At 65.0% G+C, this 57,671-nt stretch carries 52 protein-coding genes (1 of these 52 running past the window's edge); 12 read left to right on the top strand and 40 right to left on the bottom strand.

Annotation, left to right across the window (positions count from 1 at the left end):
• From AC07PZ_RS23880 to AC07PZ_RS23845, 8 genes are all read right to left on the bottom strand, one after another.
• Positions 1-396: the 5' portion of a M15 family metallopeptidase gene (locus AC07PZ_RS23880; protein ID WP_495297639.1), read on the bottom strand. 264 nt of this gene lie to the left of the window's left edge; 396 of the gene's 660 nt are visible here — the first part of the coding sequence; the start codon lies at positions 394-396; the stop codon falls past the left edge of the window.
• Positions 397-418: 22 nt separating this feature from the next.
• Positions 419-9,982 carry a prealbumin-like fold domain-containing protein gene (locus tag AC07PZ_RS23875; RefSeq protein WP_495297638.1) on the bottom strand — a complete coding sequence of 3,188 codons (9,564 nt, stop codon included), beginning with the start codon at positions 9,980-9,982 and terminating at the stop codon, positions 419-421.
• A gap of 43 nt (positions 9,983-10,025) precedes the next feature.
• A complete protein-coding gene (locus AC07PZ_RS23870; protein WP_495297637.1) occupies positions 10,026-17,468 on the bottom strand; it encodes a hypothetical protein in 7,443 nt (2,480 codons plus the stop codon).
• Positions 17,469-17,769: 301 nt separating this feature from the next.
• Entirely contained in the window at positions 17,770-20,484 is a 2,715-nt protein-coding gene (locus tag AC07PZ_RS23865) for a beta strand repeat-containing protein (protein WP_495297636.1), read from the bottom strand.
• Positions 20,485-20,650: 166 nt separating this feature from the next.
• Positions 20,651-21,250 carry a hypothetical protein gene (locus AC07PZ_RS23860; RefSeq protein ID WP_495297635.1) on the bottom strand — a complete coding sequence of 200 codons (600 nt, stop codon included), beginning with the start codon at positions 21,248-21,250 and terminating at the stop codon, positions 20,651-20,653.
• Between the two features lie 299 nt (positions 21,251-21,549).
• Positions 21,550-22,188, bottom strand: a complete 639-nt coding sequence (locus tag AC07PZ_RS23855) for a hypothetical protein (RefSeq protein WP_495297634.1) — start codon at positions 22,186-22,188, stop codon at positions 21,550-21,552.
• A gap of 89 nt (positions 22,189-22,277) precedes the next feature.
• A complete protein-coding gene (locus AC07PZ_RS23850) occupies positions 22,278-23,936 on the bottom strand; it encodes an ATP-dependent DNA ligase (RefSeq protein WP_495297633.1) in 1,659 nt (552 codons plus the stop codon).
• Positions 23,933-24,997: a ligase-associated DNA damage response exonuclease gene (locus tag AC07PZ_RS23845; RefSeq protein ID WP_495297784.1), complete on the bottom strand. Its 1,065-nt coding sequence runs from the start codon at positions 24,995-24,997 to the stop codon at positions 23,933-23,935. The genes AC07PZ_RS23850 and AC07PZ_RS23845 overlap by 4 nt, the downstream gene beginning before the upstream one ends.
• On the opposite strand from AC07PZ_RS23845, the gene AC07PZ_RS23840 reads away from it, so the two are divergent.
• Positions 24,996-27,272 carry a sensor domain-containing diguanylate cyclase gene (locus AC07PZ_RS23840; RefSeq protein ID WP_495297632.1) on the top strand — a complete coding sequence of 759 codons (2,277 nt, stop codon included), beginning with the start codon at positions 24,996-24,998 and terminating at the stop codon, positions 27,270-27,272. The two genes, AC07PZ_RS23845 and AC07PZ_RS23840, sit on opposite strands and share 2 nt — an antisense overlap.
• Positions 27,273-27,335: 63 nt before the next feature.
• Here AC07PZ_RS23840 and AC07PZ_RS23835 read toward each other — a convergent pair whose 3' ends face one another.
• The 9 genes from AC07PZ_RS23835 to AC07PZ_RS23795 all read right to left on the bottom strand — a co-directional run bounded on the left by AC07PZ_RS23835 (position 27,336) and on the right by AC07PZ_RS23795 (position 34,607).
• Complete coding sequence (locus AC07PZ_RS23835) at positions 27,336-27,755, bottom strand: F0F1 ATP synthase subunit epsilon (protein ID WP_495297631.1); 420 nt, start codon at positions 27,753-27,755, stop codon at positions 27,336-27,338.
• Between the two features lie 129 nt (positions 27,756-27,884).
• Positions 27,885-29,300 (bottom strand): F0F1 ATP synthase subunit beta, encoded by a 1,416-nt coding sequence (gene atpD, locus AC07PZ_RS23830; protein ID WP_495297630.1) that lies wholly within the window; start codon positions 29,298-29,300, stop codon positions 27,885-27,887.
• Between the two features lie 45 nt (positions 29,301-29,345).
• Positions 29,346-30,221, bottom strand: a complete 876-nt coding sequence (gene atpG, locus AC07PZ_RS23825; RefSeq protein ID WP_495297629.1) for a F0F1 ATP synthase subunit gamma — start codon at positions 30,219-30,221, stop codon at positions 29,346-29,348.
• A gap of 32 nt (positions 30,222-30,253) precedes the next feature.
• Positions 30,254-31,807: a F0F1 ATP synthase subunit alpha gene (gene atpA, locus AC07PZ_RS23820; RefSeq protein WP_495297628.1), complete on the bottom strand. Its 1,554-nt coding sequence runs from the start codon at positions 31,805-31,807 to the stop codon at positions 30,254-30,256.
• A gap of 49 nt (positions 31,808-31,856) precedes the next feature.
• Positions 31,857-32,387 (bottom strand): F0F1 ATP synthase subunit delta, encoded by a 531-nt coding sequence (locus AC07PZ_RS23815; protein WP_495297627.1) that lies wholly within the window; start codon positions 32,385-32,387, stop codon positions 31,857-31,859.
• Positions 32,388-32,394: 7 nt separating this feature from the next.
• Positions 32,395-32,865, bottom strand: a complete 471-nt coding sequence (locus tag AC07PZ_RS23810; protein WP_495297626.1) for a F0F1 ATP synthase subunit B — start codon at positions 32,863-32,865, stop codon at positions 32,395-32,397.
• A 33-nt stretch (positions 32,866-32,898) separates the two neighbouring features.
• Positions 32,899-33,168 carry a F0F1 ATP synthase subunit C gene (atpE, locus tag AC07PZ_RS23805; protein WP_056576471.1) on the bottom strand — a complete coding sequence of 90 codons (270 nt, stop codon included), beginning with the start codon at positions 33,166-33,168 and terminating at the stop codon, positions 32,899-32,901.
• A gap of 67 nt (positions 33,169-33,235) precedes the next feature.
• Complete coding sequence (gene atpB, locus AC07PZ_RS23800) at positions 33,236-34,114, bottom strand: F0F1 ATP synthase subunit A (protein WP_495297625.1); 879 nt, start codon at positions 34,112-34,114, stop codon at positions 33,236-33,238.
• Positions 34,115-34,133: 19 nt separating this feature from the next.
• A complete protein-coding gene (locus AC07PZ_RS23795; protein ID WP_495297624.1) occupies positions 34,134-34,607 on the bottom strand; it encodes an ATP synthase subunit I in 474 nt (157 codons plus the stop codon).
• 139 nt (positions 34,608-34,746) lie between these two features.
• On the opposite strand from AC07PZ_RS23795, the gene AC07PZ_RS23790 reads away from it, so the two are divergent.
• From AC07PZ_RS23790 to zwf, 8 genes are all read left to right on the top strand, one after another.
• Entirely contained in the window at positions 34,747-35,049 is a 303-nt protein-coding gene (locus tag AC07PZ_RS23790) for a YbeD family protein (protein ID WP_495297623.1), read from the top strand.
• 38 nt (positions 35,050-35,087) lie between these two features.
• On the top strand, positions 35,088-35,744 hold the full coding sequence (lipB, locus tag AC07PZ_RS23785) for a lipoyl(octanoyl) transferase LipB (protein WP_495297622.1): 657 nt from the start codon (positions 35,088-35,090) through the stop codon (positions 35,742-35,744).
• A gap of 5 nt (positions 35,745-35,749) precedes the next feature.
• Complete coding sequence (lipA, locus tag AC07PZ_RS23780) at positions 35,750-36,730, top strand: lipoyl synthase (protein WP_495297621.1); 981 nt, start codon at positions 35,750-35,752, stop codon at positions 36,728-36,730.
• 48 nt (positions 36,731-36,778) lie between these two features.
• Positions 36,779-37,894: an SLC13 family permease gene (locus tag AC07PZ_RS23775; RefSeq protein WP_495297620.1), complete on the top strand. Its 1,116-nt coding sequence runs from the start codon at positions 36,779-36,781 to the stop codon at positions 37,892-37,894.
• Positions 37,895-37,898: 4 nt separating this feature from the next.
• Entirely contained in the window at positions 37,899-38,594 is a 696-nt protein-coding gene (locus AC07PZ_RS23770; protein WP_495297619.1) for an AraC family transcriptional regulator, read from the top strand.
• Positions 38,595-38,662: 68 nt separating this feature from the next.
• Positions 38,663-39,508, top strand: coding sequence for a DMT family transporter (locus tag AC07PZ_RS23765; RefSeq protein ID WP_495297618.1), 846 nt, complete (start codon positions 38,663-38,665; stop codon positions 39,506-39,508).
• A gap of 70 nt (positions 39,509-39,578) precedes the next feature.
• Positions 39,579-39,896, top strand: coding sequence for a hypothetical protein (locus AC07PZ_RS23760; RefSeq protein ID WP_495297617.1), 318 nt, complete (start codon positions 39,579-39,581; stop codon positions 39,894-39,896).
• A gap of 90 nt (positions 39,897-39,986) precedes the next feature.
• The gene (gene zwf / locus AC07PZ_RS23755) at positions 39,987-41,450 is read left to right on the top strand and encodes a glucose-6-phosphate dehydrogenase (protein ID WP_495297616.1); all 1,464 of its coding nucleotides are present in this window, start codon (positions 39,987-39,989) and stop codon (positions 41,448-41,450) included.
• A gap of 16 nt (positions 41,451-41,466) precedes the next feature.
• On the opposite strand, the gene AC07PZ_RS23750 is transcribed toward zwf, so the two are convergent.
• The gene (locus tag AC07PZ_RS23750) at positions 41,467-42,510 is read right to left on the bottom strand and encodes an NADP-dependent oxidoreductase (protein ID WP_495297615.1); all 1,044 of its coding nucleotides are present in this window, start codon (positions 42,508-42,510) and stop codon (positions 41,467-41,469) included.
• A 109-nt stretch (positions 42,511-42,619) separates the two neighbouring features.
• On the opposite strand from AC07PZ_RS23750, the gene trhA reads away from it, so the two are divergent.
• Entirely contained in the window at positions 42,620-43,270 is a 651-nt protein-coding gene (trhA, locus tag AC07PZ_RS23745) for a PAQR family membrane homeostasis protein TrhA (RefSeq protein WP_495297614.1), read from the top strand.
• A gap of 32 nt (positions 43,271-43,302) precedes the next feature.
• Here the strand turns inward: trhA and AC07PZ_RS23740 are convergent, their stop codons facing one another.
• The 9 genes from AC07PZ_RS23740 to AC07PZ_RS23700 all read right to left on the bottom strand — a co-directional run bounded on the left by AC07PZ_RS23740 (position 43,303) and on the right by AC07PZ_RS23700 (position 50,237).
• Positions 43,303-44,646: a HAMP domain-containing sensor histidine kinase gene (locus tag AC07PZ_RS23740; RefSeq protein WP_495297613.1), complete on the bottom strand. Its 1,344-nt coding sequence runs from the start codon at positions 44,644-44,646 to the stop codon at positions 43,303-43,305.
• A 2-nt stretch (positions 44,647-44,648) separates the two neighbouring features.
• Positions 44,649-45,332: a response regulator transcription factor gene (locus AC07PZ_RS23735; protein ID WP_495297612.1), complete on the bottom strand. Its 684-nt coding sequence runs from the start codon at positions 45,330-45,332 to the stop codon at positions 44,649-44,651.
• A 24-nt stretch (positions 45,333-45,356) separates the two neighbouring features.
• Entirely contained in the window at positions 45,357-45,752 is a 396-nt protein-coding gene (locus AC07PZ_RS23730) for a DUF4260 domain-containing protein (protein WP_495297611.1), read from the bottom strand.
• A 59-nt stretch (positions 45,753-45,811) separates the two neighbouring features.
• Complete coding sequence (locus AC07PZ_RS23725) at positions 45,812-46,273, bottom strand: Spy/CpxP family protein refolding chaperone (RefSeq protein ID WP_495297610.1); 462 nt, start codon at positions 46,271-46,273, stop codon at positions 45,812-45,814.
• Positions 46,274-46,367: 94 nt separating this feature from the next.
• Positions 46,368-48,167, bottom strand: a complete 1,800-nt coding sequence (gene ptsP / locus AC07PZ_RS23720; RefSeq protein WP_495297609.1) for a phosphoenolpyruvate--protein phosphotransferase — start codon at positions 48,165-48,167, stop codon at positions 46,368-46,370.
• 3 nt (positions 48,168-48,170) lie between these two features.
• Positions 48,171-48,440: an HPr family phosphocarrier protein gene (locus AC07PZ_RS23715; RefSeq protein WP_495297608.1), complete on the bottom strand. Its 270-nt coding sequence runs from the start codon at positions 48,438-48,440 to the stop codon at positions 48,171-48,173.
• Entirely contained in the window at positions 48,409-48,864 is a 456-nt protein-coding gene (locus tag AC07PZ_RS23710) for a PTS sugar transporter subunit IIA (RefSeq protein ID WP_495297607.1), read from the bottom strand. The genes AC07PZ_RS23715 and AC07PZ_RS23710 overlap by 32 nt, the downstream gene beginning before the upstream one ends.
• A 55-nt stretch (positions 48,865-48,919) precedes the next feature.
• Entirely contained in the window at positions 48,920-49,510 is a 591-nt protein-coding gene (locus tag AC07PZ_RS23705) for a hypothetical protein (protein WP_495297606.1), read from the bottom strand.
• A gap of 22 nt (positions 49,511-49,532) precedes the next feature.
• Positions 49,533-50,237 carry a DUF4197 domain-containing protein gene (locus tag AC07PZ_RS23700; protein WP_495297605.1) on the bottom strand — a complete coding sequence of 235 codons (705 nt, stop codon included), beginning with the start codon at positions 50,235-50,237 and terminating at the stop codon, positions 49,533-49,535.
• Positions 50,238-50,250: 13 nt separating this feature from the next.
• On the opposite strand from AC07PZ_RS23700, the gene AC07PZ_RS23695 reads away from it, so the two are divergent.
• Together AC07PZ_RS23695 and AC07PZ_RS23690 are read left to right on the top strand one after the other, a co-directional pair.
• Complete coding sequence (locus AC07PZ_RS23695) at positions 50,251-50,748, top strand: TlpA disulfide reductase family protein (RefSeq protein ID WP_495297604.1); 498 nt, start codon at positions 50,251-50,253, stop codon at positions 50,746-50,748.
• A gap of 78 nt (positions 50,749-50,826) precedes the next feature.
• Positions 50,827-51,378 (top strand): GNAT family N-acetyltransferase, encoded by a 552-nt coding sequence (locus tag AC07PZ_RS23690; protein ID WP_495297603.1) that lies wholly within the window; start codon positions 50,827-50,829, stop codon positions 51,376-51,378.
• Positions 51,379-51,405: 27 nt separating this feature from the next.
• On the opposite strand, the gene AC07PZ_RS23685 is transcribed toward AC07PZ_RS23690, so the two are convergent.
• The 13 genes from AC07PZ_RS23685 to AC07PZ_RS23625 all read right to left on the bottom strand — a co-directional run.
• A complete protein-coding gene (locus AC07PZ_RS23685) occupies positions 51,406-51,912 on the bottom strand; it encodes a peroxiredoxin (RefSeq protein WP_495297783.1) in 507 nt (168 codons plus the stop codon).
• A 74-nt stretch (positions 51,913-51,986) separates the two neighbouring features.
• The gene (rpsQ, locus tag AC07PZ_RS23680) at positions 51,987-52,256 is read right to left on the bottom strand and encodes a 30S ribosomal protein S17 (RefSeq protein WP_140844734.1); all 270 of its coding nucleotides are present in this window, start codon (positions 52,254-52,256) and stop codon (positions 51,987-51,989) included.
• A gap of 9 nt (positions 52,257-52,265) precedes the next feature.
• Positions 52,266-52,475, bottom strand: a complete 210-nt coding sequence (gene rpmC / locus AC07PZ_RS23675; RefSeq protein WP_162570302.1) for a 50S ribosomal protein L29 — start codon at positions 52,473-52,475, stop codon at positions 52,266-52,268.
• Positions 52,476-52,529: 54 nt separating this feature from the next.
• A complete protein-coding gene (gene rplP, locus AC07PZ_RS23670; protein ID WP_286647086.1) occupies positions 52,530-52,946 on the bottom strand; it encodes a 50S ribosomal protein L16 in 417 nt (138 codons plus the stop codon).
• Between the two features lie 51 nt (positions 52,947-52,997).
• Positions 52,998-53,906 (bottom strand): 30S ribosomal protein S3, encoded by a 909-nt coding sequence (gene rpsC / locus AC07PZ_RS23665; RefSeq protein WP_495297602.1) that lies wholly within the window; start codon positions 53,904-53,906, stop codon positions 52,998-53,000.
• A 14-nt stretch (positions 53,907-53,920) separates the two neighbouring features.
• Positions 53,921-54,253: a 50S ribosomal protein L22 gene (gene rplV / locus AC07PZ_RS23660; protein WP_007838134.1), complete on the bottom strand. Its 333-nt coding sequence runs from the start codon at positions 54,251-54,253 to the stop codon at positions 53,921-53,923.
• A 9-nt stretch (positions 54,254-54,262) separates the two neighbouring features.
• On the bottom strand, positions 54,263-54,541 hold the full coding sequence (gene rpsS, locus AC07PZ_RS23655; RefSeq protein ID WP_007838132.1) for a 30S ribosomal protein S19: 279 nt from the start codon (positions 54,539-54,541) through the stop codon (positions 54,263-54,265).
• Positions 54,542-54,552: 11 nt separating this feature from the next.
• Positions 54,553-55,377: a 50S ribosomal protein L2 gene (gene rplB / locus AC07PZ_RS23650; RefSeq protein ID WP_262073156.1), complete on the bottom strand. Its 825-nt coding sequence runs from the start codon at positions 55,375-55,377 to the stop codon at positions 54,553-54,555.
• Positions 55,378-55,379: 2 nt separating this feature from the next.
• Positions 55,380-55,706 carry a 50S ribosomal protein L23 gene (rplW, locus tag AC07PZ_RS23645; RefSeq protein WP_495297782.1) on the bottom strand — a complete coding sequence of 109 codons (327 nt, stop codon included), beginning with the start codon at positions 55,704-55,706 and terminating at the stop codon, positions 55,380-55,382.
• Between the two features lie 5 nt (positions 55,707-55,711).
• Positions 55,712-56,332, bottom strand: coding sequence for a 50S ribosomal protein L4 (gene rplD / locus AC07PZ_RS23640; protein ID WP_495297601.1), 621 nt, complete (start codon positions 56,330-56,332; stop codon positions 55,712-55,714).
• Positions 56,332-57,012 carry a 50S ribosomal protein L3 gene (rplC, locus tag AC07PZ_RS23635; protein WP_495297600.1) on the bottom strand — a complete coding sequence of 227 codons (681 nt, stop codon included), beginning with the start codon at positions 57,010-57,012 and terminating at the stop codon, positions 56,332-56,334. Before rplC ends, rplD begins: the two co-directional genes overlap by 1 nt.
• 247 nt (positions 57,013-57,259) lie before the next feature.
• Positions 57,260-57,574, bottom strand: a complete 315-nt coding sequence (gene rpsJ / locus AC07PZ_RS23630) for a 30S ribosomal protein S10 (RefSeq protein WP_028250951.1) — start codon at positions 57,572-57,574, stop codon at positions 57,260-57,262.
• 22 nt (positions 57,575-57,596) lie between these two features.
• Positions 57,597-57,671 (bottom strand): EF-Tu C-terminal domain-related protein (locus tag AC07PZ_RS23625; protein WP_495297781.1); only part of this gene is annotated, 75 nt, incomplete at its 5' end.

The following is a 57,671-nucleotide window of genomic DNA, read 5'->3' as shown; positions in this document are numbered from 1 at the left end:
TCCGCCGCCGCGCGTCAGCGTGAGGTCGACCGTGCTGCCCCGGCTGTGGCTGGACTGCGCCGCGATGTAGCCCTGCAACAGCAGCTTGCGCTTGTCGATATCCGGGTAGTACTTCTGCTTGGCAGCGGCATCGTCCGGTGCCGTCGACCACTGCACGAAGTCTTCGACGGCTCGCCGCGGGCGATAGCCGTCGAAGACCTTGAGGCGCAAGCCCAGCGCGTCGGCATTGCGCGCCACCGAGCGAAGCGCTTCGGCCGCTTCGCGTGTGAGCAGGCACAGCGCAGCTTCATAGCCGACGACAGGCCGTCCCACGAAGTTGTCGGCGCCCGCGTAGCGGATATCGAGCTCGATCTCCGGTGCAAATTCAGCCAGGCTCACAAATGCTTCACGTGTCATTCCGCTTCCAATTCTTCATCGATCAATCGACCCGTACCTGGAAGCTGACCTCACCGCTCGCCCCCGGGTTGAGCGGACCATCAAACGCCCAGCGCAGGTTGCCCCTGCCACCCACCGCCTGCGCGGTGCCGCACGCCACCGCAGGCAGCGGCGATGCGTTGGCCGGCGTGTTCTTCGTGCAGTTGCCCAACGCCACCGGGGTGCCGCTCGCGCTCGCGCTCTCGAACGTCGTGTACGCCGGCACCGTGTCGTTGACCACCACCTGCGTCATCGGCGACGCGCCGTTGTTCAGGTACTTCACCCGGTATTCCAGCATCTGGCCGGACTTGGCCTCGTTGCTCGCGCTCCAGGCGCCACCGGTGGTGACGTTGCGAACCTCCTTCGTCAGCTCCAGCACCGAATTGCTCACCGTCGTGCTGTCGACCACCGTGTAGCTCGCGCTCAGCCCCGGGTTGGCCGTGCCGAAGCTCAGCGCCGCGCGCACCGTGGTCTGGTTGACCGTGGCGTTGTCGGCGTTCGCCGGTATCTGCTCCTTGAGCACCACGCACACGACCTGGCCCTGCACGACGGTGGTGCTGGCGACGGTCGGGTACAGCTGCGCGGCAGTCCCCTGCAAGGTGTTGGTGCAGCCCGGGTCGGCGTAGATCAGGCCCGACCATGTCGCGCTCGGGTTGGCCGGCGTGGCCGATTCGCCCGTCACGCTGAAGACCAGGCTGCCGCCCGTGCCGGCGGTGAAGGTGTGCGGGTAGGCCACCGATGTGCTGGGCGCGCCCTGGCGTGCGCCGTTGGCCACGAAGGTGCTGGCGGGCACTTCACCGAAGCTGATCTGCGCGCTGCCGCCGGCAGGTGCCGCGAAGCTCATCCGCTGGTTCGCCCGGCTGTAGGTGAAGGCGATGGCGCCCACGGTGACGGTGCTGCCGTCAGGCACGGCCGTGCTGCCCGAACCCGCGCCGGTGGCGGTGTAGCCGCTGGGCAGGCCCGCCGCCACGCACACCGTGGTGCCGGCGGCGACGCCTGCAGGGACGTTCAGCGACCAGGCGCCGTTGCTGTCGGTGGTGGTGCTGGCATGGATGGTGGCGGCGCAGTCGCTCAGGCTGACGCTGACGCCGCCCAGGCCGGCTTCGCTGCCGTTCTTCAGGCCGTCGTTGGGTGTGCCGGTGTTGACGCCGGCGCTGGGCGCACCACCGTCATTGAAGACGTAGCCGCTCAGGCCGTTGAGCCGGTTGATGAAGGTACAGGTGATGTCGGCGCCCGCAACCATCTTGGCCGCGGGCAGGCTCAGCGTGGCACCGCTCAGGGTGCCCAGCGCGCCGGTGCCGTTGCCGTCGGCCGCGCCATTGGCGTCCAGGCAGCTGACGGATGCAGGCGCGGCGGGCCAGCCGGTGGGCGGGTTCTCGGCAATGGTGGCCGCCTGGCCACTGATGCCGGTGATGCCTGCGGTGCCGAGCACGCTCACGCCGGAGGTGGCCGTGGTGATGCTGTCGGCGGTAGCCGAGAGGCCGGTGAGCGCGAAGTTGAAGGTGCCGGTGCCGCCGTTGGAGGTCTTGGCGATGCGCACGCGCGGGTTGACCATCACGTTGATCTCGTTGTCGCTCTGCCAGACCGTGAAGGCCGCTGTGTAGCCGGTCAGCGTGATCTGGTTCATGGGAACCGCACCGATGGTGTTGCGTGCGGCGCCGGTGAAGGCCGTGGCGTAGAACTTGTCGGTGCCGCGTGTCCAGTTGGTCACGTTGAGCGTGCGCCCGGCGGTCATCGCGAGCGTGGCCGTCGTCAGTTGGGCGGTGCCCGCGGAGGCGAAGTCCAGCGTGCTGTTGGCACTGACCGTCAGGGTGCCCATGCCGTGCGTGAAGGCGCCCAGGTTCAGCGTGCCGCCTGCCAGCTCGATCTCGATGTTGCTGTTGGCAAGCGCGCTGGTCAGCGTGAGCGTGGCGCCCGTCTGCACGATGATCTTGCCGCTGCCCGTGACGCCGGCACCCGCAATGGTGCTGCTGCCACCCGACAGCGTGAGCACACCGCCCGCGCCCAGGGCCAATGTGCCCGAATCGGCCAGACCGCTCGACAAGGTCTGCGTCTTGCCGTTCATGTCCAGCGTCGTGCCACTGTTCACCGTCGTGGCACTCGCCGTCGGCAGCGCTCCGTTGATGCCCAGTCTCAGCGTCCCACCCGTGACCGTCGTGCTGCCGTCGTACGTGTTGACAGCACCCAACGTAAGGATGCCGCCACTGGCATTCACCAAGCTGCCAAGGCCACTGATGATGCCGTTGGCGACGATGGTGCCGCCAAGGTAAGACGGCGCAGTGAACGTGACCCGATGGCCCTGTGTATCGATGGAACCGGCAAGCACCATGGTGCCGCCATTGATCATGTTGCTGATGGTGGCGTCCGCCGCCAGGGTGATCGGGCCACCAACGGTCGTACCGCTGTCGCCGAGCAGGGCGCCTGCCGATGACAGGCCCGTCCCGCTGATGGTGATCGGCTCCGCGCCTATCGTTCCTGCACTCAGATAAAGGGTAGCGCCACTGCTGACCGTGGTGCCGCCATCCGTTGAGCCCAGTGCATTCGAGTTAAAGATGCTCAGTTGCCCTGAACTGACCGTCAACGCACCAGTGAAGGTGTTGTTGCCGTAAAGCTGCACACGACCCTTCGTTTCCCAGGTTCCGGCCGTACCGCTGAGTACCGAATTGAAGGTCAGGATGATGCTGCTGTTGTCCAGGACAGTATTGGAAGCGGTGCCATTGAGCGTGCCGCCATTGAAGATGTAAAACGCGGAGGTGTTCGTATTGGTCAGGCCGCCGATGTCTTGCGTGCCTGTCACTGCAACCGCACTGCTGCCGCCTGGCCCCGTGAACATGGCGATACCGCCGGGGCTCCAGGCACCGTTGGGCGTACCGGTGTCAGTAGTCCAGTTGGTGGTGGCCGCGTTCCAGGTGGCGCTGCCACCGTTCACTACGCCGTTGGCCGTCGTGTTGGCACCGTCCCAATAGTTGGTGACAACGTACGTGTTAGTGAAAGTGCAGGTGAGGTCTGCCCCGGCGATGACCTTGACTGCCGGAAGAGTCAGCACATTACCGGCCAGCGTTCCGACGGCGGCTATCCCGTTGCCATCGACAGCGCCGTTGGCGTCAAGACAACTGGCGCCAGTCAGGGCGTAGTTGGGAGGCACCGCCTCCGTGAGCGTCACCGCAGTACCTAGCGCAATGACGGCGATACCGCTCGGACTGGATGGTGTCGCCGTGCTTGCCGCCATGGTGGTGATGTTGGTCGGCGCACTCGCCAGGTTGGTCTGCGTGAAGCTGAACGGGCCGCCGAAGCCTCCCGTTGTGATCTTCTGCACTTTCACGGTCGCGCCGACAGTGATCTCCATCGCAGTGTTCCATACCGTCGCAGTGGCACTGTTCGGGCTGAGTGTCACCTGATTCAGCGGTGCCACGTTCAACGTGTTCTTCGCCGGTGCACCAGTGATGGCGTTGGCCGTGAATTTGTCGCTGCCCGAGACCCAGTTGCTCACCGTGAGGGTGAAGGTGCTCGGGCTGAATGTGTTGACCGTGATCTGGTCGGCCTGGCTCGCCACGAAGTCCAGTGTGCTGTTCGCCGTCAGGCTCAAGGTGCCCATCTGCGTGTGCGTGAGACCTGTGCCCAGGTTCAGCGTGCCTCCAGCAAGCACGATGTTCACGTTGGCGTTGTTCAGCGCTGCCGTCAGCGTCAGGATCGCACCGCTGTTCACCGTGATCGTGCCGCTGCCAGTGATCGCACCGATGCTGCTGTTGCCTGTCAGCGTGAGGCTGCCGTTCACGCCCAGGTCCAATGTGCCGCTGCTCGTCAAGCTCGCCAGGCTCTGCGTCTTGCCGTTGATGCCCAGCGTGGCGCCGATGGCCACTGTCGTAGCGCTGGCAGTTGCCAACGCGCTGTTGACGCCCAGCGTCAGGTTGCCCGCGCTCACCGTCGTCGTGCCGGTGTAAGTGTTGACCGCGCTCAGCGTGGTCGTACCCGCGCCCGCCTGCTCTACTGCGCCGAGGCCGCTGATGATCTTCGTGCTGCTGTACGCGTTGCTGCGGTTGAACTGCAGCTTGGCGCCACTGGCCACCGAGGTGCCCGAATTGCTGTCGATGCTGCCCGTCGTGCCACCTGCGCCCACCTGCAGCGTGCCGCCGCTGACCGTCGTGGTGCCGCTGTAAGTGTTGGTGCCCGTCAAGATCTGCGTCCCAGTGCCGATCTTCGCGATGTTGGTGATGCCGGCCTCGAGCGTCGCCTCCGCACCCGTGGCATTGCCATGGATCACCCCGGAGAAGCTACCGCTCTTGTCGCCAGCACCAATCGACAGCACCTGGCTGGACTGACCATTCCACCCCGCGAACACGTCGCCCGCGCCGTTGAGACCACCGATGCGAATGCTGTTTCCGCGGTGCGTGAACACCGCGCCAGAAGAAACGGTCACATCCGCCGTGACACCCGACCAATTGGCCGAGGTGTTGTCCGTCCCAAACACCCCTGAGATCACATTGATCTGCCCGGTCAGCGTGATCGGTGTGGCGCCACCAAAGTTGATCCATCCACCCGCGATGCCGCTACCACCGCCCTGCACGTTCAATGTACCTGCACCGCCATAAGCGGCCGTGAAGACACGTCGACTGCCAAAGCCGGGATACTGACTTGTCAAGACCAGGGTGCCGCCGGAACTTACGGTCGTTGCCGAATATGCGATGGAGTTGATCGCAACACCATTGACCTCCAGTGTGCCCGCACTGACCGTCGTGCCACCGCTGTAGGTGTTGGCACCGCTGAGCGTGATCGATCCATCGCCCGCCTTGGTGATGGCAGTGGCGCCAGCGATCACCGAGCCCACTGTGGCGCTGACACCCGCATCCGCCGTCAAAGTGGTCGCCGCCGTGGTGTTCAGCGTGCCGCCCGTCAGCGTGTAGCCCGTCGTGTTGAAAGTCAGCCCATTGATATTCTGCGTACCACTCACCGTGACCGTGCTGGCCCCTGTCGTCACGCCGAAGATCGCCGTTCTGCCCGTATCCCAGTTGCCATTGGGTGTGCCCGTGCTGGTCGTCCAGTTGAGTCCGGTCGATGTCCAGGTGCCGCTGCCGCCTTCCACGCCGGTCGTGTTGACAGCCGGGCCGTCCCAGTAGGTGCCCACCCGGTAGTCGCTCGTGAATACGCAAGTGAAGTCCGCACCGGCTTTGACGTTGGCCGCCGGGATCGTCAGAACATTGCCCGCCAGCGTCGCGAAGGCCGAACCCGTATTGCCGGTCGCGCCGCTGTTGGCATCGGTACAGATGGCACCTGTGAGCGGATAACCCGCAGCCGGCGTTTCCGTCAGCGTGACGGCCGTGCCCATCATCATCACCGTGATGGCGCTGGGCGATGCCGGTGCTGCCGTACCCGCCGCCGTGGTCGTGATGTTGGCCGGCGCACTCGCCAGGTTGGTCTGCGCGAAGCTGAACGGACCACCAAAGCCACCTGTCGTGATCTGCTGCACCTTGACCGTCGCACCCAGCGTGATTTCGAAGGCCGAAGTCCAGAGCGTTCGGCTGGCTGCGGCGGGGCTGAGCGTCACCTGGTTCAATGGCGCGACATTCGTCGTGTCCTTCGCCGGTGCACCGGTGATGGCACTGGCGGTGAACTTGTCGCTGCCAGACACCCAGTTGTTCACCGTGAGGTTGAAGGTGCTTGGGCTGAATGTGCCGACCGTGATCTGGTCGGACTGGCTTGCTACGAAGTCCAGCGTGCTGTTCGCCGTCAGGCTCAGCGTGCCCATCGCCGTGTGGCTGAGGCCAGCGCCCAAATTCAACGTGCCGCCGGCCAGCACGATGTTCACGTTGGCGTTGTTCAGCGCTGCCGTCAGCGTCAGGATCGCACCGCTGTTCACCGTGATCGTGCCGCTTCCGGTGATCGCACCTATGCTGCTGTTGCCGGTCAACGTGAGGCTGCCGTTCACGCCCAGATCCAGCGTGCCGCTGCTCGTCAGGCTGGCGAGGCTTTGAGTTTTGCCGTTCACGCTCAACGTGGCGCCACTGGTCACCGTGGTTGCGCTAGCTGAAGGAAGCGTACTGTTGGCACCCAACTGCAACGTACCGACACTGACCGTGGTGGTGCCGGTGTAGGTGTTGGCGCCCGAGAACGTTTGGGTTCCGCTACCCGCCTTGATGATGGAGAGCGTGTTGTTCAGACCATTGGCGATCACGCCGGAGAAGGTTGCGTTATTGGCGCTTCCCAATGTGAGCGCATAGCCGCTCACGGATGTCGTGTGCCCCACGACAGTACCGGCGCCGGCAAGCGAGCCGATGCTGCCCGAAGTGGAATTGGGATTTGCCCAGCCGCTGCTGGAATTGCGTAGTTGCAGGGTACCGTTCAAGGTGATGTCGGCCGTCGACAAGCTGGTGCCGGCACCGCTGATGCACAAGCCGCTGTCCGCAAAGGCGGTCGTGCTGGAGACGCCGTTGACGATCAGAGTACCGGTGAATGCATTGCTGGTATTGCGCAGATTCACGCAACTGCCCGCGTTCGCACTGGTGATGTTGACCGTGCCGGTACCCGTCAACCCACCGTCCAGAAAGAACCCTCTGTCGCCGGTCGTGGCCGCGTTCTGCGAATTGTTGATGGTGGTCGTCCCGCTGATTGCCACCGGGCCTAGAAGGGTGGTCCAGTTGCTCGGGTTCTCGTTCATCAGCGTAGCGCCGCTCGCCATCGTGATTGTCTTGGTGCCGGTTACGGCAAGAGGGCCAACACTGGTGAAAGACAAGATCGCACCCCCGGCAACACTGGTGGTGGAGTTGTGATTGTTGCCCGCCCAGACTGACAAGATCAGTTTGCCAGCGCTCACGATGGTGGTGCCGTTGTAGGTGTTGACACCACTCAAGGTGGTCGTGCCCGTGCCCGCCTGCTCGACTGTGCCTGCTCCGCTGATGACCTTCGTACTGCTGTATGCATCGCTGCGATTGAACTTGAGCGTTGCACCGCTGGCCACCGATGTACCCGAGTTGCTGTCGATGGTGCCGTTGGTGGTGCCGTCCCCCACCTGCAGCGTGCCTGCGCTCACGGTCGTCGCGCCGGTATAGGCATTGACCGCACTCAACGTGGTCGTGCCAGTGCCGCCCTGCTCTACTCCGCCCGCGCCGCTGATCACCTTTGTACTGCTGTAAGCATCGCTGCGGTTGAACTTGAGCGTGGCACCGCTGGCGACCGAAGTGCTGGCGTTGCTGTCGATGGTTCCGGTCGTGCCCCCCGCACCCACTTGCAACGTGCCGGCATTGATCGTGGTGATGCCGGTGTAGGTATTGGCGCCACTCATCGCCATCGTGCCCGCGCCCTTTTTGACAAAGGTACCCGCACCCATGAGCGAGCCACTGACGCCGAGCGTGACGCCGGAGTTGACGGTGACGTCCATCGACGTTGCGCTCAACGCCATGTTGGTGGCGGACATGGTGGAGTTGGCAGTGGCTGTGATCGACACCCCAGACCGGAAGTCCCAGCTCCCGGACGTGGCATTCGGCGTGCCGCTCGCCAAGGTGCCGCCAGCCAGTGTCAAAGCGCCGCCGACCTGATGCGTCGTTCCGTTGGCGCTGGTCATGGTGCCACCGGGGTTGAGCGTGACCGCAGGCCAGGTTGTCCGGCCCGAACCGAACAGGCCGTTGTCGGTTCCCGCCAGCAACGTTCCTCCGTTGTTGACAGTGACGGCAGACGTCGTTCCCAACGCACCGCCATTGACTGTGTTCGGGCCGCTACCGACGAGCGTGCCGCCATTCACTGCGGTGGTGCCGCTGTATGTGTTGAGTCCCGTCAAGGTCTGCGTACCGGCACCGACCTTGGCGATGTTCGTGATGCCACCTTCGAGCGTAGCGTCGCCACCCGTGTTGTTGCCGTGAATCACGCCCAAGAAACTACCGCTCTTGTCGCCTGCGCCGATGGACAAGACCTGTGTGGTCTGACCACTCCATGTGGCAGCCACGTCACCTGCGCCGAAAAGACCGCCGATACGGATGCTGTTGCCGCGGTGCGTAAACACCGCGCCCGAGGAAACCGTTACATCCGCCGTGCTGGCAGACCAGTTGGCGCTCGTGTTGTCAGTGCCAAAGACCCCGGACATCACGTTGATCTGCCCCGTGAATGCCATGGCCGCGGACCCGCCCAAGTTGACCCAACCGCCGGCGATGCCTGCGCCGGCGTTCTGCACACTCAATGTGCCAGTGCCACCCACGGCCGTTCCCAGGACGCGTCGATTGGAGAAGCCGGCAGTCTGGTACTTGAAGACCAGCGTCGCACCGGAATTGACGACCATCGTCGGAGAACTGCTATTGATCGCCGCATCATCGAGTTCGAGGGTGCCGTCATTGACCGTGGTGGTACCGGTGTAGGTTGTGGCACCAGTCAGCACGACAGTTCCCGCCCCCGACTTGGTGACTGGGTTCGTGCCAGCAATGACCGAGCCGACCGTGGCGCTGAGGCCGGCATCTGCTGTGATCGTGATTGCGCCCGCCGTGTTGAGCGTGCCACCGCTGAGTGTGTAGCCCGGACTCACGAAGGTCAGACCACTGATGCTTTGTCCGCCACTCACGGTGACGACACCGGCCGTGGCTTGAAATATGGCTGTGCTACCGCTCGCCCAGATGCTGTTGGGCGTGCCGAGGTTGTTGGTCCAGTTGGTGGCAGTTGCGTTCCATGTTCCCGCGCCACCTTCGATCGCGCCATTGCCGGTTGTCCCCGAGCCGTCCCAATAAGTACCAGCGGCGTTCGATGTGCTGATGATGACTTGCCCCGCAGCGCCTGCACTGCCTGCCCAGCCGCCGATGCTGCCGCCTGCACCACCGATCCCTCCCAGCGCGGAATACACGGCACCAACCACGCTGCCGTGCGCGCAGGATGTACCCGCCGTGGAGCCCGCGGTGACGCTGGAGCCAGCGGTATCGAGACGAGCAGCGCCACCCGCACCGGCCGTGCACCCGGCGCCCCCCCCACCACCACCGCCACCGTCGAAGCTGCCCATGTCGGCGCCGGCGGCACCACTGACGAAGCTGTTGGTCCAGGCAGCGCTCGCGCCGCCGGCGCCGCCAGTGGTACCGGGGCTGCCACCGTTTCCACCGCCACCGCCGCCGCCGCCGGCAAGAACCAGCACATCGGACGACACCATGTTCTGGATCATGGTGATCCCGCCGCCGCCGCCGCCGCCGCCGGAAGACCCCACACATCCGGAAAGGCCCCCCTTGCCGCCCTGCACACCGCCACCGGTACCGCCGGCACCACTGCCGCCACATGTGCCGTAGACGCCACCTCCGCCACCTCCGCCGACCGTCACTGTCAATTGCTGGCCCGGCGTCACGGGCAGAGTGCCCATGACACGAGCGCCCTGGCCACCTGAGCCCGCTGTACCTCCGTCGCCGGCCCCACCACCACCGCCGGCACCCAGCACCTGAACGAACAGGCTCGTCACACCGACAGGCACGGTATAGGTGCCGCTGGTGGTGAACGTCGTCGTCTGCGCCATGGCCGCGATGGACAGCCCGGCCGAGACGGTTGCCATCGCGGCATTGCGCAGCCAGCGTCCGGCTCGGCCTGAAGCTGAGAGCGAGAGGGTCTGGAAAGTCATTTTTTTTCTGGAGTTAGGGCGCACGGAAATCAACGGAGGCCTATCAATTGAGGTCGGCCACGACGGCCACGACCAGCGGACGGACACCCGCATCGCTTGCCGCGGCGACAGTGACGGGCGCGAGAGCCTGCGAGTCGACCCTCACGCCGATGGCGCGTGGGCTGTGCCCTGCCAATGCACGTTTGATGGCACTTGCACGGGCCAGCCAGAGGCCCACATGCGCCGCATCGACATCGCCATGACCGACACTGACGTCTACTTGCCCAATGCCGGCCGGCCCGATGGCGCCGGCCAGCGCAGCGAGCGCCCGGCGACCGGAATCACTCAGCTCTTCGCTGCCGGCATCGAAGAGCTGGCCTTCCGTCCATTCGATGCGGGCGGGCAGCGGCTGGCCGGCTTGCCAGCTCCGTGCTGCCACGGTTGCAGGCACCGGGGCAAGCGCGGCGCGCGCCGCGGCGACTTCGCCGATACCGGAGCCCGTGGCCGCACTCTGCGCAGCGATGCCGCCGTCCGCCGATGCGGCCGGACTCTGCAGGCCGAGCGTGCCTTCGTCGAACTTGAAGCGCAGCCGCATGTAGAGGCCGCGGTTGGTGTAGTCGGCACCGGCCAGGTCCGGATCCTTCAAGCCCAGCACGTTGTAGCCGGCCGACACCCAGAGGTTCGGCATGGCCTGGTAGCCAGCCTCGAAGCCCAGGGTGCGCTGCACCGCGCCGCCCTTGCCGTAGAGCAGACCGGCCTGCACGCCCAGGTCCCAGTCCTTGGCGATGTCGCGCGTGTAGCGCACGTGCCCCAATTGCGCCCAGTAGCTGGACGACGTGATGCTGTCGCTCAACGTGGTGTAGCGGAAGGCGTAGCGCGCGCTCCAGTACTCGCCGCGCGCAGGGTTGTAGTTGAAGTTGCCGGACACGATGTGCGTGCGGCTCGTGCCGGGCGTGCTGAGGGTCGAGAGGGTCGACACGTCGCTCGCGGTGATCTTGCTGTCGTCATCGACCAGCGTGCTGTTGGTGCCGGCGGTCAGGTGTTCGTACTTGTGCTCGTAGCGGGCGAGCGCATTCCATGGGTCGGCGCCACCGCTCGGCCGGTAGGCAAGGCCGAACTGCTGGCGCATCTGCAGCAGCGTGTCGGTGCTGGCCGTGCGGTTGATGACGCTGCGCGTCAGAAAGGTCCAGTCGGGTTCGAGGCGGTAGGACGCACCGAGCGTGCCGAGCAACGTGTCGGACGCGCTGGCACTGCGCTTCTCGAGCGTGCCCACGGTGCGCAATGTGCCCAGCGTGTATTCGAAGCCGCCGACGATGGCGCGCGCGTTGCTGTCGGTCACACCGGTGGCCGCGCTGGACGACGTGGTGGTCACCGATGCGGGGTTCTTGCCAAGGTCCTGGGTCTGCTCGTAGCCACCGGTCAGTCGCAGGTTCTCGGTGACCTTGAAAGTGTTGCGCAAGCCCATCGCCGCCTGGACGCTGCGACCATCGCTGACGTCGCTCAGGCGGTACTCGTTGTACGCGCGTGCACCTTCCATGTAGTTGCTCTCGACACCGAACAGCGCCACGTTGCGCTGCGTGGTGCCGGTGACGTTCTGCAAGGACGTGAGGCTGTCGACGAAGGCGTACCGACCGTAGAGCCGGGTCTTGTCGGTGATGGCATAGCTGCCACCGATCGCGGCCGCATGGCGATCGCTGTGGTCGACGTCCTGCTCGAGCTCGCCGAACACCTGGAACTGCGGCATGAAGGGCACCTGCGTGGTGATGCGGCCGCGCACGGTGGTGGTGGACTCGGTCTGCGACGTTCCGGCCCCGCTGATGGTTCCGACCGAGCTGGCGCCCCCGTTGTTGCTGGTCGTGCTGCCGGCGACCTGGCCGTAGTCGAAGCTGCCAGCGGCAGTCCCGGTCTGGTTGCCATGTCGCACGGCACCTTCGAGCACGATGGTGTCACCGAGCTTGTGCTGCACGGTGCCCGTCAGGCTGCGGCTGGTGGCATCGGCCAGCGTGCTGGCGCCGATCCCGGCCGTCTTGCCATAGAGTGCTTCGGCCCGCAGGCGCGTGAGGCCGCTGAGTGCGTATTCGGCGCGTGCCGTGCCTTCGGTGCGGCCTGCGCTGCTGCTGGCACTGAGATTGTCGAAGCCCTCGCTGGTCTTCAGGGCCTGCGCCTGGATCTTGAGGTCGGCGTCTTCGTGGCGCAGCTCGATGCGCGATGCGCTGCCGGTGCCGGCCAGGTCGGTGTCGGTGCGCACCGCTTCAGCCGCGATCACGGTCTTCTCGCCGAGGCGACCGATGCCGGTGACGGCGTAGAGCTTGCGGCGGTTGTCCGGGTTGTCGTCCCTGGAGGCCACGACACCCAGTTGCAGGCGCTCGGTGACCTTGAACTGCAGGTCTGTTCCGGCCACGAGAAACTTCGGTCCGCCTTCGTCGACTTCGTAGGTGATGCGGATCGACTGCGGATTGAAGTTCTCGTCCATCGAGGCGATGGGCTGCAGGAACAGGATGCGTGCCGACAGCGGCTCGATCGTGTAGTCGGTGAAGCGCGACACGGCCGTGGTCTTGAGGATCACGGACGGCTGGTTGCGGTCGCGCACCAGGATCTCGACCTTTTCGCTGTTTGCCAGCAGATCCCCCGTGGACGCGCCGCTGAGGTAGTACGGACCCGAGATACCCAGGCCGCGTTGTTCCTCGACACGCTGCTTCAGGCTGTCATAGGACGCGAAGGACGTGGCGCGGATGCCGCCGCTGTCGTACTGGCTCTTGAGGCCGGTGAGGGTCCGGGACACCTGGCTCAGCTGTCGCACCTCGGTGCTGCTGGCGGTGGTGAAGTCGCCGTAGAGCAGGTACGAGCGGTTCTTGTCGATGCGCACGTAGACCTTCTGCGTACTCTGTGCATCGAAGCCTCGCACGGAGTTGTCGCCGTAGACCGGGTAGAACTCGTCGGGCCGGATGTCGCGAAACAGGCGATCCCGCGTGGTCTTGTCGGAATCGAAGGCCGTGGTGAGCAGGTAGTCGCCACGCACGGTGCCTTTGAAGTAGAAGGCGGCGCGGCCACCGGCCCGTGCGCCGTCGCCGTCGCTGCCGCCGGCGATGTGGCCCAGCTCGGATTCGAATGCACTGCCCGCCGCCTGGGCGCCGAGCGTGACAGGCTTGCCGCGGCCACTGAAGTCGAGCACGCCTTCGACGATGCCGATGCCGGACATCGGCCGCTGCTCGGGCAGCAGCGCCATGCGCGACTCCTGGACCAGCAGCCCGCTGCTCGCCCGCACGCGCACATCGCCGGGCTCACCTGGCGGGATGTAGGTGAAGCTGCCGCTGCCGCCTTCGATGAAGACCTGCGTACCTGGCTCGTCGGGGCTCAGGTCGGTGTCGAGCCAGCGTCCACGATCCGTTTCGAGCGTGATCTGCGTGCGCGCGGTCACGGGCACGCCGTTGGCATCGACCAGCCGCACGCGCACGGTCACCGGGGTACGCAGATCGGCCCGGGCTCCTTCAGGGAGATCGATCTCGATGCGCCCCAGTTTGTCGGGCGCCACCACGCTGACGACCTCATTGGCGCGCTCGTTGCCGAAGTCGTCGACGATGCGCAGGCGCAACTCGTTCTGTCCTGGCTTGAGCTGTACGCCGATGTATTCCCATGCGACGATGTTCTTGGACTGCAGCGTGGCCTTCTTTCCGACGCGGCGCTCGACGATCTCCTCGCCGTTGAGCGCCAGCCGAAGCACCGATCCGAACGGGCCCTTGACGCGCACATTGATGGTCTGCGACGGGACGGTGTCACCATTCTTCAACCCGATGAAGCCGGGCTTGTTGTCTTCGTTGGGCAACACGGTTTCAAGATCGATGATGCCGGGTGCCGGCTGCGGGCCCAGCAGATCGGCACCGCCATCCGGACGCCTGGGCAGCGGGTTGTAGACGGGCGCGCCGGACTGCTGGGGACCGATGGCGCCGAGCGGCGCCGAACCTCCGGACGAAGACAGCGGCAGATCGATGAGAGGGCGCGGCTGATCCATGCCGCTCGAGACGGTGCCCGCACCCGACAGTTGCCCGGACGCCGGCAGCGAGCGTGTGTCGCCATTGGTGAGGATGGTGCTGTCGACGGTCAGGCGCGTCTTGTACGACGCGTCTTCACCCACATCGCCCTTCTGCTGCTTTGCAACGGCCTCCCGCCTGTCTGCGATTTCCTGGGTGATGCGGCTGACGTCGCCGCAATCGGAGATGACGAAGTCGGCGCGCATGAACTCGCCCTTCTTGACGTCGAGGAAGCGGCTGTCCGGAGCACCGGCGTTGCGGTTGTCCAGCGGGATCAGCGTGGCGCCGCGTGGCAGCGTGGTCGCGTCGACCTTGAGCGCATGGGTCACGGGCTTGAGCCCGTAGAGGCTCCACTTGCCATCGACGTCCGTCGTGGCGCTGGTGCCGTCTTCCATAAAGATGCGCACGCCAGGCACGCCCTTCTTGCTGTCGGGATCGAACTCACCGTCAGCTCTCGGGCAGGCCAGATAGACCTTGCCGAAGGCGTACGCGTCATCGGAGAACACGCCACCGGTAACGCTCACACGCCACGAGGCCTCGTTGGAACGCGCGGTGCCCGCACTGGCGTAAGCGCGGTTGATGGCGTCGGCACCGACGGTGGCGCCGACGCCGATGCGCAGGCGGTAGCGCACGGTGGCCGATGCGTCTTTCGGAAGCGCCAGACTGGGCAGCGAGAAGGTGAGTCTTGGCCCAACACCGCCTGCAGGGTCGGATGCGGCCTGGCTGTTCACCCGTGTGCTGCCCTTGACATAAGCAAAACCGACAGGCAACTGATCGTCGAAGCTCACACCGGTGAGCGGCCCATTGGTCTTATTGGTGACGGTGAGCACGTAGTCGACGAAATCGCCGAACTCCGCCGTTTTCTTGGTACCGACCTTGCGCAACAGCAAGCCATTGGCGGTGCCCGGGTCCAGGGGGATGTGGTTGTGCGTCGCCTCACAGGTGGTGCCGGTGGTGCCGTCCAGGCCGGCACGCAGGCTCATGAAGTAACGGGTGTCCGCTCCATCGGCCGGTGCCGAGGCGCTCGGCACGATGGCGCCGCAACTGGTGAAAGTGCCCGTCTGCGACGGAATGGTGACGGACGGCAGCGTCAGGCCCATACCTGCAGGTGGCACGACGTTCAATGTGTAGTCGCAAAGGTTCTGTACGGGTGGCGATCGGAAGAAGAACTGGTACTGGCCGTCCGCACCGGTCGTCATGGAGACGCTGCCGTCGGCGTTGTAGGTATAGGCACCGCTGTCGCCGCCGTAGATCTGATCGGCAGTTATTGGCGTGACACCGCCCGAAAGGCAGCTGGCACGGGTGAAGGTGATCGCCGCACCGGACACTGGAGACCGCGTGATCGCGTTGTAGACGACGCCCTGTGGATCGATCAGCAAGGTGTCGACCGTGGCGGCCGACGCCTGCAGCAACTGGCCGGCGTTCACGGTGTTCGTGGCGAAGGCACCGGCCCAGGCCTTGTTGACGACGACGGCGCCGCGCCCCACGTACTCCGGCTTGACCGTGGCGCGCACGGTGAAGCTGACTTCCTCGGTCGCACCGGGCGCCAGCGCGCGCGTGCCGTCGGTGAGACTCAGCGCGATGTCGGTCGGAATCTGCGACGGCTGGCCCGATTCGGCGGTGCGATTGCAAGGCGTGTTGCCGGTGAAGCTCGCGGCGGGCGTAAGGAACCCGTTCTTCGACCGGGGCGCGCCGGCGAGGGTCCACGCGGCAATGCGGCCTGCCGTGTCGTCCATGGCGAATGCGCAATTGAGGTTGTCCACCAGGCGCAAGTGCGGTGCCGCGGCATTGCCGATATTGGCGACGCGCACGGTGTAGTCCATCTCGAAGACGCCATCTGCAAGGCGGCGCGGTGTCGACACCTGTTTGATGAGCTGCAGCGCTGCCATCTGCGTATCGACGGGCGTGGGCGTGCTGTCGTCGCTGGCCGTCCCGTTGTTGTTGGCATCGGGCTCGGTGCCATCGGTCGATATGTCCGTGATGGCCTTGGCGCCACCCTTGACGATCGCAGCGGCGGCAGTCGCACTGTTCAGCAGAACGCCGGTACGACCCTTGAGATAGATGCGCGTGCTGAACCGGACCGTGAGTTCGCCGCCGACGTCCAACGATGCACCGGGCGCAAGCAAGCCTCCAGTGGACGCCTGACCGGTGTAGCCGGGATTCACCGCGGCAACGGCATTGGTGCGCGATACGACGGCGAGGCTGCCGGGCATGACGGTGTATTGGCCGCCACCAGGTACGGCCTGCGAGGCATAGCTGCCGAACTGCGTTTCACCCGCGCCCTCGAGAACGTCGTTGAGCTGCACGTCGTACAGCGCGGCAGCACCGTCGTTTCGCACGCGCAGCGAGAACTGCACGGTGCCGGTTCCGTCGGGCATGCCGCTCGCGTCGAAGTTGGCGCTAACCGGGCCCGCGGCCTTGGCCAGGCCGATGCGGGCCGCGGTGATCGGCACGACGGCGGTGTTGCTGCCGGCCCGGGCCGACGCTGCGCCATCGTAGTAATAGCCCTGGGCTTCATTCACGACATAGTCGGGCGCGCCGGACAGTACTTTTGCCGAGAAGCGCATGGACATGCTGCCATCGGACACGATACCGGCGGGGATGCCGATGGCGACCTCGATCGCGGAAGCATCGTCGGCATTGGAACGGTAGTTGAACAACGGATCGCCGGGCAGGCGGAACAAGCGCAGCGCACCGCCGGCAGCCGATGCCAGCGATCCGGCGACGTACTGCAAGCCACTTGGAACGACGTCGCGCACCAGCAGCAGCGTTCGTGCCGTTCCGTCCACCATGATGGGCGTGGCGGCAGGCGCAATGGACGGCGTCCCCATGGCGTCCTGCACACCGATGTTGCTGGCACGAATGTCGAACTGCACGACGCTCACGTCGGGCTGCATCACACCGGGATAGCTCGCCGACTTGGACAGTGTCACGACTGCCGCGTTGCTCAGCTGGACGACATCGACGTTCGACACGCTCTGCGCCTGAAGCGCGGTGGTAGCCGAAAGCAGGACACAGCCCGTGCCATTGCTGCTGTTGGGCGTAACGCCTTGCACCAGCAGGCTGGCGGCCTCGCCGGGTGCGAGTTGCAGCCCGCCAGCGGCACCCAGCGGCAACACCGGGTCGGCCGCGTCGGCGACACCGTTGCCGTTGATGTCCCGCACCAGCCTCAACGATGCGAGGTTGAAGTTGGTGGCCGGACACCCGGTGCCACCGGAGACAAGATTCAGGACATAGCTGGACGTGAGGTTGCCGGTGTTGGTCAGCAGATGGCCGAGCGTCGCGGTGACGTTGGGCGGCCGATTGACGTTCTGCGATGCGGTCAGCACGAGCGACTCCACCGCCAGCACGTTGGCGCGAACGGCGTTGGAATCGACGCGCTCCACCTGCGCGATGCCGAATGGCTGATATTCGACGTAGGCCTGCGCAGTGATGACGGTACCGGCCGGCGGCGTCTTGGCAGACACGGCGAAGGGCACGCATGCAGCGAATGCCAGCCCCACGGCCAGCGCCCGGCAAGCGACGGGCCGCCAGATTCGCCACAAGGCAGCATGCAGTGATCCAGGCACCGACGTTGTAGTTTTCTTCACACCTGATTCCATCCAACGGTTGACTGCAGCCCTGATGGGGCGCTGCGCACACGGTTTTTCTTTTCCCTGCGGACGAGGTCAGGCGACGCGATCCGCACGGAAAAAAGGCAAGCACGAAGACTTGCCAAAGCCACGCTCCAGGGGGGAAACAAGAGCGTGGCAATGCCTCCGGAAGGCAAAAATGCCGTGTTTACGGACTGACCTGCACCGAGAAGCGCAGCGTCACGGTGCCGCCTGGTTCAAGCGTGTTGGACGCGCTGCCGCAGCTCACGCCATTGACGGGAGAGCCAGAGGCCGCATAAGCCACGGAACCGGCGCTCAGGCTGGTCGCGACGCATTGCGTCGCCAACGACGGCTGCGTCGCGCCTGCGTAGTTGGTGTTGGCTGGGATGACGTCATTCACGGACACGTTGGTCACCGCTGTAGCGCCCGTGTTGGTTGCGACGACCTGATAGGCCACGCATTCGCCCGGCTTGCGATTGATCGCAACGCGGGCGAAGGCCGGCGTCCCCGTACCCGGGCAGTCGATGACAGCCTGGTACTTGTCAAGGGCGACGACCGAAGCGATCACCGACGTGGTGTCGGTCGGGTTGGAACCCGTGATCACGCAAGTGTTCGGCGAAGCGGTCGTGTCGGTCACGGTCAAGGTCACGGCCTCGGCGCCGCCGATGGCGGTGTTGCCCACGAACACCCGCACCAGCACCTTGGCGAAATCACCAGCCGCGATCGCCGGCAGCATGCCGTTGGTGATCAGCGTGTCGCCGCTATCGAGTGCGCCGTCTTTATTGACGTCGAGGTACAGCGCCGTCGTCCAGCCCGCAGTCACTGCAGCAGCCGACGGCGTCGCAACGATGCTGAAGCCACTGGTGCCGCACTGTTGGTTGCCGGTGTTGCTGATGATGTGCGAATAGGTCTGGCTGCCACCCAGGGGCGCCGAGCCGGTGTTGCTCGGCGTGACCGTGAACACGAAGGTCGGATTGACGATCACGCTGACGGCGTCATGCAGCACATCGGTCAGGATCTGGCCGTTGGTCGCCGCAGTGGTCGACTTCGCCTGGAAATACACCGGCTGCACGACGGCAACGGAGTTGGATGGACTGGTCACGCACGCGTAGAAGGCCTGGCTGCCGCTGGCCGCCACCGTGACCGTCGTGATCGCGGTCGGTGCAGAACACGCTGCGCTCGAGAACACGACCGTCCAGCCAGCCGGCAGGCTGCCTGGGAAGGTGGAGTTCTGGCTCACCGACAGGTTGTAGGTCAGCGACATAGCGCTGTCGTTGTTCACCATGGTCAACGGGAACTGCGCCACCACGCCGCTGTTGGCGGTCACGGTGAAGGCTGCGGACGCGCCAGGGCCAGGGCCGGAATCGCCGGTAACGGCGGTCAGCGGTGCGTTCTGCAGGTCTGCCAGCGAACCGGTGATGACATTCAACACACCCGAGACCGCGTCGAACTCGGTAGCCAGTTGAACCGACGTGGCGCGCGCAACGAAGTTGAACGGCCCGGTGGATGCCGAGCTACCTGGCAGGCGAACCTGCAGGATCACGGTGGAAGTGGCTCCTGCGGCCAATGGACCGGTATCGACTGCACCGGCACCGCCGGTGTTCTGCAGCGGCGTCGCGCCGTCGGAAGCCAACCAAAGGAAGGTGGTACCCGTCGGGAAGTTGTTGCTCGGGGTGGTCAGGTCGAACGTGTCCGTGTCGTTACCGTTGTTGGTCACGACGAACGAGTAGTTGACGTTCGTACCGGCTGCAGCGCTGGCTACCGTGACGGTGTCCGGCGACGCACCATTGGGCGTGCCGTTGGTGGCGTCCTGCGTGCCGAAGATCACGTCGTAGGTGCCGGTGACCGTGAATGCCGCGCCGCCGGTGTTCGACAGCGAGGTACAACCCGTCGCCGCCGTAGCAAGGCTGGTGGGCGTGGTTGCGCAGACGGTGGGGTTGTAGCTTGCGACGTTGCTGGTCTGCGTCGTGCCAATGGCTGCCGTAGGCGACGCTGCGACGATGAAGCTCAGCGTTCCGGACGAACTGCTTGTCACGTTCGAGATGTAAGCCTCGATCGTCTGGCCGACCACCCGGTATTCGATGGTGGCAGAGCCGCCGGTCTGGGTGTCGCTGTCGGCATCGGTCAGCTGGCTGCCCGCCAAGCCACTCCATACACCCGAGCCGGCCACATAGGTCAAGCCGGCAGGCAGCGTGTCCTTGATGTACAGCGGTGCGCCAGTCTGGCCATTGTTGATGTAGCTGAGCGTGTAGACAGTCTGCGTACCGCGAGGACCACTGGTCGCTGGCGTGACCGTCCATGGCGACGAGCCATTCACGGAGGGCAAGCTGATCGACTTGTTGACCGAGAACGCGGCCTGATTGGTCAGCGTGATGGTGTCCGTGTTGGTCACGGTGGGTGCCGTGTACAGCGCAGTCGTTGCGGCCGTGACGGTCACAGTTGCCGCATTGCTGGGCCATGCGCCGAGCGTTGCAGTCGGTGGCACCGTGTACACGACGACGAACTTCAATTGACCATTGCTGCCAGCAACGGCCTGAGCGGTGGCTGCGCAGGGCGTGGCCGCCGAGGTGGTCGTACACAGTGGCGAACCGGTCGCCTGACCTGCACCGTTGTCGAGGTAGACCTCGATCTTGGTGAAGTCCGGCGTGGTCGCGGTATTCACTTCGGCAACACTGATGGTGAAGGTGTCGGAGCCGTTACCCGTGTTGGTCAGGGTGTGGGGCACGGAAACCACTGCGCCCGGGGCGGCGCTTTTTGCACCATCGGCGGTGAGGGTGAAGGACCCGACCTGCTGGACGAAGGTGCTGACCTTGTTGGAGGTGGATACCTGTGTGGTACCCGTTGTGTCGAGGTAGCTCGCTGTGGCGACGTTACCGATCTCGGTGCCGGAAGTTGGCGCCACAGCATTTGCAACAGAGGCACCGAAAAGTGCCACTGCAGCAACCGCCGCAATGCCAGACCAGCGCATGACCGGCCGGAGGCCGGTGCGCTTGGACTGTGTGGTGGTAGTCAATTCATTTCTCCTCTTTGAAAACAGCAACTGCTGCAAATGGGTTCAGGACGTGCGATCACCGGTTGACGCCTGACACGGACGGTGAGGCGGTGGCAACGGGGGGCACGACGCTCAGCACACGCACGCGGGCACTGACTTCGCTCACGCCGCCAGCCGGCAGCTGACCCAGGTTCCACTGCAGAGTCCGGTAGTCGGCATAGGGAACCGGCTCGGACTTGGTCTTTCCGCTGGGCGTGTGCATGAGTGGTTCGGCGGCGAACTTGCCGTCCTTGGTTGCGGCCAGGAGCAGTGCCGAACCCGGCTTGCCGGACTTGGCGAGGTATTCGGTTTCTTCGGGGATGGGCAAGGTCGCCTTGATGTCCTTGACAGCAGCGGCGCCCGAATTCGTGTACTTGACGCGGTACTCGATGACGTCACCGGGCTTGACGGTGGGGGCAGCTTCGAGTTGCTCTTTCCCTTGCGCGTCGGTGATGACACGGACTTGGGTGAGTTCGGCAACGACCTGCTTGGGGGAGGCGGCCAGCGTGGCATTCGCGGCCGGCGAGACCGTCGCGGTCTGGGCGGAGACACCCGCCACGAACAACAACGAGGAGGTGAGAAGAATCAGCGACGCCTTGGCATGGAAGCGCCGGGGCCGACGGGGGGAGAAATGCATGGCGGTTACCTGGTGGGTTGAATAAGAGCGACGCTGCTATTCACCGGCCAGGCCCCATGAGGAGCACGTGCAGGAGCGGGGCAGAATCACGGCGGCATGATTGGCCGCGCATGTCCTTGCTAGTTCGTGGTGTAACGAAATACGTTTTTCAGTTAATGAAACGTACGTTTTGTCGATTTGAATTTCACAGGCTTACAGGTCAGGCATGAGCCCTTCAGAGCAGAATGTCTAGAGCGGGCGCGACGCGCGGACGAAAAAAAAGCGGCCCATGGCCGCTTGGTTTCAAGGTCGAAAGGCCGCTACGGCCGGGGTGGTAGCTCGATGCTCAGATCCCACGAATACCCATCATCGACGAGCACATCGATGGCACCGATGTCGCTGGAAACCGCGCCCTGGCTGCCGACCAACGACTTCAGGAAGGGTCGCCGGACACCCGTCGTCGGCGTCATCTTGAGATAGGCAGACAGACGCAAGGAGCGCTCGCCAACCGCATGTATCGTCAATCGCACGTCATGGGCCGCCAATTTGGGCCAGGCGACGAACACCTCTCGCAGCAGCACGGCCACGCTGTGGCCAATGAGCAGAATTTCGTCCAGATGACCGATTTCACGGAATTCCAGCCGGACGCCGACCAGCGAAGCCTTGAGCGACAACATGGCCTTGCAGACGTTCCATTCCTCTGCTGCGGAATGCCAGACCCTGCCCACGCGCATTCGCGTGCCGACGCCATGCTCGGCAATGATGTAGTCGGCGAGCAGGGCCACCGCCGGGATCTCGCGTCCGAGCTGCGTATAGAGCTCCATGCCAAGATTGTTCAAGGCATTCAGGATGAGGTGGCTGTCGAGCCGATATGGCGCAAAACCAGCAGGAGATTCTTCTGCGGAAGTCATTCGAAACGATTCCTTGATCGAGTTCGGTCGATCGAGCTTGATGGCCACATCTCAAGAATAGTGACCAAAGAAACACTTGGTGACTGACTCTACTCTTGCAATGCGCTTATTTCATCCGGCTCGATCCGTGTTGCGCATCAAGAAATCGCCGCATGCGGAAGTAATGCCGCCAATGTCGCAAGACTGTCGGCCTCCTCCACCGGCTTGTCTTCTCGCCAGCGCAGCATGCGCGGGAAACGCACCGCAATGCCGCTCTTGTGCCGCGTGCTGCGTGCGATGCCTTCGAATCCCAATTCGAAGACCAGTGTCGGCCGCACGCTGCGCACCGGTCCGAAGCTTTCGATGGTGGTCTTGCGAATGACGGCGTCGACCCGCGCCATTTCCGCATCGGTGAGACCGGAATAAGCCTTGGCAAAAGGCACCAGCTTGCGGTCCGGCTGCTCCGGCGGTCCGTCCCAGACGGCGAAGGTGTAGTCGCTGTAGAGACTCGCACGCCGGCCATGGCCGCGTTGCGCATAGATCAGCACTGCGTCGATGCTCAACGGATCGATCTTCCACTTCCACCAGGTGCCGACGTCCTTCGTGCGGCCGACGCCGTAGCGCGCTTCGCGCTGCTTGAGCATCATGCCTTCGACGCCCATCGATCTCGCGGCCTCGCGCTGACGGCCGAAGTCGGCCCAGTCGACGCCGGTGATCATCGGACTCGCGATGAGTTGCGGATGCTGGACATGCACGACGAGTGCGTCGAGCAACGCACGGCGTTCATGCTGTGGCCGTTCGCGCAGATCGACGCCCTGCCATTCGAGCAGGTCGTAGCCGAGCAGCACGACCGGAATGTCGCGCAGCAGCTTGGGCCCGAGCGTCTTTCGGCCGATGCGGCGCTGCAGCTCGGCGAACGGCTGCACACGATCGTCGCGCCAGACCACGATCTCGCCGTCCAGCACGCAGCCATCCGGCAACGCGTGCCCCAGCGTCTCGACTTCGGGGAAGCGATCGGTCACCAGTTCTTCGCCACGCGACCAGAGCGACACCGCGCCCGCGCGCTTGACCAGTTGCGCCCGGATACCGTCCCATTTCCATTCGACGATCCACTCGGACGGCGGGCCGAGCAACGCATCGAACTGATCCAGAGGCACGTTGAACGGATGCGCAAGGAAGAAGGGATAGGGTTGCCCGCTGGTCTTCCGATCGAGTTCACCAGGACTCTCCGCTGCGATCAGGCCGGCATAGTTCTCAGCGGTGGGCCGGCCGCTGATGTGGGTGTAGCCCATCAACCGCTGCGCAACGCGCTTGGCATCAACGCCCCCGACCGCCGCCAGCGCCTGCGTTACCTGCAGCCGCGAAACGCCGACCCGAAAGCTTCCGGTGATGAGCTTGAAGTAGACCAGCCGCTCCTCCGGCGCCAGACCTTGCCATTGGAGGCGCAACGTGTCGGCGAGGGTCTCCGGCGCCATCCCGCGCAGCGGCAGCAGATGCTGCTCGATCCATTCGGCCAGGCCGAGATCCAGCGAGGCGGTCGGCGGCGGAAGCAACAGCGAGATGGTCTCGGCCAGGTCACCGACGGCTTCGTAGCTTTCATCGAAAAGCCATTCCGGAAGGCCGGCCGCTTCCTGCGCCAGCAGGCGCAGCAACCGGGTCGGCACCAGTTGGCGGGGCCGGCCGCCGGCCAGGAAGTAGACCGTCCAGGCCGCGTCTCGCGGCGCGGCTGCGCGCAGATAGCGTTGCAATGCCGCCTGCTTTGCAAGGCTCGACGTCGTCGCATCAAGCTCGCGATAGAGCGCTGCGAAGGCCTTCATGCCGTCGTCTCCACACCCGTCCCGGGCGGCACTTCGTCCTCCTGGCCGTACTCCGTCTTGAAGCCCTGGGCGTCCAGTCCGTTCTCGGTCAGCCAGCGAACCAGCACCGCCACACTGCCGTGCGTGACGAACACGCGCTCGGCGCCGGTTCCGGCGATGGCTTTCTGCAGACCGGGCCAATCGGCATGGTCGGACATCACGAATCCGCGGTCGACACCACGGCGGCGACGCGTGCCACGAAGTTGCATCCAGCCGCTGGCGAACGCATCCGCATAGGCGCCAAAGCGCCGCATCCACGGCGTGCCTTGCGCGGATGGCGGTGCCAGCACCAGCGCGCGTTTCAGGGTTTGCGCATCGACACCGGGGTCAGTCACTCGCAATGTCGGGGGCAGCGCGACGCCCGCCGCGCGATAGACCGCGTTCAGCGGTTCGACCGCACCATGCACGACGATGGGCCCGATCGATGCGTCGACGCCGTGCAGGATGCGCTGTGCCTTGCCGAAGGCGTAGCAGAACAGCACGGAGGCGCGGCCCTCATCGGCATTGCGGCGCCACCAGGCATCGATCTCGGCGAACAGCGCCGCTTGACCAGGCCAGCGGTAGATCGGCAGGCCGAAGGTCGACTCGGTGATGAAGGTGTCGCAGGGCACCGGCTCGAAGGGCGCGCAGGTGCCGTCGGGTTCGGTCTTGTAGTCGCCGGAAGCAACCCAGACGCGCCCCCCGTGCTCGAGCCGGATCTGGGCCGAACCCAGCACGTGGCCGGCCGGATGCAGCGACACGCGGACGCCATGGTGCGTGATGGTCTCGCCGTAAGGCAGCGTCTGCAGCGGCAGGTCGGCGCTCAGGCGGGTGCGCAGAATGCCTTCGCTGTCGGCATGCGCAAGGTAGTGCGAATGGCCGACACGGGCATGGTCGGAGTGCGCATGGGTGATCACCGCACGTTCGACCGGCCGCCACGGATCGATATAGAAGTCTCCAGGCGGGCAGTACAGACCTTCCGGGCGCGCGATGACGAGATCGTCCCGCCGCGCGGGCGTGGGTTCGTGCACGCTGTCGGCCATGGAGTGCGGCGCTTCGGGCAAGCTCATCCAGCGAATCCTAGGGCGATGCGCTGCGGCAGGCCAGACTCGGCGCCGCGAAGGTCTGTGGGCAGCAGCCTACGTGCATCGATGCCGGTCGAATCCAGCGGCCCATGGTCGACGTATCAATCAAGTCCCACACAAGAAGTGCGGATTCGCCACCACAATCCGCACAAAAGCTCATTCGCCATTCCAGCCGAACGGAGAACCGCCACGTGACTGCACGCTCCGCCTCGAACACACCATGACGCCCCGGCAAGTCAGGGCGTTGCGCGTATTTGGCTCGCTGAAGATGCGCATCACCATCGGTACGGTGGCGGCGCTGATTGCCGGCCTGGGCCTGATCACGCTGCTGCTGGTGAACCGCGCGCAGCAGGACACGTTGCGCGCGGAACGGCATCGTGAGCTCGCGGATGCCGCCCGCACGGCATCATTGCTCGCGAGCCGGGCCGTGGCGCTGCAGCGCGCCTTGCTCGTGGTGGCCTTTCAACTCGACGAGCCCACCGTGCGCGACGACGCGGCGCTGGCACGTTTCATCGAAGGCCAGCCGGTGCTGCGTGGCCTGTTCACCGACATCTTCGTCGCGACACCGGACGGCGACCTTCGGCTGCTCGCCAATGAGAACGGCGTGAACACACCCGAGCTCAATCTGAGCGATCGCCCCTACTTCAAGCGGACGCTGGCCGAGAGCCGGTCGATCATTTCTCCGCCCATTCCGAGCCGTCTGTCCGGCGAACCGGTGGTGGTCTTCACCCAGCCGGTGCGTGGACCCAACGGCATCCACGCCGTGATCGGCGGCGGATTGCGGCTGAGCCGACGCGACATGCTGGAAGGCTTGATCGAGACCCAGGAGGCCGACGGCGACGCGCGGGTCGTGGTGACCGATGCCAGCGGCCTCGTGCTGGCACATCCAGACATCGCTCTGCTTGCCCACCCGCTGTCGGATGACCCGCGGCTCGCGCAGGCGTTCGCCGCGTGGGTTGCTGCGGGCAGCCCGGCCGAGCCTCTTGGACTTGGATTGCCGCAACAGGGTGAACTCGTCAGCGCCGCCGGCGCGCCGGGGCCCGACTGGATGGTCTGGCGCGCACGGCCTGAAGATCAATTGCTGGCGCCGCTGCGCGACGCGCGGCGCGACGTACTGCGTTGGGCGATCGGCCTGACGGTATTGCTGTCCGCCGGCATGCTCGCCCTGGTCTGGTGGCTGTTGCATCCCCTGACGCTGCTTGAACGGCGTGCGCAGCACCTGTTCGACGGCACCATGCCGCCTCGCGATGGCTGGCCGGTCGCCAGTGGCGAAATAGGCAGCCTGAGCCGCGTGCTGCGCAAGGTCGGAATGGAGCGCGCGCAGCTCGAGGTGGCGAACAACGAGGTGCTGATCCGCCTGAACTCCGTCATGAGCGCCGCGCCGGTGGGCATCGCCTTCCTGCGCGCGTATCAATTCGAGCTGGTCAGCCCCGAGTTCTGCCGGCTGTTCGGGTTGCGGGAAGACGAGTTGCTCGGCCAGCCGGCGAGCACGGTGGTCGCAAGCGTCGACGACTACGCGGCCTTCGTCGCGCAGGAACTCGAGTCGTTTCTTGCGAGCCGGTCGTACGCGGGCGAATGGCGCATGCGGCGGCGGGACGGCGCGGTCTTCTGGGCAGGCCTGCGCAGCAAACCGGTCGATATCGACGATCCGTCGCAAGGTGCCATCTGGACCATCAACAACATCGACGATCAGCGCACCGCGCGGGAGCAGCTTGAATGGGCCGCCGCACACGATCCGCTGACAGGCCTGGTCAACCGCTCGTCCTTCAACAAGCGCGCGCGGGCGTTGATCGAGATGCTGCCGCAATCGTTGCCGTCGGCCATGGTCTTCATCGATCTCGACCACTTCAAGCCTGTGAACGACACGGCCGGCCACGTCATGGGCGACGTGATGCTCCGCGCGGTCGCAACGGCCGTCTCTTCGCGGGTACGTTCGGGCGACACGGTGGCGCGGCTCGGCGGCGACGAGTTCGCGCTGCTCCTTGAACACTGCCCGCTCGACGGCGCAATGCGGCTGGCGCAAGAGGTGCTCGATGCGGTGAGTTCGATCACGCTTCCCTGGGAAGATCGCGTGCTGCGGGTGGGCGCCAGCATCGGCGTCGCGGCATTGCAGCCTCACATGGCCAGCGTGGAGGCCTGGGTCAACGACGCCGATGCAGCCTGCTATGCGGCCAAGGCTGCGGGCCGCAACACGGTCCGGCGCGCGCCCGAGGCGGTGTCTACGGTTTCATGAATGAAAAAACCGCCCGAAGGCGGTTTCATTGAGGCGCGTGCGTGATGCGTTGCCGCACCCGGCTCACTTCTTTTGGCGGTACTTGCGCAAGGCTGCAATCTGCGCCGCCATGACGGCGAGTTCCGATTGGGCCATCGCGATATCGATGTCGCTCTTCGCGTTCTTCAGCGCTTCTTCGGCAGCGGCCTTGGCCTGGTTCGCCTTCTCGTCGTCGAGGTCCTTGCCGCGGATCGCGGTGTCGGACAGCACGGTCACGGTGTTGGGCTGCACTTCGAGAATGCCACCCGCCACGAAGACGAACTCTTCGCCGCCGTCGGCCGTCTCGATGCGCACGGCACCGGGGCGGATGCGCGTGATCAGCGGTGTGTGACGCGGATAGATGCCGAGCTCGCCGGCTTCACCGGGCAGCGCGACGAAGGTGGCTTCGCCCGAGAAGATCGACTCTTCCGCGCTGACCACATCGACGTGAATGGTGTTTGCCACTTTGATTCCTTTGCCGTTCTAGAGAACTTCGGAAAGCAAGCAGTCGGCCGGCGGGTGAGGCGTCATGCACAGCCGTACAGAAAAGTACGGCGAGCACGGCAACGAAGCCCGACGGTCGACTGCGCCGCTTTACGCGACCTTCTTGGCCTTCTCGAAAGCCTCGTCGATGGTGCCGACCATGTAGAACGATTGTTCCGGCAGGTGGTCGCACTCGCCGGCCACGATCATCTTGAAGCCACGGATGGTTTCAGACAGCGGCACGTACTTGCCAGGCGAACCCGTGAACACTTCGGCCACGTGGAACGGCTGCGACAGGAAACGCTGGATCTTCCGGGCGCGGGCCACGGCCAGCTTGTCGTCCGGAGCCAGTTCGTCCATGCCCAGGATCGCGATGATGTCGCGCAGTTCCTTGTAGCGCTGCAGCGTGCCTTGCACGGCGCGGGCCACGTTGTAGTGCTCTTCGCCGACCACGTTCGGGTCGAGCTGGCGCGAGGTCGAATCCAGCGGGTCCACGGCGGGGTAGATACCCAGCGAAGCGATGTCGCGCGACAACACGACGGTGGAGTCCAAGTGGGCGAAGGTCGTTGCGGGCGACGGGTCGGTCAAGTCGTCCGCAGGGACGTACACGGCCTGGATCGAGGTGATCGAGCCGACCTTGGTCGACGTGATCCGCTCTTGCAGACGGCCCATTTCTTCGGCCAGCGTCGGCTGGTAGCCCACGGCGGAAGGCATCCGGCCCAGCAGTGCCGACACTTCGGTACCGGCCAGCGTGTAGCGGTAGATGTTGTCCACGAAGAACAGCACGTCGCGGCCTTCGTCGCGGAACGACTCGGCGATGGTCAGGCCGGTCAGGGCCACGCGCAGACGGTTGCCCGGGGGCTCGTTCATCTGGCCGTAGACCATGGCGACCTTCGAGTCCTCGAGCTTCTCGAGGTTCACGACGCCGGAGTCGGCCATCTCGTGATAGAAGTCGTTGCCTTCGCGGGTACGTTCACCCACACCGGCGAACACCGACAGACCCGAGTGAGCCTTGGCGATGTTGTTGATGAGTTCCATCATGTTCACGGTCTTGCCCACGCCGGCACCACCGAACAGGCCCACCTTGCCGCCCTTGGCGAACGGGCACACCAGGTCGATCACCTTGATGCCGGTTTCCAGCAGGTCTTGCGACGGCGACAGTTCGTCGTACGCCGGTGCCTTGCGGTGGATCGAAGCGGTGAGCTCCTGGCCGACCGGGCCGCGTTCGTCGATGGGCGAACCCAGCACGTCCATGATGCGGCCCAGCGTCGCCTTGCCCACGGGCACGGTGATCGGGGCTTGCGTGTTGGTCACGATCAGGCCGCGGCGCAGGCCGTCCGACGAGCCGAGCGCAATGGTGCGCACCACGCCGTCGCCGAGCTGCTGTTGCACTTCCAGCGTCAGGGCGCTGCCTTCGAACTTCAAGGCGTCATAGATCTTGGGCATCTTGTCGCGCGGGAATTCCACGTCGACCACGGCACCGATACATTGAACGATCTTGCCTTGCACTGCATTTGCTTGAGCCATCATCTGCTCCGATAAAAATTTGAATCTGTTGACGTCGCGAGACGCTTAGACGCCGGCAGCCGCCGCAGCGCCCGACACGATTTCCGACAGCTCTTTGGTGATGCCTGCCTGGCGGGTCTTGTTGTAGACCAGCTTGAGTTCGGCGATCACGTTGCCGGCGTTGTCGGTTGCGGACTTCATGGCAACCATGCGAGCCGACTGCTCCGACGCCATGTTCTCCGCGACCGCCTGGTAGACCAGCGACTCGGCATAGCGAACCAGCAGCTCGTCGATCACGCTCGGCGCATCGGGCTCGTAGATGTAGTCCCAGGCATGCTGGCCCTTTTCGGCCTGCAGGGTGTCGGCGGCGAGCGGCAGCAGCTGCTCGATGACCGATTCCTGGCGCATGGTGTTGATGAACTTCGTGTAGCAGACGTACACGGCGTTCAGCTTGCCCTCGGCGTAAGCATCGAGCAGCACCTTGACCGGACCGATCAGCTTGTCGAGATGCGGCGTATCGCCCAGCTGCGTGACGTGCGAGACGACGCGCGCGCCGACCCGGTTCAGAAAACCGAGTCCCTTGTTGCCGATGGCCACCGCCTCGACCGCGTTGCCGGCCGCCTGCTGCTCGCGCAGTTTGGCGGTCAGGGCACGCAGCACGTTGGTGTTCATGCCGCCGCACAGACCCTTGTCGGTCGTGACCAGGATGAAGCCCGCTGCCTTCGCGGCGTTGGCCTTCATGAACGCGTGCGTGTACTCCGGATTCGCCTGGCCGAGGTTGGCCGCGATGGTGCGGATCTTCTCGCTGTAGGGGCGGGCGGCGCGCATGCGATCCTGCGCCTTGCGCATCTTCGACGCGGCCACCATTTCCATGGCCTTGGTGATCTTCTTGGTGTTCTCCACCGATTTGATCTTGCCGCGGATTTCCTTACCGGCTGCCATAGATGCTCCTTAAGCCTTGATCTCGCGCGCCATCAGGCGAACGACTTCTTGAACGTCGTGATAGCGGCGGTCAGTTCGGCTTCGGCTTCCTTGTCCAGCGCCTTGGCCTTCTCGACCTTGTCGAGCAGTGCCGCATGGCTGGTCTTCAGGAATTGATGCAGGCCGTGTTCGAAGGCCAGAACCTTCTTGACGTCCAGGTCATCCATGAAACCCTTGTTCACCGCGAACAGCGTGGCACCCATCAGCGAGATGGGCAGCGGGCTGTATTGCGCCTGCTTGAGCAGTTCGGTCACGCGGGCACCGCGGTCGAGCTGCTTGCGGGTCGCCTCGTCCAGATCGGAAGCGAACTGCGCGAACGCAGCCAGTTCACGGTACTGGGCCAGGTCGGTACGGATACCGCCCGACAGGCTCTTGATGATCTTGGTCTGGGCGGCCGAACCGACGCGCGACACCGAGATACCGGCGTTGATGGCGGGGCGGATACCTGCATTGAACAGGCTGGTTTCCAGGAAGATCTGGCCGTCGGTGATCGAGATCACGTTGGTCGGAACGAAAGCGGACACGTCGCCGGCTTGCGTTTCGATGATCGGCAGTGCGGTCAGCGAACCGGTCTTGCCCTTGACTTCACCCTTGGTGAAGGCTTCGACGTAGTCGGCGTTCACGCGGGCCGCGCGTTCGAGCAGACGGCTGTGGAGATAGAACACGTCGCCGGGGTAGGCTTCGCGGCCTGGCGGGCGACGCAGCAGCAGCGAAACCTGGCGATACGCCACGGCTTGCTTCGACAGGTCGTCATAGACGATCAGCGCGTCTTCACCGCGGTCGCGGAAGTATTCGCCCATCGTGCAGCCCGAGTAGGCCGACACGTACTGCATTGCTGCGGATTCCGAAGCCGAAGCCGCGACCACGATCGTGTAGTCCATGGCACCGGCTTGTTCCAGCGCGCGCACCACGTTCTTGATCGACGAGGCCTTCTGGCCGATCGCGACGTAGACGCAGGTCACGCCCTGGCCCTTCTGGTTGATGATCGCGTCGATCGCCACGGCCGTCTTGCCGGTCTGGCGGTCGCCGATGATCAGCTCGCGCTGGCCGCGACCGATCGGCACCATCGAGTCGATGGACTTCAGGCCGGTCTGCAGCGGCTGGTCGACGGACTTCCGTGCGATCACGCCCGGAGCGACCTTTTCGATCACGTCGGTGAGCTTGGCGTTGATGGGACCCTTGCCGTCGATCGGCTGGCCCAGTGCGTTCACCACGCGGCCGATCAGCTCGGGGCCGACCGGCACTTCCAGAATGCGGCCCGTGCACTTGACGGTGTCGCCTTCGGAGATGTGTTCGTATTCGCCCAGAATCACGGCGCCGACGGAGTCGCGCTCGAGGTTCAGCGCCAGGCCGAAGGTCGGCGTGCCGTCCGCAGTGGGCTTGAACTCGAGCATTTCGCCTTGCATCGCGTCCGACAGGCCGTGCACGCGCACGATACCGTCGGTCACCGACACCACGGTGCCCTGGTTGCGAATGTCAGCGCTGACGCCCAAGCCTTCGATGCGGCTCTTGATCAGCTCGGAAATTTCTGCTGGATTGAGTTGCATGACTCTTTCCTTCTTTCAATAAATGAGGGGCCAACCGCCACTCGCCGCGTCAAGCGGTGAGCGCTGCTTTCATTTGCTCGAGACGAGCCTTCACGGAGGTGTCGAGGACTTCGTCCCCCACCACCACGCGGATGCCGCCGATCAGCGACGGGTCGTTCTCGACCCGCATGTTCAGCTTGCGGCCGAAGCGGCGCTGCAGCGCAGCACCCACGTCGGCGAGATTCGCATCGTCGATTGGAAAGGCGCTGTAGATCACGGCGTCGGAGGCACCGCTCTGCACGTTCTTGCGTTCGCGGTACTGGATGGCGACTTCCGGCAGGGCAGCGATGCGACCGTTGTCGATCACCGCGCGCAGGAAGTTCTTTCCGGCTTCCGGCAGGGGCTGCGACACGAGGCCGGAGATCAGGTCGAAGACCTGCTCAGACGACGCCTTCGGGTCGGCAGCGAACTGCTGGAGCGCCGGGTCGGCAGCGATGGCGGCAAGCTGGTCGATCCAGCCGGCCGTGCCTTCGATGTCGCCCGAGGAAGCCTTGAACAGCGCATCGGCGTACGGACGGGCAATGGTGGCAAGTTCGGCCATGTCGTCCTCAGAGCTCGGTCTTCAGGCGATCGAGCAGGTCGGCGTGGACGCCGGCATTGACTTCCTTGCGGAGAATCTGCTCGGCACCCTTGACGGCCAGCGCGGCGACCTGCTCACGCAGGACTTCACGGGCACGCACGGACTGCTGCTCGGCTTCGGCGTGCGCAGCGGCCACGATCTTGTTGGCCTCCTCGGTTGCACGGCCCTTGGCCTCTTCGACGATCTGCTGGGCGCGGCGCTCGGCGTCGGCCAACAGCGTGGTCGTCTGGTTGCGGGACTGTGCCAGTTCCTGCTCGACGCGCTGGTTGGCCGAAGCGAGTTCCGCCTTGGCCTTCTCGGCGGCCGCCAGGCCCGCGGCGATCTTTTGTGCGCGTTCGTCCAGAGCCTTCGCGATGGGGGGCCACACGAATTTCATCGTGAACAGCACCAGCAGCAGGAAGACGATGGCCTGAACGAACAGGGTCGCGTTGATACTCACGGCAACACCTTTCTAAAGTGGCGTTGAACGGAATTACTTCGGCAGGTTGGCGAGGAGGGTCGCGGCGAAGGGGTTGGCGAACGCGAACAGCAGTGCAATGGCCACGCCGATCAGGAATGCCGCGTCGATCAGACCAGCCAAGATGAACATCTTGGTTTGCAGGTCGTTCATGAGTTCAGGCTGACGTGCCGACGATTCGAGGAACTTGCCGCCCATCAACGCAATACCGATGGAAGCACCGATCGCGCCGAGACCAACGATCAAACCACAAGCCAGAGCGACGAGACCGAGAATGTTTTCCATGATGACTCCTTAGATTACAGATTGAAAGCGAAAAGAAAAAACGAATGGGAAGCTGAGAGAACCAGGCCTAGTGGCCTTCATGCGCCTGGCCCAGATAAATGAGCGTCAGCATCATGAAAATGAATGCCTGGAGCGTGATCACCAAGATATGGAAGATCGCCCAGACCGTACCGGCAATGATGTGACCGATCGGCAACATCACTCCCGAGAACGAAGCAGCCATCGCACCACCCATGAGCGCGATCAGCATGAAAACGAGTTCGCCTGCGTACATGTTGCCGAACAGCCGCATGCCATGCGACACGGTCTTGGCAACGTACTCGATGACCTGCATCAGCAGGTTGATCGGCCAGAGCACCGGGTGCGCACCGAAGGGCGCGGTGATGAGTTCATGGCCCCAGCCGCCCAGGCCCTTGACCTTGATGCCATAGAACAGGCACAGCAGCAGCACGGACGTCGACAGGCCGAGCGTGGTCGAGAGGTCGGCGGTGGGCACGACGCGCATGTAGGCGTGGTGCGGATCGTGGCCGGCGGCGGAGTAGACCTGCGTCCAGATGGCCGGCAGCAGATCGACCGGCAGCATGTCCATGGCGTTCAGCAGGAAGATCCAGACGAACACCGTCAACGCGAGCGGCGCAATGAACTTGCGGCTGGTGGCGCTATGGATGTTCGACTTGGCCTGCTTGTCGACCATTTCGACCAGTATCTCGACCGCTGCCTGGAACCGGCCGGGCACGCCCGCACTGGCCTTGCGCGCGCCGAGCCACAGCACGAAGCAGCCGATGACGCCGATCACCAGCGCATAAAGGACGGAATCGAGATTGATGACATTGAAGTCAACGATCGCCTTTTGGGTGACGGGCTCGAAACCCCAGTTCACCTGCCAGTGCTGCAAATGGTGAACGATGTATTCACTCGCGGTCGGTGCGTGTCCTTCAGCGGCCATCTTTCAACGTCTCTTAAATCTAAATCCGGTTCAACAACCTGGGCCGCACACGAAGTGCCACCCAGTACATTTTCAGCGCTGCTATCACGCCGACCAGCAATGCCAGCCAGCTCAGGCCACCGACCACCCAGGGCGCTGCCGCCAGAAAGGCGATGGTCAGCACCAGCTTGATCAGCTCCCAGACAAAAAACCTCAGCATCGCGGCCGACTGATTGCCGGCCTGCGTGCCCCTCATCGCGCCCCGGACAAACAATGCCGCGGGAATCGCTACTGCCATCGCTCCGTATAGTGCGGACATGCCTGCACTTGCCCGGCCCGTCCACATCCAAGCCGCGCCTGCCGCGACCAATCCTGCAGCCACCTGGGCCACGATCACCCACCAGGGCGACGGTTCGGGATTTGCTTCGCGCAGCTGCTGAGCCTGTTCGGCGGTCAGCGGCTTGAAATCGGAATCTTCTGCATCCATCTCGGAATCGAAGGCATTCGTCGTCATTGGAATCCTGTACCAGTGGCCAGCGAGCGTCTGCCGAGATTTTTACAAAGCCATTGATTATAGGTAAAAAGCATGGGGGTTCCGCCATGACCAAGCAGGTCAAAAGGGAACTTCTCGCGTTTGACACAATCACCGCCAGATGATCACGCCAACCAACGCTCCCACCCAGCCGATCGACGCCCGCAAGGAGTCGCTGATCGAGTATCCCTCACAGTTTCCGATCAAGGTCATGGGAGCCAAGGCCGATGGCTTCGTGCATGCCGTCACGCAGATCGCCGAGCGCTTCGATCCGGCGTTCGACGCGACCACGGTCGAGCTGCGCAACAGCAAGGCCGGCAACTATCTGGGCGTGACCATCACGGTGACGGCGACCAGCAGAGAGCAGCTCGACGACCTGTACCGAGCGCTGTCCTCGCATCCGATGGTGAAGGTGGTCCTCTGACACTCGCCGACGTTTCGGTTGCGCCGATCGCTGCCGAGATGCTCGGGCGCGTCGACTACCTGCCCACCTACGAGGCGATGCGGCAGTTCACCGCGCAACGCCAGCCCGATACGCCCGACCGCCTCTGGCTCTGCGAACACGCGCCGACATTCACCCAAGGGCTCTCCGGCAAGGCAGAGCACATCCTGAACCCCGCCGAGATCCCGGTGATACAGACCGACCGCGGCGGACAGGTCACCTTTCATGGCCCGGGCCAGGTGGTCGGCTATCCGCTGATCGACTTGAAGCGTGCCGGCTACTACGTGAAGGAATACGTCTACCGCATCGAGGAATCGGTGATCCGAACGCTCGCGCATTTCGGCGTGACGGGCCATCGCGTGGCGGGCGCGCCCGGCATCTACGTGCGGCTGGACGACCCGTTCTCGCACGCGGCACTCAGCGGGCCGGTGCATCCGGCCGATCCGTTTCGCGGGCTGGGCAAGATCGCGGCCCTGGGCATCAAGGTCAGCCGGCACTGCACCTACCACGGCGTGTCGCTCAACGTGGCGATGGACCTGGAACCCTTCTCGCGCATCAACCCTTGCGGCTACGCAGGGCTGCAAACCGTCGACCTTTCTACAATTGGCGTCCAAACCACCTGGGAAGAAGCCGCGCAAGTGCTGAGCCGCAAGCTCGCCACGTTTCTTGCGCCGTGACCTGTATGAGCACCACCGAAGTCGTCCGCGACCACCAAAGCGCAGAAACCTACAACCCGCTGGCCAAGCAGAAGGCGGGCGCGAAGCTCTCGCGCATTCCGGTGAAAGTGGTGCAGGGCGAGATGCTCAAGAAGCCCGAGTGGATCCGCGTCAAGGCCGGCTCGCCCACCACGCGCTTCTACGAGATCAAGCAGATCCTGCGCGAGAACAACCTGCACACGGTGTGCGAGGAAGCCTCGTGCCCGAACATCGGCGAATGCTTCGGCAAGGGCACCGCGACCTTCATGATCATGGGTGACAAGTGCACCCGCCGCTGCCCGTTCTGCGACGTGGGCCACGGGCGCCCCGACCCGCTCGACAAGGACGAGCCGCTGAACCTGGCCAGGACCATCGCCAAGCTGCGGCTCAAGTACGTGGTGATCACCAGCGTCGATCGCGACGATCTGCGAGACGGCGGCAGCGGCCATTTCGTCGAATGCATCCGCAACATCCGAGAGCTGTCGCCCGCAACGCAGATCGAGATCCTGGTGCCCGACTTCCGCGGTCGCGATGACCGCGCACTCGAGATCCTGAAAGCCGCGCCGCCCGACGTGATGAACCACAACCTGGAAACCGCACCGCGCCTCTACAAGGAAGCGCGCCCGGGCAGCGACTACCAGTTCAGCCTGAACCTGCTGAAGAAGTTCAAGGCGCTGCATCCGAACGTGCCGACCAAGAGCGGCATCATGGTCGGGCTGGGCGAGACCGACGAGGAAATCCTCCAGGTGATGCGCGACATGCGTGCGCACGACATCGACATGCTCACCATCGGCCAGTACCTGTCGCCGTCGGGCTCGCACCTGCCGGTGCGCCGCTACGTGCATCCGGACACTTTCAAGATGTTCGAGGAAGAGGCCTACAAGATGGGCTTCAGCCACGCAGCGGTCGGCGCCATGGTGCGCTCCAGCTACCACGCCGACCAGCAAGCGCACGCCGCCGGCGTGTAAGTCGAAGGCATTCGTTGCTCCACCGCTCATTGGCGCGCTGAAGACACGATGGTCCATCCTGGCGCCGACGAGGCGGCGCAGCCCGCCGGCGGCAACGGGCTGCTCTGGGTGCTGGTGGTCGTCGCCATCGGCTTTGCCGTCTTCCATCCCCGCGCACCTGCCGACTACCTGAAGCTGGTCGACTGGCAAACCGTCGGCGCGCTCGCCGGGCTGCTCGCGATCACCCAGGGCGTCGAGCGCAGCGGCATGTTGCAGGCGACTGCGCAGCGCCTGCTGGCCCGCACCACGAACACGCGCCAGCTCGCGTTGCTGCTGACCGCCGGCGCCGCCTTGCTGTCGGCGCTGGTCACCAACGACGTGAGCCTGTTCCTGCTCGTGCCGCTGACGCGGGTGCTCGCAACGCAGGCACACCTGCCCCTGGCACGCCTCGTCGTGCTGGAAGCGCTCGCCGTCAATGCAGGCTCGGCCCTGACGCCGATCGGCAATCCGCAGAATCTCTACCTGTGGCACCGTTCGGGCGAAAGCTTCGCCGGCTTCATGGGGATGATGGCGCCGACCGTGGCCGTGATGCTGTGCTGGCTGTTCGTGGCCGTCTGGTTGCTGGTGCCACGCGAGACGCTGCAGCTTCGGCCGGGCAGCACGGAGGCGCCGGTTCAGCCGAAGTTGCTCGCGTTGTCGGGCGTGCTGTTCGTCGGCTTCGTGGTGGCGCTCGACCGCCACTGGTTGCTGGCCGGCCTGGGCGTGGTGTGTGCGGCTTTCCTGCTGCTGTATCCGCGCGTGCTGCGGGGCGTCGACTGGGCGCTGCTGGCGATCATTTCGCTGATGTTCGTCGACCTGCGACAGCTCGCCGAGTTGCCGGTCATCGCATCGCTGCTGCACCAATGGCCCATCGCCGAAGGCTGGCGCGCCTACGTCGCCGCCATCGTCGCGTCGCAGTTCATCAGCAACGTGCCGGCGGCCATCCTGCTCGACCCGTACGTGCGCGATCTGCCGGCGCTCGCGGCCGGCGTGAGCGTGGGCGGCTTCGGCTGTGTGCTGGGATCGCTCGCCAACCTGATCGCGTTGCGGCTCGCGCAGTTGCCGAACGGGTTGCGCGAATTCCATCGCATCAGCATTCCCTTCCTGCTCGCCTGCGCACTGAGCGCCGGCCTGCTCCGGCTGTGACGCCATGCCGATGACCGGCAGCCTGTCGCTGCGCAGCTACGACGCCTCGCACGGCAGCCACGCGCACGATCATTTCCAGGTACTGGTCGGGATCGGTGGCGTGCTGGAACTCGAGGTGGAAGGCCGAGGCCGACGCATCGCACCGGGCGATGGCTGCGTGGTCGCACCGGGCGACCGGCACGATTTCGAGGCGGCGGGCGGCAGCCGTTGCCTGGTGCTCGATACGCGGCAAGCGGCGTGGGCCGCCTGCCAAGATCTCGCGCCTGCGGCACCGCCGGCGCTGATGCTCGCGAACTACCTTGCGCAGTGCCTGGTGCATGCAGACGCTCACACACTGGCGTTGCACCACGGCCCGCAATTGCTGCTCGAGGCTTGGGCGCCACGTCCGGCCGCACCTCAGCGCCCACGTCGCCGCATCGACTGGCCGGCACTCACGGCCTGGGCCGAAGCGCATTGGCAAGACCCGATCGGTGTTGCGGACCTCGCGGCCGTGGCCTGTCTGAGCCCCAGCCAGTTCGCTCAGCGCTGCCACGAAGAGCAGCGGATGGCGCCGATGCAATGGCTGCGCGCGCAACGCCTGGCGCAAGCGCGGGCCTGGCGCGACGACGGCATGCCGGTGGCCGAGACGGCGCGGCGCACCGGCTACCGCTCGCCTTCGGCGCTGACGGCCGCGATGCGACGACTCGACGGTCGGCACTGAACCGCAGACCGTGATCGCGCGACGAAGTGCCGTCACGACGCGACGATCGGTGCGATTACGCTCGCCTCATGTCGTCCACCCTGTATGCCCTCGCCGCGATCGCGCTGTGGGCAACCCTCGCTTCGCTCGGCACCGCCCTGGCGCACGTCCCGCCCTTCCTGTTGACCGGGCTGGCGCTGATCATCGGCAGCCTGCCGAGCTGGCCCCTGGCCTGGCGCGACCGCAGCGCCTGGCGTGTGCCGCCCCGCACGCTGGCGCTGGGCGTCTATGGATTGTTCGGCTTCCACTTCCTGCTGTTCATCGCGCTGCGCCATGCGCCACCGGTCGAAGCCAATCTCGTCAACTATCTGTGGCCGCTGTTCATCGTGGTGCTGGCGCCATTGCTGCTGCCAGGCGTGTCGCTGAAGCCGCTGCACGTGCTGGCCGCGCTGCTGGGCTTTGCGGGCGCCGCCATCGCGATCCTGGGAGCGCGCGGCAACGCAGCGGCTGCAGCGACCGCCAGCAACTGGGGCTTCGCACCGGCGCTGGGCTCGGCCTTCATCTGGGCCAGCTACTCGCTGTGGACACGGCGCGTGCCACCATTCCGCACGGCCGCAGTCGGACTGTTCGGCCTGGTGTCGGGCGTGCTGTCGCTCGTCTGCCACGCCCTGCTCGAACCATCGATCGCGCTGTCCGCACGCGATGGATGGCTGATCGCGCTGTGCGGCCTGGGCCCGCTGGGTGCCGCCTTCTTCGCCTGGGATGTGGCGCTCAAGCGCGGCGACGCGCAGCAGATCGGCATCCTGAGCTACCTCACGCCGCTGGCGTCGACCGCCCTGTTGCTGGTCGTCACGGGCCGGCCGATGAGCTGGAGCATCGTGCTTGCGGCCGTGCTGATCATCTCGGCTGCGGTCATGGGCACGCGTGCCCGCTGAACTGCGCCGCCGCCTACGAGGCCCGGTCATTTGCAGGGGCGATACTCCAGGCAAAGGAGTGAAAACACATATGGAAGACAACGCCAAGGATCTCGAAATCACCCCCAAGCTGGTGCTCGACCTGCATCTGGCGCTGTACCTGGATCTGGTGGCAGTGCTCGAGGGTGCGGGCGTGGTGACGTACCGGCAGATGGCGGCACGCGTCCTGAACATCGGCATGGACGCGCGCGACGATGGCGAAGCCGGCCTGTCGGCCGCGCTCGAAAGCATCGCCAAGGGTTTTGCCGGTCAGGGCAAGGGACTGTCGATCGAGCTGCTGAAGGCGGCCCGTGCGGTGCGTGAGGACGAAGCGATGGGCGACGTGCCCCGCCGGCCCGACGAGGACTGACCTGCACGCCTGATCGGACCTCCGCAGCCTGCACGACGGCAGCTGGCATCGAAATCGCTTGGGGTACGCCACAACTCCAAGGAGACCCAGATGGCGAAGATCCCTCCCGGCGTCGGCCCGCGCTTTCCGCAGGTGGTGGTTCTGGTCGGCGCGACCGGCGACCTCTCTCGGCGCAAGCTGCTGCCCGGGCTGTTCCATCTGTGCACCGCGGGCTTCATCCCGGGTTGCCGGATCATCGGCGTGTCGCTCGACGAGATCGACGTCGACGGCTTTCGCGGCATCGCCCGCGCGGCGCTCGACGAATTCGGCAGCCGCCAGACCACGGCCGCCGATTGGGACGCCTTCTCCGCCACGCTCGACTACGTGCCGCTGTCGGCTGGCGCAGGTGCGCTGCGCGCCGCGGTCGATCGGGCCGAAGAGTCGCTCGGCACCGAATGCCGGCGCCTGCACTATCTCAGTGTGCCGCCGAGCGCGGCGCTCACCGTGGTGCGCACGCTCGGCGAGGCCGGCTTGGTCGAGCGTTCGCGCATCGTCATGGAAAAGCCCTTCGGCACCGATCTGGCGAGTGCGGTGTCGCTCAACAGCAAGCTGCACGAGGTGTTCCAGGAAGAACAGATCTTCCGCATCGACCACTTCCTGGGCAAGGAGCCGGCGCAGAACATCCTGGCGTTCCGTTTCGCCAACGGGCTGTTCGAGCCGATCTGGAACCGCAACTTCATCGACCACGTGCAGATCGACGTGCCCGAGACGCTGGGACTGGGCAAACGCTCTGGCTTCTACGAACAGACCGGCGCCTACCGCGACATGGTGGTCACGCACCTGTTCCAGATCCTGGCCTTCATGGCGATGGAGCCGCCCACGGCGCTCGAGCCCGCGCCGATCAGCGAGGAGAAGAACAAGGTGTTCCGCAGCATGGAGCCGATCCAGCCGCAGGACGTCGTGCGCGGCCAGTACAGCGGCTACCGCAGCGAGGAAGGCGTGGACCCCGACTCGGACACCGAGACCTTCATTGCGCTGAAGTGCCACATCGACAACTGGCGCTGGGCCGGCGTGCCTTTCTACCTGCGCACCGGCAAGCGCATGGCCGAAGGCCAGCGGATCATCTCGATCGCTTTTCGCGAGCCGCCCAAGAGCATGTTTCCGCCCGGTTCCGGCGTCGGCGCCCAGGGGCCGGACCACCTGACCTTCGACCTGGCGGACGCGTCGAAGATGTCGCTGAGCTTCTACGGCAAGCGCCCCGGCCCCGGCATGCGGCTGGACAAGCTGAGCCTGCAGTTCGCGATGCGCGACACCGGCCTGGCCGGCGAGGTGCTGGAAGCCTACGAGCGGTTGATCCTGGATGCGATGCGCGGCGACCGGACGCTGTTCACGACCGCCGAGGGCATCGAACGGTTGTGGGAAGTGTCGACCCACCTGCTCGAATCGCCGCCGCCGGTGCGCCTGTACGAGCCCGGGTCCTGGGGACCCAAGCCGGTGCACCAGCTGATCGCGCCGCATGCGTGGCGGCTGCCGTTCGAGCGGGCCTGGCGCGACCCGAACAAGGTCGGGAGCTGAAGCGTCGACCGATGCGTCAGGCCGGCGCGACCTCCAGCACCAGCTTGCCGAAGTTCTCGCCCTTGAACAGCTTGTTCAGCGTCTCGGGGAAGGTGTCGAGGCCCTTCACGACGTCTTCCTTGCTCTTCATCCGGCCGTCCTTCAGGTAGCCCGACAGTTCGGCGATGGCGACCGGGTAGCGGTCGGCATAGTCGAACACCACGATGCCCTCCATGCGCGCGCGGTTCACCAGCAGGCTCAGGTAATTGCGCGGTCCGGCGGACGGCATGCTGTTGGCGTTGTTGTACTGGCTGATCGCGCCGCAGATGATGATTCGCGCCTTGCGCGCGATCTTTGCGAGCACGTGGTCGAGGATCTCGCCGCCGACGTTGTCGAAGTAGACGTCGACGCCCTTCGGGCAATGTTCCTTCAGGCCGGCGCGCACCGCACCGTCGCCGGCCTTGTAGTCGATGCAGGCGTCGAAGCCCAGCTCCTTCACCACCCAGTCGCACTTGGCCGCTCCACCCGCGATACCGACCACGCGGCAGCCCTTGATCTTCGCGAGCTGGCCCACGGTCTGGCCGACGGCACCGGCTGCGCCGGAGACCACCACGGTCTCGCCGGGCTTCGGCTGGCCGACGTCCATCAGGCCGAAGTAGCCGGTCATGCCCGGCATGCCGAGCACGTTGAGCCATTGGCCGATGGTGCCGACGCTCAGGTCGATCTTCACCAGGCCGTTGCGCTTGATCTGCTCCTGCGGGATGAGCATGTATTCCTGCACGCCCAGCGTGCCGTACACCGTGTCGCCGACGGCAAAGGCCGGGTTCTTCGACGCCACGACGCGGCCGACGCCGCCCGCGCGCATCACCTCGTCGATGGCCACGGGCGGTATGTAGCTCTTCGCGTCGTTGAGCCAGCCGCGCATGGCCGGGTCGAGCGACAGCGACAGCGTCTTGACCAGCACGCCGCCCTCGGCCGGTTCGCCGACCGGCTCGGTGGTGAAGCGCCAATGCTCGCGCGTGGCCGTGCCTTCGGGCCGCTTGGCGAGGCGGACCTGGTGGTTGTCGAGTGCTGCGGTCATGGTGTGTCTCCGGAGGGGTGATGGTCTGTGAAATCCAGGCGCATGCTAGTCGCGCAAAGCCTGACCCCACGTAGCGCGCGCGACAGCGGCCTTGGGCAGAATGGATCGCATGCGTGAACCCGTTCCACCCCGTATCCAGACACTCGGCGAGGAAATCGCCAACGCGATCAGCCACGGCCTCGGCCTGGCGCTGGCCATCGCGTCGCTGCCGATCCTGGTCTACAGCGCCGCCGTGCACGGCCAGGCGGTCAATGTCGTCGGTGCCTGCCTGTTCGCGGGCACGGCCATCGTGCTGTACCTGATCTCGACGCTCTACCACGCGCTGCCGGCCGGCCGTGCCAAGCTGCTGCTGAATCGGCTCGACCATGCAGCGATCTACCTGTTCATCGCTGGCAGCTACATGCCCTTCCTGCTCGGCGTGCTGCGCGGCCCCTGGGGCTGGGCGCTGTTCGCGGTCGTCACGAGCGCGGCGGTGCTGGGCGTCGGCGCGAAGCTGCTCGATCGCCTGCGCCATCCGCTGTGGTCGACCGGCCTGTACGTGGCGATGGGCTGGGTGGCGCTGGTCGCCGCCGTCCCGTTGTACGAACGCATGTCGCCGGCCGGGCTTGGCTGGCTGGTGGCGGGCGGTCTGGCGTACACGGCGGGCGCGGTGGTGTTCCTGCTCGATTCCAGGCTGCGCTATGCACACTTCGTCTGGCACCTGTTTGTGCTCGGCGGCAGCACCTGCCACTTCTTTGCGGCGCTCTGGTACGCGCACTGACACCGCGACGCCGTCGCTGAAGCAGGCCGGCCTCAGGCCAGTCGCAAGATCCGCACGACCACGGCCAATCCAGGGTCGGCGTTGCGCACCTCGAGGCGGCCACCATGCGCCTCGGCCACAAGCCGGCACAGATACATCCCCAGGCCGACACCGCCCGTGGACCGCTGGCGCGCGCCGTCGGCCCGATAGAAAGGCTCGGTCAGGTGGGCGAGCTGATCGGCGTCGACGCCGGGGCCGAAATCGCGCACGGTCAGTTCGATGCCCTGCGCCGTGTGCGCCAACGATACCGTCGGCGGCAGCGCGGCGCTGCCACCATGCCGCAGCGCGTTGTCCAGCAGGTTGCGCAGCAGCAGCCGGATGCGCATGCGGTCGAGCGACAGCACGGGCGCCTGAGCCGCGAGGTCGAGCGTGATGCGCTCCCCACCCCGCAGTTCGGCCACCGTCTCGCGCACCAGCGCCACCAGATCGACCGGCTCGCGATGCAGCGCGGCATGCGGGCTGGCCAGCCGTTCGCTCTCGAGCAGGTCGCTGATCAGGTCGCGCATCTCGTTCAGGTCGCGCAGCAAGGCGGCGCGTTCGACTTCGCCTTCGGCCGTGGCCGGCAGCAGTTCGGCGTTCAGCCGCGCACGCGTGAGCGGCGAGCGCAGTTCGTGGCTCAGCGCCAGCAGCAGCGCACGCTTGGCATCGAGCATGCCGCGGATGTCCTGCGCCATCGTGTTGATGCGCTGCGCCAGGTCGCCGAGTTCGTCGCAGCGGCGCTGCGGGATCGGCGTGTCGAAAGTGCCTTGCCCGAAGCGATCGGCGCCCGCCCGGATGTCGTCGAGCGGCCGCAGCAGACGCCGAACGTAGGCATAGGCGAGCCCGATCAGCACCAGCAGCGCCGCGAGCGTGACCCAGCCGATGCCGTGCGGCTCGCGCTGCCACGGCAGCGTGCCCACGCCGAACACGATGCGGTGGCCATCGGCCGTGTTGCGGCTGAGCCATTCGCGGCGATCCGGACCATCCGCGTCGCCGCGGTCCTGCAGCCAGCCGCGGCGATCGCGATCGGGATGCGAGTTCCAGTTGACGCGCGGGCCTTCGATGCGGACCGAGATCGGCAACCGCGCCACCAGGGCCTGGGCGCGCGCCACCTCGGGCGGCGACCCGATGTCGGCGGCCAGCCGGTTCACGTAATCGTCGACCAGGGGCCGTGCGACGTCGCGCCAGCCGGTGGAAAGGGCGCGCTGCATGCCACCGAGGAAGACGACGGTCATCGCGAAGGCGAGCAGCAGGAATACGGTGATGAGTTGCAGCCGCAGCGAATGGCGCCAGCGGCGATGCCAACGGCCGCGGCGCCACGACCGCTTCTTGAATTCGCGACGCGGAGATTTCCGCATGCTCAGGCCTTGCCCACCGCCAGCGCGTAGCCGGCGTTGCGCAGCGTCTTGATGCAGTCGAGCGGTTCGAGCTTCTTGCGCAGGCGGCTCACGACGATGTCGACCGCGCGCGTGTACAGCTCGGCCTCATGCCCGCGCAGCCGGTTCAGGATGTCGTCGCGGCTGAATACCTTGCCAGGCTCGTTCGCGAGCAGGGCCAGCAGATCGAACTCGGTGCCGGTGAGGTCGACGGCCTCGCCATGCCGCAGCACGGCGCGCTTGTCGAGGTCGATCTCGAGGCCGTCGAACACGCGGCGCTGCACGGCGACGGCCGCAACAGGCAGCACGCGCTGGCGCCGCAGGATGGTCTGCACGCGCGCCACCAGTTCACGCGGCTCGAAGGGCTTGGGCAGGTAGTCGTCGGCACCGAGTTCGAGCCCGACCACACGGTCCATCACCTCGCCGCGCGCGGTGAGCATGACGATCGGAATGTCGCTCTCCTTGCGGATTTCGCGGCACAGCGCGAAGCCGTCCATCTCGGGCAGCATCACGTCGAGGATGGCGGCGTCGTAGCGGCCTGCGCGCAACTGCGCCAGGCCCGCGCTCGGCCGCAAGGCGCTGTCGAGCGTCATGTCGAAACGGGCGAAGTAGGTCGCGAGCGGCGCGGCCAGGTGTTCGTCATCGTCGATCAGCAGGATGCGGGACATCGGCGGATTGTCAGCGACGCGCGTTCACCAGGCATCGGGCCGGCCGAGCGTGCCCAGATGGGTGTAGCGGAAGCCGCGCGGCGACTTCAGCCCGAAGCCCAGCGCGCGATCGAGGCCGATGTGCGCCGTCCAGATGATCGCCAGGGCCGTTGCCAGCGGCATGGAAGCGAACAGCCCGACAGCCAGCAGCGCCACCGGTCCGACGTACGAATGGCCCGCGTTGTAGACCGCGGCGCCCACACGCGGCCCCCACGAGTAACCGAGCATCGACAGGTCGGGAACGAGGAAGAAGCCGGCGAAAGCCATCCAGCCGGCGCCCCAGTTGGCATACGCGACGACGGACAGCGCCAGCACGGCAACGCCTTCGAGACGCAGCAGTGTCCACGCCGGGCCGGACGCCGCGCCTGTCGTGACGGGCATGGCGAAATCAGGCCCCGTGGTTGGCAAGGCGGCGCGTGGCGCATGAAGTTGCTGGCGGCTCAGGACCTCCACCGGCGGCCTCCGCGATCCATGAAGTCACGGACCTTCTGCTGCTGTGCTGCGTTCAGGTGATCGAAGAAGTCGGCCGCCGCGGCGATGACTTCAGGACTGCCGCTGCGCAGCGCCGCCGTCTTCTCTTCGATCAGTCGCCCGGCACCGGCCTGGTCGAGCGTGCTGCCGGCGAACAACGCCAGGAACTGCGAGCGTGGCTCGCCGGCGCCACCGGCGCCGCGCATGGCCAGGCGTTGCTTCTGCAATGTGTCGGCCAGCGCGGTGAGCTTCTGTTTCTGCGATGCGTCGAGGTCGAGCTTGCTGCCGACGCGTTCGACCATCTTGGTGCGGAATTCGGTGGCGTCGCCCGAACCCCATCCATGGCGGTACGACGAACAGGCACCGAGACTTCCGACGACGAGTGCACCGCCGAACAGGCCGAACAGGCTGCGTTTGATCCAGGATTTCATGAGACTTCCTTGTTGAAAAGTGAAGCCTGATGGTGCGATTTGCCGCCCGTGAAGTCCTTTCGCGGCGGTATCGGCGTGTTTCGTTTTATGTCGATCAGCGCACCAGCTCGGCCGCCGGATCGTCGGACTCGAGCACCGACTGCGCCCATGGCGCGAGCTTGCCCGCATCGGCGCGCAGCACCTCCTGCTTCACCGCCAGGATCTGCGACGGGTGCATCGAGAAGCTGCGCAGCCCCAGCCCGAGCAGCAGCCGCGTGAACGTCACGTCGCCGGCCATCTCGCCGCAGACGCTCACGCCCTTGCCCTGGCGCCTGCACTCGACGATGGTGTCGGCGACCAGCCGCAGCACGGCGGGGTGCGCAGGGTCGTACAGATGCGCGACCGCCTCGTCGGCGCGGTCGATCGCGAGCGTGTACTGGATCAGGTCGTTGGTGCCGATCGACAGGAAGTCGAAGTGCTTCAGGAACAACCGGAGCATGAGCGCGGCAGCCGGAATCTCGATCATGGCGCCGAGCTTCACCGCGCCGTAGACCATGGCGCGCTGGTCGAGTTCGGCGCGTGCGGCCTCGATCAGGGCCAGCGTCTGCCGGATCTCGCTCGCATGCGCCAGCATCGGGATCAGCAGATGGATCTCGCCGTGCGCCGCCGCCCGGAGGATGGCGCGCAACTGGGTGAGGAACATCGCCGGGTCCGCGAGGCTCCAGCGGATTGCGCGCAGGCCCAGCGCCGGATTCAGGAGTTCCTGGCGCGCCGACTTGCCGTCGAGCGGCTTGTCGGCACCGATGTCGATGGTCCGGATCGTGACGGGCATGCCCTGCATGCCCTCGACCGCGCGGCGGTAGGCGAGGTACTGCTCTTCCTCGTCGGGCAGACGCGTCAGGTGCTGCGCCTCGCGGCCCATGAAAAGGAATTCGCTGCGGAACAGCCCGACGCCGACCGCGCCGGCCTTCACCGCACCCACGGTGTCCTCGGGCATCTCGATGTTGGCCAGCAGCTCGACGCGCTGGCCATCGAGCGTGACGGCCGATTTGTGCCGCAGCCGGGCCAGCCGGCCACGTTCGAGGTCGCCCTGGCGTTGCTTGAAGCCGTATTCGGCCAGGATGATCGGTGACGGATCGACGATCACCACGCCCGCATCGCCATCGATGATGACCCAATCGTCCTGCCGCACCAGCTGGCTCGCGGTGCGCGCACCGACCACTGCGGGGATGTCCATGCTGCGCGCGACGATCGCGGTGTGCGACGTGCGCCCGCCGACGTCGGTCACGAAGCCGGCGAACACGCTCTTCTTGAACTGCAGCATGTCGGCCGGCGACAGGTCGTGCGCGATCAGCACCAGCGGCACATCGACACCGTCACCTGCCGTTGGATCGCCATGGTCGTCGTCGTCGCGCGCTGCGGCCCGCTTGCGGCGCGGCGGCGAAGGCGCGAGCACGGCCGCGGTGCCCTTCATGCGGTGCAGGATGCGTTCGACGACCTGCTCGAGGTCGGCCTTGCGCTCGCGCAGGTAGTCGTCCTCCATCTCGTCGAACTGCCGCGCGATGATTTCCAGCTGCGTGGTCAGCGCCCATTCGGCGTTGTAGAGGCGATCGGTGATCCAGTGCTTGACGCCGCTGATCAGCGCCTCGTCCTGCAGCAGCATCTGATGCACTTCGAGCAGCGCGGCCAGCTCGTGTGGCGCGTCCTTCGGCCCCATCTGCGCGACGCTGGCCTGCAGCCGGATCAACTCCTCGACGACCGCATTGCGCGCCACGCGCACGCGACCGATCTCGGTATCGATTTCTTCCGGCTTGATGAAGTAGTGCGCGACGTCGATGCGGCTCGACACGACCAGCACGGCGCGCCCGATGGCGATGCCGCGCGCAACCGGAAGGCCGTGCACCGCGAAGGTCATGGGCTACTCGCCTTCGCCGAACTTGTCGTTCATCAGGGCGACGAGCGCGTCCATCGCTTGCTGTTCCTGCTCGCCGATGGTTTCCAGCTCCACGGTGACGCCGATGCCGGCGGCCAGCATCATCACGCCCATGATGCTCTTGGCATTGACGCGGCGATCGCCGCGCGCGATCCATACCTCGCAGGGGAAGCTGCCCGCGAGCTTGGTGAGCTTGGCCGACGCGCGAGCGTGCAGGCCCAGCTTATTGCTGATGATCACGGATGTCTTGGTCACTGTGCTTTCTTCTAGCCTGGTTCTGGGGAGCCGAGACGGCCACCTGCATCACGCCCGCGGTACCGCCGGTCATCGCGCGCTGGACCAGCGCGTCGAGCGGCTCGTTGCGGTAGCTCACGGCACGCAGCAGCATGGGGAGATTGACGCCCGCCACCAGCCGTGAACGCACGCCATCGACCAGTTTCTGGGCGACGTTGCACGGTGTGGCGCCGAACACGTCCGCCAGCACCAGCACCTGCGAGCGCGGCAGCCGCAGACGCTGTTCGAGCGTGATGCGCGCTGCCGCGAGCGTTTCCTCGGGTGAGACGTTGGGCAACACGTCGAGTGCGGCGATATGGTGTTCGCTGTCCGGAAACACATGCAGCGCGCACTGCCGGAGCGCTTGTGCAAGGGGCGCGTGGGCAATGATGAAGAGGCTGTTCATTCAGTAGGGAAGGCGGGTCGCCGATTATGCAGCGCGGTCTTGGGGGCGTGCAGGTTCACGGCAGTCGCAAGCCGTCGAAGAAGGTCGTGACGGCATCGGCGGCGGCCGGCTGGCCGAGCACCGTCGCCTGATAGAGCGCGACGCTGTCGCCGCGGAGCTGCGCAAACCAGAGGACGCGCATGGCATGGCCAGGCGCGCCCGGTTCCGCCGCGGAAACGTCGATGCGAAGCGGCGACGGCGTGCCAGCGGCACGAACGACCTGAACGGCGGCTTCGGTTGCGCCCGCCCCTGCCGCTTGCGTGCGCAAGGCACCCTGCCAAGCGCCCAACCAGGCGGCGGCCTGGTCGGCGTTGCCAGCAACCACGTGCGCCACGGCAAATGTCGCACCGCCCGCCTCACAGCCCGCCATGTCGACCTTGACGGCGGCACCGCCTGCACCCAGCGGCATCTCGCGCACGGCACGGTCCGGCTTGCACGGTAGCAACGCGATCAAGCCGTCGTCACCAACGGGAGCGTCACGCCAGTTGAACGTCGGGCTGCAGGCGGCAAGGAGGATCGCGCCCAACATGAACGCGATGCTGGCGGCCTTTGATCGAATGCGATGCGTTCGGCAGTCGAACGTGGTGCGCAAGGGCCGGTTGGGCATTCGAAAGATCGATTGGACGAATTCAGCGGACGGCGCCGAACACCTTTTGCAGAATGGCGCTGCCGCTGCCCACTGGATCCTGGCGGATCTTGCGTTCTTCCTCGCCGATCACGAGGTAGAGCCCATCGAGCGACTTGGACGTCACATAGCGCTGGATGTTGGCATCGTCCTTCTTGACCAAGCCCATGTCCGACGCCTTGCCCGCCAGCCTGTTGTATTTGTCGGCCAGCTGGACCTTCTCGGTGGCCGTCGTGACCACTGGCAGAAAGCGCTCGGTCAGCGGCGCGCGCGTCTTGCCGACGAAGAACTGGGTGACCGAAGTGTCGCCGCCGGTCAGGATACCCTTGGCGTCCGACACGCTCATGCTGCGGACCGCGTTGAGCAGCAGATCCTTCGCAGCGGGAACCGCCTGCTCCGCCGCACGGTTCATGGCGACAACCAGTTCATCGATGCGACTGCCCTGCCCCATCATGCGCAGCATCTTGGCACCGCTCTCCAAAAAGCCCGGCAAGGGAATGCGCACCTTCGGATTGCCCAGGAAACCGTCGGTGCGACCGAGCAACGACACGGCCACGTTCGCGCCTTTTTCGAGCGCCGCCTTCACGCCACTGGATGCATCACCAGCACTCAGATCGGCCAGCGACAGTGCATAAGCCCGCTGGACAGCCAAGCCCAGCAAGGAGGCCGGCACGAAAACACTGGCGGCACTAAAATTTCTGCGGTCCATTGAACGGTCTCCCATGAAAAAACCCTTGTATGTTGCCGCAATCGCCTTGGCCATGGCCATTGGTGCCGGCGTTTATCTCAACACCGGCGTGGCTGCAGCACCTGCGTCCACCTTTGTGTTGCTGGACGGCAGCCGCAAGAGCACGGAAGACCTGAAAGGCAAGGTCACGCTCGTCAACTTCTGGGCGACCAGCTGCGTGACCTGCGTTGGCGAGATGCCCAAGGTGATCGCCACCTACGACAAGTACAAGTCGCAAGGCTACGACACGCTGGCCGTCGCCATGAGCTACGACCCGCCGAGCTACGTGGTGAACTTCGCCGAGACGCGCAAGTTGCCGTTCAAGGTCGCGATCGACAATACCGGTGCCGTCGCGAAGGCATGGGGAGGCGTCGAGCTCACGCCGACCACCTACGTCGTCAACAAGCGCGGTCAGATCGTCAAGCGTTACGTCGGCGAGCCGGACTTCGCGGAACTGCACAGGCTCATCGAGAAGTTGCTGGCCGAAGCCTGAGCGTTTCCACAACATGCAGGTCGTCATGGGTGCCCTGGCGCACCGCCTTCATCGAGCCGCCATAGAGAAGCGCGCCTCATGAACTCGACCAGACCTCTGTTGGTCACGGCTCGGTCGCCCGAGGAACTGACCCATGTTCGCGCGATCTTCAGCGAATATGCGCAGACGCTGGGCATCGACCTGACGTTTCAGGGTTTCGACGAGGAACTCTCGAGTTTGCCCGGCGATTACGCTGCCCCGCGTGGCACGCTGTTGCTGGCACTCATCGATGCGCAAGACTTGACGCCGCCGCCGAAGGATGAAGTTGTGCTGCAGCTGGCGTCTGGCCAGCAGATGCGTGTCGCAGGCTGCTGCGCGCTGCGGCCGCTCGACGCCGCGGACTACCCCAATGCGGCCGAGATGAAGCGTCTGTATGTGAGGCCATCGTTCCGCGGCCTCGGCCTGGGCCGGCTTCTGGCCGAAGCGATCCTCGACGCGGGACGCAGCGCCGGCTATTCATGCGTGCTGCTCGATACGCTGAGCGACATGGAGTCGGCACGGGCGCTGTATGAGGATCTCGGCTTCGCCGAAGTGCCACCGTACTATCACAATCCGATTGCCGGATCGCACTATCTGAAGGTCGATCTCTAGCCAGACCGACCTTCCAGCGGGCACGAATCAGCCGCGTGCCTGAGTCAGCAGGGTGTCGGCGTCGCTGACTTCGAACTTGCCGGGCGCTTCGACGTTGAGTGACGCAACCTTGCCGTCCTTCACGAGCATCGAATAACGGTTGCTGCGCACGCCCATGCCGCGCCCGGTCAGGTCGAGCGTCAGCCCGGTTGCTTTCGCAAAGTCAGCGCTGCCATCGGCCAACATGCGGACCTTGGCGCCCGTCTTCTGGTCGCGCGCCCAGGCGCCCATCACGAAGGCATCGTTGACGCTCACGCACCAGATCTCGTCGACACCCGCGGCCTTGAAGTCGTCGAAATGCTGAACATAGCCAGGCACATGCTTGGCCGAGCACGTCGGCGTGAAAGCACCCGGCAAAGCGAACAACGCAATCGTCTTGCCCGCCGTGGCCTTGGCAACGTCCACTGGATTCGGGCCAATGCTGCAGCCCTCTCCCTCGACTTCGGAGTATTCCTGCAGGGTGGTGGAAGGGAGGGAATCGCCGACTTTGATCATGATGAAATTGCTCCAGGCAAAAAAGAAAACGGCCCACATTGTGGGCCGTTTTCAGGGGAGGCGTGTGCCTGGGGTCAGACCAGAACGGCCTTCTCGACCAGACGGGTCACGACCCAGTTCTTGGTCTTCGAGATCGGACGGCTTTCCGTGATCTCGATGGTATCGCCGAGGTGGTACTCGCCCTTTTCGTCATGGGCGTGGTATTTGCTCGTCTTGGCCACGATCTTGCCGTAGAGCTCGTGCTTCACACGACGCTCGACCAGCACGGTCACGGTCTTTTCACGCTTGTCGCTGACCACCTTGCCGATCAAGGTGCGCTTGAGGGATTTTTTAGCTTCCGTCATGTTCACTCCTTACTTGGCGGCTTGGGTTTCTTGCTGCTTCTGAGCAAGAATGGTCTTGGCGCGCGCGATATCGCGGCGCGTCACGCGCAGCGTCGAGGTGTTCGACAGCTGTTGCGTGGCTTTTTGCATGCGCAGACCGAAGTGGGCCTTCTGCAGGTCCTTGATTTCGGTTTGCAGGCCGGCGACGTCCTTGTCGCGCAGCGTTGCAGCCTTCGACACCTTGGCCGGAGCTGCAGTTTCTTTCTTCTTGCGTGTTGCCATGGATGTTCTCCTTTAGGCGCCGAGCTGGCGAGCAACGAACGTCGTGCGCAGCGGCAGCTTGGCGGCAGCCAGGCGGAACGCTTCGCGAGCGAGTTCTTCGGGAACACCGACGATTTCGAACACGATCTTGCCGGGCTGAATTTCAGCGACGTAGTACTCGGGGTTGCCCTTGCCGTTACCCATCCGCACTTCTGCGGGCTTGGTCGAAATCGGCTTGTCGGGGAACACACGAATCCAGATACGACCACCGCGCTTCACGTGACGCGAAATCGCGCGACGTGCAGCTTCGAGTTGACGCGCCGTGAGGCGGCCGCGGTCGGTGCACTTCAGACCGAAGTCGCCGAAGGCAACAGAGTTGCCCGTGGTTGCGACGCCGGTGTTGCGGCCCTTTTGTTCCTTGCGGAACTTTCTGCGAGCAGGTTGCAGCATGTTTGTTTACTCCGTGATGAAGAAACCGGCGGACCGGTTTCGTCGAACCGATTACTCGGTCTTGGCACCGTCAGCTGCTGCAGCTGGCGCGGCTTTGCGGACGCGCTTAACGGCGGGTTTCGAGTCACCACCTGCGGTGGCTTCTGCGGGCTTGTCGCTGCCATCGGCCGGTGCGGTGTTGCCACCGATCGGACCACGGGCACCGGCACGCGGGCCAGGGCCGCGGCGGTCCGAACCCGGACGATCGCCACCCGGGCGGCCATCGCGGCGCGGACCACGCGGACGACGCTCGTCGTCAGGACGCGGCGTTTCGACAGCGGGGAGGTCGTTGCGACCCAGCGTGTCACCCTTGTAGACCCAGACCTTGACGCCGATGACGCCGTACGTGGTCTTAGCTTCCGAGGTGCCGTAGTCGATGTCGGCGCGCAGCGTGTGAAGGGGCACGCGACCTTCGCGATACCACTCGGTACGTGCGATTTCGATGCCGTTCAGGCGACCGGCCGACATGATCTTGATGCCCAGGGCACCCAGACGCATGGCGTTCTGCATCGCACGCTTCATGGCGCGGCGGAACATGATCCGCTTCTCGAGCTGCTGCGTGATGCTGTCGGCAATCAGCTGCGCATCGATTTCAGGCTTGCGCACTTCTTCGATGTTCACTGCGACCGGCACACCCAGCTGCTTGCCGAGTTCGCGCTTGAGGTTTTCGATGTCTTCGCCCTTCTTGCCGATCACGACGCCCGGACGTGCCGAGTAGATCGTGATGCGTGCGTTCTTGGCGGGACGCTCGATCAGCACGCGCGACACCGACGCGTTCTTGAGCTTCTTCTTCAGGTACTCGCGCACCTTGATGTCTTCGGCCAGCATGCCCGCGAAGTCGCGGTTGCTGGCGTACCAGCGGCTGGACCAGTTACGGCTGACCGCAAGGCGGAAGCCGGTGGGGTGGATTTTCTGTCCCATAGTCTTCCGGCCTTTTAGTTGCCAACCGTCACGTACACATGGCACGTGGGCTTGCTGATGCGGTTGCCGCGACCCTTGGCGCGAGCGGTGAAGCGCTTGAGCGTGGCACCTTGCTCGACGTAGATGGTCTTGACCTTCAGCTCGTCGATGTCGGCACCGTCGTTGTGCTCGGCATTGGCAATCGCCGACTCGAGCACCTTCTTGATGATCACAGCGGCCTTTTTCTGCGTGAACTGCAGAACGTTGAGCGCTTGATCGACCTTCTTGCCGCGGATCAGGTCAGCGACCAGACGGCCCTTGTCGACCGAGAGGCGGACACCGCGGAGGACTGCACGTGTTTCAGACATGGTCGTTCCTTACTTCTTCTGGACTTTCTTGTCCGCGGGGTGCCCCTTGAACGTACGCGTGAGCGCAAATTCGCCGAGCTTGTGGCCGACCATCTGGTCGGTGATGTACACAGGCACGTGTTGCTTGCCGTTGTGCACGGCAATGGTCAGACCGATGAACTCGGGCAGAACCATCGAACGACGCGACCAGGTCTTGATCGGCTTCTTGTCCTTGGTCGTCACAGCCTTGTCGGCCTTGGCCACCAGATGGTGGTCGACGAAAGGACCCTTCTTGAGAGAGCGTGTCATTTGCTATCCCCTTATTTCTTGCGACGCGACACGATGAAGACCTGCGTGCGCTTGTTGTTACGGGTGCGATAGCCCTTGGTGAGATTGCCCCACGGGTCGACCGGATGACGGCCTTCGCCAGTCTTGCCCTCGCCACCACCGTGCGGGTGGTCGACCGGGTTCATCACCACACCGCGAACGGTCGGGCGAATACCCATGTGACGCTTCACACCGGCCTTGCCCAATTGGCGCAGGCTGTGTTCTTCGTTGGCCACTTCGCCGATCGTTGCGCGGCATTCGACGTGAATGCGGCGCACTTCGCCGGAGCGCATGCGAACCTGTGCATAGACGCCTTCGCGTGCCAGCAACGTCGCCGAGGTGCCTGCCGAGCGAGCGATCTGCGCGCCCTTGCCGGGTTGCAGTTCGATGCAATGGATGGTCGAACCCACGGGGATATTGCGGATCGGCAGCGTGTTGCCAGCGCGGATCGGAGCTTCCGAACCGCTCAGCAGCGTTGCACCGGCTTCAAGACCGCGCGGAGCGATGATGTAACGGCGCTCGCCATCGGCGTAGCACACCAGCGCGATGTGGGCGGTGCGGTTCGGGTCGTACTCGATGCGTTCGACCTTGGCCGGGATGCCGTCCTTGTTGCGCACGAAGTCCACCACACGGTAGTGGTGCTTGTGGCCACCACCCTTGTGACGGGTCGTGATGTGACCGTTGTTATTGCGACCGGCCTTCTGGAATTGCGGTTCCAGCAGCGCAGCGTGAGGAGCACCCTTGAAGAGGTGGTCCCGCGAAATCTTCACCGCGCCGCGTTGGCCCGGCGAAGTGGGTTTCATCTTGATGACGGCCATGATTAAGCGCCTTCCCCGACGAGGTTGAGCTCTTGACCTTCCTTCAGCGTCACATAAGCCTTGCGAACGTTGTCGCGACGGCCCATGGACTTGCCAAAGCGCTTGGTCTTGCCCTTGGTGTTGAGCACCGACACGCCCTTGACTTCGACCTTGAACATCAGTTCAACAGCGGCCTTGATCTCGGGCTTGGTGGCGTCTTGCAGCACCTTGAAAGTGACGGCATTCGACTTCTCGCCGACCATCGTTGCCTTTTCGGACACGATTGGCGCGACCAGCACGGCCATCAGACGGCCTTCTTCGAACTCGCGTTCGGCAGGCGTAGGATTCATGCGGCTCATGCGAACATCTCCTTGAGCTTGTCGACGGCACCCTTGGTGACGATCACCTTCTTGTAGTGCACCAGCGACACCGGATCGGCATAACGCGGCTCGACGACGAGCACGTTCACCAGGTTGCGCGAGGCGAGATACAGGTTCTCGTCGACTTCTTCGGCGATCACGAGCACCGATTCAAGGTTCATCGCCTTGAACTTGGCTGCCAGCGGCTTGGTCTTGGGCGAATCGACCTTGATCGAATCGACCACTGCCAGACGGCCTTCGCGAGCGAGCTGCGAGAAGATGGCGGCCATGCCGGCGCGGTACATCTTCTTGTTGATCTTCTGCGAGAAGTTTTCGTCGGGCATGTTCGGGAAAATCCGGCCGCCCCCACGCCACAGTGGCGAGGACGTCATACCGGCACGGGCGCGGCCCGTTCCCTTTTGCTTGAAAGGCTTCTTGGTCGAGTGATGGACCTGTTCGCGGTCCTTCTGGGCGCGCGTGCCTTGACGGGCGTTGGCCTGGAATGCCACGACGATCTGATGGACCAGATCTTCGTTGTAAGCACGGCCGAACACGGTCTCAGGTGCGTCGTACTTCGACGCAGCCTGGCCTTGGTCATTCAGGAGTTCGAGTTCCATTACTTCGCTCCTTCAGCCGCTTGCGGCTTGGCCTTGATCGCCGGACGAACGGTGACGAAGCCACCCTTCGAACCCGGAATCGCGCCCTTGATCAACAGCAGTTGACGTGCTTCGTCGATGCGGATCACGTCGAGGTTTTGCGTGGTCACGGTGACGTCGCCAAGGTGGCCCGTCATGCGCTTGCCTGGGAACACACGACCTGGATCCTGCGCCATACCAATGGAACCCGGCACGTTGTGCGAACGGCTGTTACCGTGCGACGCGCGCTGCGAGCTCATGTTGTGACGCTTGATGGTGCCTGCGAAGCCCTTGCCGATAGAGGTGCCTTGCACATCCACCTTCTGGCCAACCGCAAACACGCTGCCAGCGGAAATCACGCCACCGGCCTTGTGCTGACCGGCCGTATCGGCGGTCACACGGAATTCCTGGATGATTTCACCCGCTTCGACACCCGCCTTGGCGAGATGTCCGGCTGCAGGCTTGGTCACGCGCGATGCCTTGCGCGAGCCGAATGTCACTTGAAGCGCGACGTAGCCGTCGGTTTCTTGCGACTTGATCTGGGTCACACGGTTGTTGGACACATCCACCACCGTGACAGGAACTGCGTCCCCATCATCGGTGAAGAGACGCATCATCCCCACCTTGCGGCCCAGCAACCCGAGGGAGTTGCTCAGACTCATTTGTTTTCTCCAAAAATGGAAGTCCTCTTGCGCCGCTGCCACTTCAATTGGCGACAGCGTTTGACCGGAGACCGGCCTACGAAAGAGGGTTGATAAAACTCAACCCATTTGCGTGCGAACGCGCAAAACGGGCAGAGCCGGCGATTATAGCCCGCGCACACCGAAGCATGCAAGTCGCTGCACCGCAACAAAAAAGCCCGCCGGCTGATAGCCGACGGGCTTTCGCACAGTGCGCAATGACGCGTACTTACTGCAGCTTGATCTCGACGTCCACGCCAGCCGGCAGATCGAGCTTCATCAGCGCGTCCACGGTCTTGTCGGTCGGATCGACGATGTCCATCAGGCGCTGGTGAGTGCGGATCTCGAACTGGTCGCGCGACGTCTTGTTGACGTGCGGCGAACGCAGGATGTCGAAACGCTTCATGCGGGTCGGCAGAGGCACGGGGCCCTTGACGATCGCGCCAGTGCGCTTGGCGGTATCCACGATTTCAGCGGCCGACTGGTCGATCAGCTTGTAGTCGAACGCCTTCAGGCGGATGCGGATCTTTTGCTTGGTTGCCATGGTGTGTCCTTTGCCGTATGAATTAAGCGAGGACCTTGGCCACGACGCCCGAGCCGACGGTCTTGCCGCCTTCGCGAATGGCGAAGCGCAGGCCTTC

It is taken from the genome of Variovorax sp. GW821-FHT10B04, assembly GCF_059415645.1.
This window is presented reverse-complemented; position numbering and strand designations above follow the sequence as displayed.

Bases quoted from the DNA above. Each gene is read 5' to 3' on its own strand.
- AC07PZ_RS23875 (WP_495297638.1), bottom strand. From the start codon at position 9,982: ATGACTTTCCAGACCCTCTCGCTCTCAGCTTCAGGCCGAGCCGGACGC.
- AC07PZ_RS23860 (WP_495297635.1), bottom strand. From the start codon at position 21,250: ATGCATTTCTCCCCCCGTCGGCCCCGGCGCTTCCATGCCAAGGCGTCG.
- AC07PZ_RS23850 (WP_495297633.1), bottom strand. From the start codon at position 23,936: ATGAAGGCCTTCGCAGCGCTCTATCGCGAGCTTGATGCGACGACGTCG.
- AC07PZ_RS23840 (WP_495297632.1), top strand. From the start codon at position 24,996: ATGGAGTGCGGCGCTTCGGGCAAGCTCATCCAGCGAATCCTAGGGCGA.
- AC07PZ_RS23845 (WP_495297784.1), bottom strand. From the start codon at position 24,997: ATGGCCGACAGCGTGCACGAACCCACGCCCGCGCGGCGGGACGATCTC.
- atpD (WP_495297630.1), bottom strand. From the start codon at position 29,300: ATGGCTCAAGCAAATGCAGTGCAAGGCAAGATCGTTCAATGTATCGGT.
- atpG (WP_495297629.1), bottom strand. From the start codon at position 30,221: ATGGCAGCCGGTAAGGAAATCCGCGGCAAGATCAAATCGGTGGAGAAC.
- atpA (WP_495297628.1), bottom strand. From the start codon at position 31,807: ATGCAACTCAATCCAGCAGAAATTTCCGAGCTGATCAAGAGCCGCATC.
- AC07PZ_RS23815 (WP_495297627.1), bottom strand. From the start codon at position 32,387: ATGGCCGAACTTGCCACCATTGCCCGTCCGTACGCCGATGCGCTGTTC.
- atpE (WP_056576471.1), bottom strand. From the start codon at position 33,168: ATGGAAAACATTCTCGGTCTCGTCGCTCTGGCTTGTGGTTTGATCGTT.
- atpB (WP_495297625.1), bottom strand. From the start codon at position 34,114: ATGGCCGCTGAAGGACACGCACCGACCGCGAGTGAATACATCGTTCAC.
- AC07PZ_RS23795 (WP_495297624.1), bottom strand. From the start codon at position 34,607: ATGACGACGAATGCCTTCGATTCCGAGATGGATGCAGAAGATTCCGAT.
- AC07PZ_RS23790 (WP_495297623.1), top strand. From the start codon at position 34,747: ATGATCACGCCAACCAACGCTCCCACCCAGCCGATCGACGCCCGCAAG.
- lipB (WP_495297622.1), top strand. From the start codon at position 35,088: ATGCTCGGGCGCGTCGACTACCTGCCCACCTACGAGGCGATGCGGCAG.
- lipA (WP_495297621.1), top strand. From the start codon at position 35,750: ATGAGCACCACCGAAGTCGTCCGCGACCACCAAAGCGCAGAAACCTAC.
- AC07PZ_RS23775 (WP_495297620.1), top strand. From the start codon at position 36,779: ATGGTCCATCCTGGCGCCGACGAGGCGGCGCAGCCCGCCGGCGGCAAC.
- AC07PZ_RS23770 (WP_495297619.1), top strand. From the start codon at position 37,899: ATGCCGATGACCGGCAGCCTGTCGCTGCGCAGCTACGACGCCTCGCAC.
- AC07PZ_RS23765 (WP_495297618.1), top strand. From the start codon at position 38,663: ATGTCGTCCACCCTGTATGCCCTCGCCGCGATCGCGCTGTGGGCAACC.
- AC07PZ_RS23760 (WP_495297617.1), top strand. From the start codon at position 39,579: ATGGAAGACAACGCCAAGGATCTCGAAATCACCCCCAAGCTGGTGCTC.
- zwf (WP_495297616.1), top strand. From the start codon at position 39,987: ATGGCGAAGATCCCTCCCGGCGTCGGCCCGCGCTTTCCGCAGGTGGTG.
- AC07PZ_RS23750 (WP_495297615.1), bottom strand. From the start codon at position 42,510: ATGACCGCAGCACTCGACAACCACCAGGTCCGCCTCGCCAAGCGGCCC.
- trhA (WP_495297614.1), top strand. From the start codon at position 42,620: ATGCGTGAACCCGTTCCACCCCGTATCCAGACACTCGGCGAGGAAATC.
- AC07PZ_RS23740 (WP_495297613.1), bottom strand. From the start codon at position 44,646: ATGCGGAAATCTCCGCGTCGCGAATTCAAGAAGCGGTCGTGGCGCCGC.
- AC07PZ_RS23735 (WP_495297612.1), bottom strand. From the start codon at position 45,332: ATGTCCCGCATCCTGCTGATCGACGATGACGAACACCTGGCCGCGCCG.
- AC07PZ_RS23730 (WP_495297611.1), bottom strand. From the start codon at position 45,752: ATGCCCGTCACGACAGGCGCGGCGTCCGGCCCGGCGTGGACACTGCTG.
- AC07PZ_RS23725 (WP_495297610.1), bottom strand. From the start codon at position 46,273: ATGAAATCCTGGATCAAACGCAGCCTGTTCGGCCTGTTCGGCGGTGCA.
- ptsP (WP_495297609.1), bottom strand. From the start codon at position 48,167: ATGACCTTCGCGGTGCACGGCCTTCCGGTTGCGCGCGGCATCGCCATC.
- AC07PZ_RS23710 (WP_495297607.1), bottom strand. From the start codon at position 48,864: ATGAACAGCCTCTTCATCATTGCCCACGCGCCCCTTGCACAAGCGCTC.
- AC07PZ_RS23705 (WP_495297606.1), bottom strand. From the start codon at position 49,510: ATGCCCAACCGGCCCTTGCGCACCACGTTCGACTGCCGAACGCATCGC.
- AC07PZ_RS23700 (WP_495297605.1), bottom strand. From the start codon at position 50,237: ATGGACCGCAGAAATTTTAGTGCCGCCAGTGTTTTCGTGCCGGCCTCC.
- AC07PZ_RS23695 (WP_495297604.1), top strand. From the start codon at position 50,251: ATGAAAAAACCCTTGTATGTTGCCGCAATCGCCTTGGCCATGGCCATT.
- AC07PZ_RS23690 (WP_495297603.1), top strand. From the start codon at position 50,827: ATGAACTCGACCAGACCTCTGTTGGTCACGGCTCGGTCGCCCGAGGAA.
- AC07PZ_RS23685 (WP_495297783.1), bottom strand. From the start codon at position 51,912: ATGATCAAAGTCGGCGATTCCCTCCCTTCCACCACCCTGCAGGAATAC.
- rpsQ (WP_140844734.1), bottom strand. From the start codon at position 52,256: ATGACGGAAGCTAAAAAATCCCTCAAGCGCACCTTGATCGGCAAGGTG.
- rplP (WP_286647086.1), bottom strand. From the start codon at position 52,946: ATGCTGCAACCTGCTCGCAGAAAGTTCCGCAAGGAACAAAAGGGCCGC.
- rpsC (WP_495297602.1), bottom strand. From the start codon at position 53,906: ATGGGACAGAAAATCCACCCCACCGGCTTCCGCCTTGCGGTCAGCCGT.
- rplV (WP_007838134.1), bottom strand. From the start codon at position 54,253: ATGTCTGAAACACGTGCAGTCCTCCGCGGTGTCCGCCTCTCGGTCGAC.
- rpsS (WP_007838132.1), bottom strand. From the start codon at position 54,541: ATGACACGCTCTCTCAAGAAGGGTCCTTTCGTCGACCACCATCTGGTG.
- rplB (WP_262073156.1), bottom strand. From the start codon at position 55,377: ATGGCCGTCATCAAGATGAAACCCACTTCGCCGGGCCAACGCGGCGCG.
- rplW (WP_495297782.1), bottom strand. From the start codon at position 55,706: ATGAATCCTACGCCTGCCGAACGCGAGTTCGAAGAAGGCCGTCTGATG.
- rplD (WP_495297601.1), bottom strand. From the start codon at position 56,332: ATGGAACTCGAACTCCTGAATGACCAAGGCCAGGCTGCGTCGAAGTAC.
- rplC (WP_495297600.1), bottom strand. From the start codon at position 57,012: ATGAGTCTGAGCAACTCCCTCGGGTTGCTGGGCCGCAAGGTGGGGATG.
- rpsJ (WP_028250951.1), bottom strand. From the start codon at position 57,574: ATGGCAACCAAGCAAAAGATCCGCATCCGCCTGAAGGCGTTCGACTAC.